Origin of the sequence: Antrihabitans spumae (assembly GCF_043944905.1) — a bacterium.
Lineage (GTDB): Bacteria > Actinomycetota > Actinomycetes > Mycobacteriales > Mycobacteriaceae > Antrihabitans > Antrihabitans spumae.
The window spans coordinates 173,015-229,882 of the sequence record NZ_JBIMSN010000062.1 but is presented as its reverse complement, the minus strand read 5'-3'; the positions used below and the strand labels follow the sequence as shown (position 1 = coordinate 229,882).

Annotated in this window: 54 protein-coding genes and 2 pseudogenes (2 of these 56 only partly in view); 22 read left to right on the top strand and 34 right to left on the bottom strand. The window is 64.4% G+C overall.

Annotated elements, in window-relative coordinates; genetic code table 11:
* Positions 1-799 carry the 5' portion of a DUF4349 domain-containing protein gene (locus ACHIRB_RS16360; RefSeq protein ID WP_395124103.1) on the bottom strand. The gene continues 161 nt to the left of window position 1, outside the view, so 799 of the gene's 960 nt are visible here — the first part of the coding sequence; it begins with the start codon at positions 797-799; its stop codon lies off the left edge, out of view.
* 18 nt (positions 800-817) lie between these two features.
* The gene (locus ACHIRB_RS16355) at positions 818-4,126 is read right to left on the bottom strand and encodes an error-prone DNA polymerase (protein WP_395124104.1); all 3,309 of its coding nucleotides are present in this window, start codon (positions 4,124-4,126) and stop codon (positions 818-820) included.
* 168 nt (positions 4,127-4,294) lie between these two features.
* Here ACHIRB_RS16355 and ACHIRB_RS16350 point away from each other — a divergent pair.
* A pseudogene (locus tag ACHIRB_RS16350) lies at positions 4,295-5,203 on the top strand (SDR family NAD(P)-dependent oxidoreductase); the annotation flags it as partial.
* A 296-nt stretch (positions 5,204-5,499) separates the two neighbouring features.
* Here the strand turns inward: ACHIRB_RS16350 and ACHIRB_RS16345 are convergent.
* Positions 5,500-6,411 (bottom strand): sucrase ferredoxin, encoded by a 912-nt coding sequence (locus ACHIRB_RS16345; RefSeq protein ID WP_395124105.1) that lies wholly within the window; start codon positions 6,409-6,411, stop codon positions 5,500-5,502.
* Complete coding sequence (locus ACHIRB_RS16340; protein WP_395124106.1) at positions 6,411-6,986, bottom strand: YdeI/OmpD-associated family protein; 576 nt, start codon at positions 6,984-6,986, stop codon at positions 6,411-6,413. The genes ACHIRB_RS16345 and ACHIRB_RS16340 overlap by 1 nt, the downstream gene beginning before the upstream one ends.
* Before the next feature lie 23 nt (positions 6,987-7,009).
* Between ACHIRB_RS16340 and ACHIRB_RS16335 the strand changes: the two genes are divergently transcribed.
* Positions 7,010-7,855: a DUF6597 domain-containing transcriptional factor gene (locus ACHIRB_RS16335; RefSeq protein ID WP_395124107.1), complete on the top strand. Its 846-nt coding sequence runs from the start codon at positions 7,010-7,012 to the stop codon at positions 7,853-7,855.
* A gap of 3 nt (positions 7,856-7,858) precedes the next feature.
* Here ACHIRB_RS16335 and ACHIRB_RS16330 read toward each other — a convergent pair whose 3' ends face one another.
* Genes ACHIRB_RS16330 through ACHIRB_RS16320 form a run of 3 tightly spaced genes read right to left on the bottom strand, consistent with a single transcriptional unit; the run spans position 7,859 to position 11,022 of the window.
* Positions 7,859-8,620, bottom strand: coding sequence for an alpha/beta fold hydrolase (locus ACHIRB_RS16330; protein WP_395124108.1), 762 nt, complete (start codon positions 8,618-8,620; stop codon positions 7,859-7,861).
* A gap of 27 nt (positions 8,621-8,647) precedes the next feature.
* The gene (locus ACHIRB_RS16325) at positions 8,648-10,228 is read right to left on the bottom strand and encodes a DNA polymerase Y family protein (RefSeq protein WP_395124109.1); all 1,581 of its coding nucleotides are present in this window, start codon (positions 10,226-10,228) and stop codon (positions 8,648-8,650) included.
* Positions 10,225-11,022 carry a hypothetical protein gene (locus ACHIRB_RS16320; protein WP_395124144.1) on the bottom strand — a complete coding sequence of 266 codons (798 nt, stop codon included), beginning with the start codon at positions 11,020-11,022 and terminating at the stop codon, positions 10,225-10,227. Before ACHIRB_RS16320 ends, ACHIRB_RS16325 begins: the two co-directional genes overlap by 4 nt.
* Positions 11,023-11,196: 174 nt before the next feature.
* On the opposite strand from ACHIRB_RS16320, the gene ACHIRB_RS16315 reads away from it, so the two are divergent.
* Positions 11,197-12,465 (top strand): serine/threonine-protein kinase, encoded by a 1,269-nt coding sequence (locus ACHIRB_RS16315; RefSeq protein WP_395114148.1) that lies wholly within the window; start codon positions 11,197-11,199, stop codon positions 12,463-12,465.
* A gap of 15 nt (positions 12,466-12,480) precedes the next feature.
* Here ACHIRB_RS16315 and ACHIRB_RS16310 read toward each other — a convergent pair whose 3' ends face one another.
* Together ACHIRB_RS16310 and ACHIRB_RS16305 are read right to left on the bottom strand one after the other, a co-directional pair.
* Positions 12,481-13,152 carry a response regulator gene (locus tag ACHIRB_RS16310; protein WP_395114147.1) on the bottom strand — a complete coding sequence of 224 codons (672 nt, stop codon included), beginning with the start codon at positions 13,150-13,152 and terminating at the stop codon, positions 12,481-12,483.
* Positions 13,149-14,474: an ATP-binding protein gene (locus ACHIRB_RS16305; RefSeq protein ID WP_395124110.1), complete on the bottom strand. Its 1,326-nt coding sequence runs from the start codon at positions 14,472-14,474 to the stop codon at positions 13,149-13,151. Before ACHIRB_RS16305 ends, ACHIRB_RS16310 begins: the two co-directional genes overlap by 4 nt.
* Before the next feature lie 138 nt (positions 14,475-14,612).
* On the opposite strand from ACHIRB_RS16305, the gene ACHIRB_RS16300 reads away from it, so the two are divergent.
* Positions 14,613-16,031, top strand: coding sequence for a PspC domain-containing protein (locus tag ACHIRB_RS16300; RefSeq protein WP_395124111.1), 1,419 nt, complete (start codon positions 14,613-14,615; stop codon positions 16,029-16,031).
* On the top strand, positions 16,024-16,236 hold the full coding sequence (locus tag ACHIRB_RS16295) for a hypothetical protein (protein ID WP_395114142.1): 213 nt from the start codon (positions 16,024-16,026) through the stop codon (positions 16,234-16,236). Before ACHIRB_RS16300 ends, ACHIRB_RS16295 begins: the two co-directional genes overlap by 8 nt.
* 70 nt (positions 16,237-16,306) lie before the next feature.
* On the opposite strand, the gene guaA is transcribed toward ACHIRB_RS16295, so the two are convergent.
* The 3 genes from guaA to ACHIRB_RS16280 form a co-directional block, all read right to left on the bottom strand.
* The gene (gene guaA, locus ACHIRB_RS16290) at positions 16,307-17,869 is read right to left on the bottom strand and encodes a glutamine-hydrolyzing GMP synthase (protein WP_395114140.1); all 1,563 of its coding nucleotides are present in this window, start codon (positions 17,867-17,869) and stop codon (positions 16,307-16,309) included.
* Between the two features lie 41 nt (positions 17,870-17,910).
* Positions 17,911-18,282 carry a BlaI/MecI/CopY family transcriptional regulator gene (locus ACHIRB_RS16285; protein ID WP_395124145.1) on the bottom strand — a complete coding sequence of 124 codons (372 nt, stop codon included), beginning with the start codon at positions 18,280-18,282 and terminating at the stop codon, positions 17,911-17,913.
* 134 nt (positions 18,283-18,416) lie between these two features.
* Positions 18,417-20,156: an FAD-dependent oxidoreductase gene (locus tag ACHIRB_RS16280; protein WP_395124112.1), complete on the bottom strand. Its 1,740-nt coding sequence runs from the start codon at positions 20,154-20,156 to the stop codon at positions 18,417-18,419.
* A gap of 134 nt (positions 20,157-20,290) precedes the next feature.
* Here ACHIRB_RS16280 and ACHIRB_RS16275 point away from each other — a divergent pair, with 134 nt between their 5' ends.
* Entirely contained in the window at positions 20,291-22,084 is a 1,794-nt protein-coding gene (locus tag ACHIRB_RS16275) for an alpha/beta fold hydrolase (protein ID WP_395124113.1), read from the top strand.
* Between the two features lie 3 nt (positions 22,085-22,087).
* Positions 22,088-22,243: pseudogene (locus ACHIRB_RS16270) on the top strand (CorA family divalent cation transporter); the annotation flags it as partial.
* Between the two features lie 24 nt (positions 22,244-22,267).
* Here ACHIRB_RS16270 and ACHIRB_RS16265 read toward each other — a convergent pair.
* Positions 22,268-23,410 carry a GuaB3 family IMP dehydrogenase-related protein gene (locus tag ACHIRB_RS16265; protein ID WP_395114134.1) on the bottom strand — a complete coding sequence of 381 codons (1,143 nt, stop codon included), beginning with the start codon at positions 23,408-23,410 and terminating at the stop codon, positions 22,268-22,270.
* Between the two features lie 55 nt (positions 23,411-23,465).
* The gene (guaB, locus tag ACHIRB_RS16260) at positions 23,466-25,004 is read right to left on the bottom strand and encodes an IMP dehydrogenase (RefSeq protein ID WP_395114133.1); all 1,539 of its coding nucleotides are present in this window, start codon (positions 25,002-25,004) and stop codon (positions 23,466-23,468) included.
* Between the two features lie 222 nt (positions 25,005-25,226).
* On the opposite strand from guaB, the gene ACHIRB_RS16255 reads away from it, so the two are divergent.
* Positions 25,227-25,634, top strand: a complete 408-nt coding sequence (locus ACHIRB_RS16255; protein ID WP_199703206.1) for a DUF5319 domain-containing protein — start codon at positions 25,227-25,229, stop codon at positions 25,632-25,634.
* A gap of 100 nt (positions 25,635-25,734) precedes the next feature.
* Here the strand turns inward: ACHIRB_RS16255 and ACHIRB_RS16250 are convergent, their stop codons facing one another.
* The 4 genes from ACHIRB_RS16250 to ACHIRB_RS16235 all read right to left on the bottom strand — a co-directional run bounded on the left by ACHIRB_RS16250 (position 25,735) and on the right by ACHIRB_RS16235 (position 28,951).
* Positions 25,735-26,733: an anti-sigma-D factor RsdA gene (locus ACHIRB_RS16250; RefSeq protein WP_395114132.1), complete on the bottom strand. Its 999-nt coding sequence runs from the start codon at positions 26,731-26,733 to the stop codon at positions 25,735-25,737.
* Positions 26,726-27,304 (bottom strand): sigma-70 family RNA polymerase sigma factor, encoded by a 579-nt coding sequence (locus ACHIRB_RS16245; RefSeq protein WP_395124114.1) that lies wholly within the window; start codon positions 27,302-27,304, stop codon positions 26,726-26,728. Before ACHIRB_RS16245 ends, ACHIRB_RS16250 begins: the two co-directional genes overlap by 8 nt.
* 141 nt (positions 27,305-27,445) lie before the next feature.
* The gene (locus tag ACHIRB_RS16240) at positions 27,446-28,303 is read right to left on the bottom strand and encodes a hypothetical protein (protein WP_395114130.1); all 858 of its coding nucleotides are present in this window, start codon (positions 28,301-28,303) and stop codon (positions 27,446-27,448) included.
* A 90-nt stretch (positions 28,304-28,393) separates the two neighbouring features.
* A complete protein-coding gene (locus ACHIRB_RS16235; RefSeq protein ID WP_395114129.1) occupies positions 28,394-28,951 on the bottom strand; it encodes a hypothetical protein in 558 nt (185 codons plus the stop codon).
* Between the two features lie 829 nt (positions 28,952-29,780).
* Between ACHIRB_RS16235 and ACHIRB_RS16230 the strand changes: the two genes are divergently transcribed.
* The 3 genes from ACHIRB_RS16230 to ACHIRB_RS16220 all read left to right on the top strand — a co-directional run bounded on the left by ACHIRB_RS16230 (position 29,781) and on the right by ACHIRB_RS16220 (position 31,654).
* Positions 29,781-30,074, top strand: coding sequence for a WhiB family transcriptional regulator (locus ACHIRB_RS16230; RefSeq protein WP_199703211.1), 294 nt, complete (start codon positions 29,781-29,783; stop codon positions 30,072-30,074).
* A gap of 135 nt (positions 30,075-30,209) precedes the next feature.
* The gene (locus tag ACHIRB_RS16225) at positions 30,210-30,821 is read left to right on the top strand and encodes a sigma-70 family RNA polymerase sigma factor (protein ID WP_199703212.1); all 612 of its coding nucleotides are present in this window, start codon (positions 30,210-30,212) and stop codon (positions 30,819-30,821) included.
* Positions 30,818-31,654 (top strand): anti-sigma factor, encoded by an 837-nt coding sequence (locus ACHIRB_RS16220; protein WP_395124115.1) that lies wholly within the window; start codon positions 30,818-30,820, stop codon positions 31,652-31,654. The genes ACHIRB_RS16225 and ACHIRB_RS16220 overlap by 4 nt, the downstream gene beginning before the upstream one ends.
* Positions 31,655-31,660: 6 nt before the next feature.
* Here the strand turns inward: ACHIRB_RS16220 and ACHIRB_RS16215 are convergent, their stop codons facing one another.
* Positions 31,661-32,947: a DUF445 domain-containing protein gene (locus tag ACHIRB_RS16215; RefSeq protein ID WP_395124116.1), complete on the bottom strand. Its 1,287-nt coding sequence runs from the start codon at positions 32,945-32,947 to the stop codon at positions 31,661-31,663.
* A gap of 129 nt (positions 32,948-33,076) precedes the next feature.
* Here ACHIRB_RS16215 and ACHIRB_RS16210 point away from each other — a divergent pair, with 129 nt between their 5' ends.
* Genes ACHIRB_RS16210 through ACHIRB_RS16200 form a run of 3 tightly spaced genes read left to right on the top strand, consistent with a single transcriptional unit; the run spans position 33,077 to position 34,708 of the window.
* Complete coding sequence (locus tag ACHIRB_RS16210; RefSeq protein WP_395114126.1) at positions 33,077-33,709, top strand: TetR/AcrR family transcriptional regulator; 633 nt, start codon at positions 33,077-33,079, stop codon at positions 33,707-33,709.
* Between the two features lie 37 nt (positions 33,710-33,746).
* Positions 33,747-33,983 carry a hypothetical protein gene (locus tag ACHIRB_RS16205; protein ID WP_395114125.1) on the top strand — a complete coding sequence of 79 codons (237 nt, stop codon included), beginning with the start codon at positions 33,747-33,749 and terminating at the stop codon, positions 33,981-33,983.
* Entirely contained in the window at positions 33,980-34,708 is a 729-nt protein-coding gene (locus ACHIRB_RS16200; RefSeq protein ID WP_395124117.1) for a hypothetical protein, read from the top strand. Before ACHIRB_RS16205 ends, ACHIRB_RS16200 begins: the two co-directional genes overlap by 4 nt.
* Before the next feature lie 11 nt (positions 34,709-34,719).
* On the opposite strand, the gene ACHIRB_RS16195 is transcribed toward ACHIRB_RS16200, so the two are convergent.
* On the bottom strand, positions 34,720-35,610 hold the full coding sequence (locus ACHIRB_RS16195; RefSeq protein WP_395124118.1) for a pyridoxamine 5'-phosphate oxidase family protein: 891 nt from the start codon (positions 35,608-35,610) through the stop codon (positions 34,720-34,722).
* Between the two features lie 96 nt (positions 35,611-35,706).
* Between ACHIRB_RS16195 and ACHIRB_RS16190 the strand changes: the two genes are divergently transcribed.
* The 4 genes from ACHIRB_RS16190 (at position 35,707) to ACHIRB_RS16175 (ending at position 38,528) form a co-directional block, all read left to right on the top strand.
* Positions 35,707-36,294 (top strand): CGNR zinc finger domain-containing protein, encoded by a 588-nt coding sequence (locus ACHIRB_RS16190; protein WP_395124119.1) that lies wholly within the window; start codon positions 35,707-35,709, stop codon positions 36,292-36,294.
* A gap of 108 nt (positions 36,295-36,402) precedes the next feature.
* A complete protein-coding gene (locus ACHIRB_RS16185; protein WP_199703219.1) occupies positions 36,403-37,056 on the top strand; it encodes a fasciclin domain-containing protein in 654 nt (217 codons plus the stop codon).
* Positions 37,057-37,229: 173 nt separating this feature from the next.
* Complete coding sequence (gene sigK, locus ACHIRB_RS16180; protein WP_199703614.1) at positions 37,230-37,799, top strand: ECF RNA polymerase sigma factor SigK; 570 nt, start codon at positions 37,230-37,232, stop codon at positions 37,797-37,799.
* Positions 37,800-38,528 carry an anti-sigma factor gene (locus tag ACHIRB_RS16175; RefSeq protein WP_199703220.1) on the top strand — a complete coding sequence of 243 codons (729 nt, stop codon included), beginning with the start codon at positions 37,800-37,802 and terminating at the stop codon, positions 38,526-38,528.
* A gap of 75 nt (positions 38,529-38,603) precedes the next feature.
* Here ACHIRB_RS16175 and groL read toward each other — a convergent pair whose 3' ends face one another.
* Both groL and groES read right to left on the bottom strand, forming a co-directional pair.
* Positions 38,604-40,223: a chaperonin GroEL gene (gene groL, locus ACHIRB_RS16170; protein WP_199703221.1), complete on the bottom strand. Its 1,620-nt coding sequence runs from the start codon at positions 40,221-40,223 to the stop codon at positions 38,604-38,606.
* Positions 40,224-40,347: 124 nt separating this feature from the next.
* Positions 40,348-40,647: a co-chaperone GroES gene (gene groES, locus ACHIRB_RS16165; RefSeq protein WP_199703222.1), complete on the bottom strand. Its 300-nt coding sequence runs from the start codon at positions 40,645-40,647 to the stop codon at positions 40,348-40,350.
* A 341-nt stretch (positions 40,648-40,988) separates the two neighbouring features.
* Between groES and ACHIRB_RS16160 the strand changes: the two genes are divergently transcribed.
* A complete protein-coding gene (locus tag ACHIRB_RS16160; protein ID WP_395124120.1) occupies positions 40,989-42,527 on the top strand; it encodes an Hsp70 family protein in 1,539 nt (512 codons plus the stop codon).
* A gap of 26 nt (positions 42,528-42,553) precedes the next feature.
* Here the strand turns inward: ACHIRB_RS16160 and tsaD are convergent, their stop codons facing one another.
* From tsaD to ACHIRB_RS16125, 7 genes are read right to left on the bottom strand one after another with little or no spacing between them, the layout of a single operon-like run.
* Complete coding sequence (gene tsaD, locus ACHIRB_RS16155; protein ID WP_395124121.1) at positions 42,554-43,591, bottom strand: tRNA (adenosine(37)-N6)-threonylcarbamoyltransferase complex transferase subunit TsaD; 1,038 nt, start codon at positions 43,589-43,591, stop codon at positions 42,554-42,556.
* Positions 43,588-44,076 (bottom strand): ribosomal protein S18-alanine N-acetyltransferase, encoded by a 489-nt coding sequence (gene rimI / locus ACHIRB_RS16150; protein WP_395124122.1) that lies wholly within the window; start codon positions 44,074-44,076, stop codon positions 43,588-43,590. The genes tsaD and rimI overlap by 4 nt, the downstream gene beginning before the upstream one ends.
* Positions 44,073-44,732, bottom strand: a complete 660-nt coding sequence (tsaB, locus tag ACHIRB_RS16145) for a tRNA (adenosine(37)-N6)-threonylcarbamoyltransferase complex dimerization subunit type 1 TsaB (protein ID WP_395124123.1) — start codon at positions 44,730-44,732, stop codon at positions 44,073-44,075. The genes rimI and tsaB overlap by 4 nt, the downstream gene beginning before the upstream one ends.
* A 27-nt stretch (positions 44,733-44,759) precedes the next feature.
* Positions 44,760-45,212, bottom strand: a complete 453-nt coding sequence (gene tsaE, locus ACHIRB_RS16140) for a tRNA (adenosine(37)-N6)-threonylcarbamoyltransferase complex ATPase subunit type 1 TsaE (protein WP_395114112.1) — start codon at positions 45,210-45,212, stop codon at positions 44,760-44,762.
* Positions 45,202-46,263, bottom strand: coding sequence for an alpha/beta fold hydrolase (locus ACHIRB_RS16135; protein ID WP_395124124.1), 1,062 nt, complete (start codon positions 46,261-46,263; stop codon positions 45,202-45,204). The genes tsaE and ACHIRB_RS16135 overlap by 11 nt, the downstream gene beginning before the upstream one ends.
* Complete coding sequence (alr, locus tag ACHIRB_RS16130) at positions 46,260-47,420, bottom strand: alanine racemase (protein WP_395124125.1); 1,161 nt, start codon at positions 47,418-47,420, stop codon at positions 46,260-46,262. Before alr ends, ACHIRB_RS16135 begins: the two co-directional genes overlap by 4 nt.
* A gap of 38 nt (positions 47,421-47,458) precedes the next feature.
* Positions 47,459-48,892, bottom strand: a complete 1,434-nt coding sequence (locus tag ACHIRB_RS16125) for an NAD(P)H-hydrate dehydratase (protein ID WP_395124126.1) — start codon at positions 48,890-48,892, stop codon at positions 47,459-47,461.
* Positions 48,893-48,948: 56 nt separating this feature from the next.
* On the opposite strand from ACHIRB_RS16125, the gene ACHIRB_RS16120 reads away from it, so the two are divergent.
* Positions 48,949-49,392: a cupredoxin domain-containing protein gene (locus ACHIRB_RS16120; RefSeq protein WP_395124127.1), complete on the top strand. Its 444-nt coding sequence runs from the start codon at positions 48,949-48,951 to the stop codon at positions 49,390-49,392.
* 69 nt (positions 49,393-49,461) lie between these two features.
* Here ACHIRB_RS16120 and glmS read toward each other — a convergent pair whose 3' ends face one another.
* Positions 49,462-51,327, bottom strand: a complete 1,866-nt coding sequence (glmS, locus tag ACHIRB_RS16115; protein WP_199703231.1) for a glutamine--fructose-6-phosphate transaminase (isomerizing) — start codon at positions 51,325-51,327, stop codon at positions 49,462-49,464.
* 119 nt (positions 51,328-51,446) lie between these two features.
* Between glmS and ACHIRB_RS16110 the strand changes: the two genes are divergently transcribed.
* Positions 51,447-52,304, top strand: a complete 858-nt coding sequence (locus tag ACHIRB_RS16110) for a dienelactone hydrolase family protein (RefSeq protein WP_199703232.1) — start codon at positions 51,447-51,449, stop codon at positions 52,302-52,304.
* On the opposite strand, the gene ACHIRB_RS16105 is transcribed toward ACHIRB_RS16110, so the two are convergent.
* From ACHIRB_RS16105 to glmM, 4 genes are all read right to left on the bottom strand, one after another.
* Positions 52,277-52,513: a hypothetical protein gene (locus tag ACHIRB_RS16105; protein WP_199703233.1), complete on the bottom strand. Its 237-nt coding sequence runs from the start codon at positions 52,511-52,513 to the stop codon at positions 52,277-52,279. The two genes, ACHIRB_RS16110 and ACHIRB_RS16105, sit on opposite strands and share 28 nt — an antisense overlap.
* Positions 52,510-54,138 (bottom strand): hypothetical protein, encoded by a 1,629-nt coding sequence (locus ACHIRB_RS16100; RefSeq protein ID WP_395124128.1) that lies wholly within the window; start codon positions 54,136-54,138, stop codon positions 52,510-52,512. The genes ACHIRB_RS16105 and ACHIRB_RS16100 overlap by 4 nt, the downstream gene beginning before the upstream one ends.
* Positions 54,135-54,431 carry a hypothetical protein gene (locus ACHIRB_RS16095; protein ID WP_395112016.1) on the bottom strand — a complete coding sequence of 99 codons (297 nt, stop codon included), beginning with the start codon at positions 54,429-54,431 and terminating at the stop codon, positions 54,135-54,137. Before ACHIRB_RS16095 ends, ACHIRB_RS16100 begins: the two co-directional genes overlap by 4 nt.
* 97 nt (positions 54,432-54,528) lie before the next feature.
* The gene (gene glmM, locus ACHIRB_RS16090; RefSeq protein WP_395112017.1) at positions 54,529-55,866 is read right to left on the bottom strand and encodes a phosphoglucosamine mutase; all 1,338 of its coding nucleotides are present in this window, start codon (positions 55,864-55,866) and stop codon (positions 54,529-54,531) included.
* 168 nt (positions 55,867-56,034) lie between these two features.
* Between glmM and ACHIRB_RS16085 the strand changes: the two genes are divergently transcribed.
* Positions 56,035-56,868, top strand: partial view of an LLM class flavin-dependent oxidoreductase gene (locus ACHIRB_RS16085; protein WP_395112019.1) — the 5' portion only. The gene runs 168 nt beyond the window's last position; 834 of the gene's 1,002 nt are visible here — the first part of the coding sequence; it begins with the start codon at positions 56,035-56,037; its stop codon lies off the right edge, out of view.

Genomic DNA, 56,868 nt, shown 5'->3' with positions numbered 1-56,868 from the left:
CGATGAAGACCACGACCGCACCGATCGCGTCGACGAGGGAATTCCAGCCTGCGACGATACCGTCCCAGAAGTTGTCCGGACCTGGGTCCTCTCCTGGTGGCGGTGCATCTTCTGTCGCGAATTCGATTGTGAGCGTCGATAGTTCGATCTGGTCGTCCAGCGCGCGCTTCTGGGCGGTCAGACCGTCCAACTCTGCCTGACGGTTCGACAGCGCGTTCTCGGCTTCGATCAGGTCGGCGGTGTTGGTCGCGCCGGCGATCAGCGCGCGCAGCCGGTCGACCGAGGTCTGTAGTGCCTTGATCCGGGCGTCGACGTCTTCGTACTGCAGCGTGACATCGCTCTTGCTGACCGAGATGCTCGTGACCTTGCCGAAGTCCTGTAGATCGTCGATCAGTTGATCCGTCTTGTCCGAGGGAACTCGAACCGTAAGCGTCGCACGTGGTTTCGTGTAGTTGTCGGTACCTGGATGCTCCGTTTTTTCGTCGATTCGGCCATCCAGCGAGGTCACGCGATCGGCGACTTTGCGGGCTGCATCGATCGGATCCGAGGCGGTGATGTTCACACTGCCCGTTGTGATTTCCTTCCGCGTTGCCTGATCGGCGCCTGGCGGCGCCTTCATCTGGGTTTCCATGCTGCGCTCGGCGGGGTTGGCGGGCGCAGCGAGCGGTGGCGCCGAATCCATCAGCGCACCCGGCGATGAGGCGTCGGTATCGTTGCTGGAGTCGCTCTTGGAGTCGTCCCCACAGGCAAGCAGCAGAAAGCTCATCGCGACGAACATCGCGAGCAGTAGGCGCTTCATGATCGCAGGGTAGCGGAATCATCGAAAGTCCCGAGACTTAGCGGCTATTCGCAGATCCATCCGTTGTAATCGGTCGGCAACCACGGTTACAGCCCCCTCGGCGTTCTGCACCTTCCCGCGGACCAGCAGCGCAGGTGCCATCTGCGCCAGCTTCCGGTACTTCGCCCACAGCCCGACCGAGCAGACGACGTTGACCATCCCCGTCTCGTCTTCGAGATTGATGAAGGTGACTCCCGCAGCCGTCGCTGGACGTTGCCGGTGCGTCACCGCTCCCCCGACCAACACACGATCGCCGTCGGGAACGGCAAGTAGCCGATCGGCTGTGATGACCCCGAGGGCGTCCAGCTGCGGCCGTAGAAACTCGGTCGGGTACGTGCCCGGCGACACCCCTGTCGCCCACACATCGGCCGCGGACAGTTCCAGATCACTCATGCCGGGCAATGCCGGGGATTGTGTCGATGCGCCGATACCCGGCAGACGATCGGGTCGCTCGCCGGCTGCCGCACCCGCAGCCCACAGTGCCTCTCGGCGAGTGATGCCGAGGCTGCCGAGTGCGCCGCCGGTTGCCAGCGCTTCGGCTTGCGCGGTACTCAGCTCGACTCGGCCGGTGAGGTCGAGAAACGACGAGTACGGACCCGATTCGCGGGCACCGACGATCCGCTCCGCGAGTTCGGTGCCGATATGGCGGACCGCAGCGAGACCGAGCCGCACCACCATGCCCTTGTCCTCGAGGGTCGCCTCTGCGCGACTGGCGTTGATGTCGGGACCGTGCACGACCACACCGTGGCGACGAGCATCCGCGACAAGCGATTGCGGGGAATAGAAGCCCATCGGCTGCGCTCGCAACAGACCCGCGCAGAACGCTGCAGGGTGGTGCAGCTTGAACCACGAGGAGTAGAACACCAGCGAGGCGAAACTCTGCGAATGACTTTCCGGGAAGCCGAAATTGGCGAACGCGTAGAGCTTCTCGTAGATACGGTCGGCGACATTGCCTGTGATGCCGTGCATTTCCCGCATACCGTCGAACAACCTGCCCTTGAGCTGTTCCATCTTTTCCGGTGACCGCTTGGATCCCATCGCGCGTCGGAGTTGATCGGCTTCGGCTGGGGAGAATCCCGCGACGTCGATGGCCATCTGCATCAGCTGCTCCTGGAAGAGCGGAACCCCTTTCGTTCGTTCGAGCGAGTTCTTCAGCGCAGGGTGGTCGTAGGTCACCGGTTCCAGACCGTTGTGCCTGCGGATGTACGGGTGCACCGAGCCACCCTGGATCGGCCCTGGCCGAATCAGCGCCACCTCGACGACGAGGTCGTAGAACGTTCGCGGCTTGAGCCGGGGCAGGGTCGCCATCTGTGCGCGGGATTCGACCTGGAACACACCGACCGAGTCGGCACGCTGCAGCATTTCGTACACGGCTGCTTCGGTGAGGTCGAGCCTGGCGAGATCCACCTCGATGTCCTTGAACTCGGCGACAAGGTCGATCATGTAGTGCAACGCCGAGAGCATGCCGAGGCCGAGCATGTCGAATTTGACCAATCCCACTGCGGCACAGTCGTCTTTGTCCCACTGCAGAACACTTCGGTTCTCCATCCGCGCCCATTCGACCGGGCAGACGTCTGCAATCGGACGGTCACAGATCACCATCCCGCCGGAGTGGATGCCGAGATGTCGGGGAAATCCTTCGATCTGCTCCGCCAGTTCGAGGACCGCGGCAGGGATATCCGTGTCGACCTCCTTGCCTATGCCACTCCAGCGGTTCACCTGTTTGCTCCACGCGTCCTGCTGGCCTTGCGAAAAACCAAGCGCGCGAGCAATATCCCGAACCGACGACTTACCTCGATAGGTGATCACATTGGCTACCTGTGCCGCATACGCGCGGCCGTACTTGTTGTAGACGTGCTGAATTGCCTCTTCCCGCCGGTCCGATTCGATGTCGACATCGATGTCCGGCGGACCGTCTCGCTCCTGCGAAAGAAACCGCTCGAAGAGCAGTTCGTTGTTGACCGGATCGACATTGGTGATCCCGATGGCGTAGCAGACGGCCGAGTTGGCGGCGGAACCTCGCCCCTGACAAAGGATGTCGTTGTTCTTGCAGAACGACACGATGTCGTGCACGACAAGGAAGTAACCGGGGAACTTCAGCTCGCCGATGATCTTCAGCTCGTGCTCGATCTGCCGATACGCCTTCGGTTGTCGCTCCGGGGTGCCGTAGCGCCTTCGGGCACCCGTCATCGCCAATTCGCGTAGCCAACTGTTTTCGGTATGGCCAGCGGGGACATCGAACGGTGGCAGCTGCGGGGCGATCAACTTCAGGTCGAATGCACACTCACGTCCGAGGTCTGCCGCATTGCCGACCGCTTCGGGATGGGCATGCAGCAGCCTGGCCATCTCGGCACCGGATCGCAGATGCGCGCCACCGGTCGGCGCAAGCCAGCCGGCTGCCTCGTCCAAGCTCTGCCTCGCCCGCACCGCGGCCATCGCCATGGCAAGCCTGCGACTGCGTGGCGCGGCGAAATGCGCTCCCGTCGTTGCGATCACCTGCAGCTGCTGTTGCCTGGCAATGGTTGCGAGAACGGCATTGCGTTCGTCGTCCTCAGGTATGCCGTGATGGGTCAATTCGACGACCACTCGATCCTTGCCGAACCGTTCCACCAGATCGAAAAGCGCCGCGCCTGCCGCTTCGGCTCCTCCTTGCGTCAAAGCCTTGCGGACGTGACCTTTTCGGCAGCCGGTCAAGATCTGCCAGTGCCCACCGGCCGCCTCCGTCAGCGCGTCGTAGTCGTAATGCAACTTCCCTTTCTCGCCACCCGCCAGATGTGCGGTTGCGATTGCACGAGAGAGGCGTCGATAGCCTTCTTGGCCGCGGGCGAGCACAAGCAGGTGTGTGCCGTTGGGATCCGGCGAACCGGTACGGGCGTCGGTGGTATCCAACGACAGTTCGGATCCGAACACCGTCTTCATATTCAGCTCTTTGGCCGCTTCGGCAAACCGGACGACCCCGTAGAAGCCGTCGTGATCGGTGATCGCGATAGCTTCCAGACCGAGTCGAACGGCTTCCTCGACGAGTTCCTCGGGATGGCTGGCACCGTCGAGGAAGCTGTACGCCGAATGTGCGTGCAGCTCCGCGTACGGCACCACCGGTCCGTCGATCGAATCGATCGGTGCCGCCTGATACTCGCCGCGCTTGCGCGACCACGCCGGACTGTCGCCGCCGTCACCCGGATACATCGCCTCCGGGTTGGTCCTGCCTGGCCTGCCGGACAGCACTCGTTCCAGCTCCGACCAGGTCGGTGGACCGGAGTTCCAGCCCGATCCGTGATTCCAGCCCATCAGCTGATCGTTTCGAAGAACATTCCTCGAACGTACATTCGACCACCGACAAGTCTGCATCGCCGCGTCGGACTGGACCATTGACGACTGCGGGATCGGAACTTACTGTTGAGTAAGTTCGGGTCACCGTCGACCCGCGCCGATCCTAGGAGCCTCCACATGTCAGCACTGGCCGACCGGCACGTCATCATCACAGGAGCCTCATCGGGCATCGGCAGAGCCTCTGCCGCGGCCGTCGCCGCAGAGGGCGCAACCGTCTTCCTCCTTGCACGCCGAGCAGAAGAACTCGACGTCGTCGTATCCGAGATCGAGGCAAACGGCGGGCGCGCATTCGCCTACCGCTGCGATGTCACCGATTCCGACGCGGTCGACACCACCGTTGCCGCCATTCTCAGCGAGCACGGCCACGTCGACATGCTCGTCAACAACGCGGGTCGCTCGATCCGACGATCCGTCTACCGCTCGACCGATCGCCTGCACGACTTCGAACGCACGATGGCAGTCAACTACTTCGGCGCTGTGCGCATGGTCCTTGCGCTGCTACCCCACATGCGCGAACGGAAATCCGGGCACATCGTCAACATCAGCAGCGCGGGTGTGCAGTTCAGCACGCCACGCTTTGCGGCATACCTGTCCAGCAAAGCCGCGCTCGACATGTTCACCGAGATCACCGCATCCGAAACCCTTGCCGACAGGATCACCTTCACGACGATCCACATGCCGCTCGTCGATACGCCGATGATCGCGCCGAGCGGATCCCGCAACGCGGTACCACCGGCGAGCATCGAGTGGGCGGCCGCAACTGTCGTCCGGGCGCTGGTCAGCAAACCCAAGCGCATCGATGTTCCGTTCGGCACTCTGGCTCAGATCGGCTCGCTCATCACCCCGCGGCTCAAAGAGCGCGCGATGCACCAGTTCTATCGGCGCTACCCCGACTCCCCCGCGGCGAAAGGTCTGGTCGTGGAGGCAAAGGACACCGAGGCCAAGCCGCACGTACGGCGGACGAACTCGACTCGATCCAGCAGGCTCGCGGCAAAAGGGGCTCGGCGACTGATTCGACTTATGCCTGGAACATAAGCGACAAGAGCTTTCCAAGCTGGGACCACGCAAGAAAAGGGTCCGGGCATTAGGAAGCCCCGCCGGCGGGTCGGGGGTCTGCCGGCGAGGCTATCTATGTATTCGGCCGACCCAGTGAAAGCGTTACAACCTTTTTCAACTTTCTTTCGCGACCGGCAGCGCTAGGTCAGGGCAGGCCGAATTCCCCCGATGCGATGGGCCTACGCGCCCACTATTCGTCGATATGGCGGTTTTCCGTCATTTGCGGTGAATCTTGGGCGCTCAGGCCCATTACGCACGTATCGAAACCTGGACCGCTACCGACGAGCTTGTAGCTCGGTCAACGAAACCACCGAAACCGCCTCCACAGGCTTAGGCGCCGCGCCGCAACTTGCGGGTCGAGCTGGCAGGGTTCGGGATGCCGTGTCTACTCGCCAACTACGACCGTCGATGTGCGAGACGATGATCGTCCCGTCCGCCTCTAGCACCGAGAGCTCCGCCGGACCTGCCTCGATGCGTTGCCGTACCGCAATTTCGGCAGCCTGCGCGGCGGGCGAGTAGACACTTCGACCTCGAAGGCCGTCGATCGCGACGACCCCGTCGAAGGCTGCGGCAACAACGGCCGCGCTTGCAGCGGTATCGAGTCGACCGTAGGTGTAGCCGGTCGGCAACATGATCATCGACGGCGCGAAGCGATGCCCTCCGGTGTGCGAGCACTCCCACACCGCATCCGGATACAGCTTGCCGAGTTGTGCTGCGATCGGGCGGCCGTACAGCGCGCAACACTGATCGCGCTTGGCATGCGCGCAGACGAGGACGATCGGGTTCGCGACTGCCGTTCCGATCCCGGGTGCAGGCCCGCTCAGAGTTGCCAGGTCCAGGTTCAGGAGTTCGTCGAGGTCGGCGATCTCCAGTTGTTCACACCAGGCATTCTTCGGGTCGGAGTTGACGAGCAGCACGGTTCGGGTGTCGCGATGCACCGCTCTGCCAGGTCTGCGGATCAGCATCAGTCGCACGCCCGCCGCGGCGGTCCTGCGAGCCAGTTCGGCCGACAACTCGGTGCCGAGAACAGCGTCACCGAGCACATCGCGACCCCACGCTCCCGGCTGCTCGACACACAACCACGTCGTGACGGTGGCAGCGGTTCCGGGAAGTGGTTCGTCGATGGCAGATGCGGCCGAACAGGTCAGTGCCGCAACAGCATCCGCGCCCGTGGTTTCGGCAGTCACTAGTGAAACTTCTCGCCGTTGGCGAACATCTCCACGTACTTCGCAATTCTGCGGGCGCGCGTGGCTGGGACGGTCGCATCGTGCAGACGAAAGTGCACCGCGTACTGGTTCTGCTTGTTCAGGGTGTCGAAAAAATCCTGTGCGGCAGGGTTTTTCGCAAGCTCGTCGAGGAAGTCCTTCGGTAGCTCCGCAGCAGCCTGACCCTCGTAGGCGCGGTCCCAGCGGCCGTCTGCCTTCGCGCGATCGATCTCTGCCTGCCCCGGCGGTTGCATCAGCCCCTGTGCGAGCAATTCCTCGACCTTGCCGCAGTTGCGTTTCGACCAAGGACTGCGAGCCCGGCGAGGAGTGAAACTCTGCATGTAGAACTCGTCGTCGATCCGTTTGACCTGGCCGTCGATCCAGCCGAAACACAATGCGACATCGAGAGCACCGTCGTAGTTCAACGACGCGTACCCGGTGCCCTTCTTGGCGAACTTGATCCAGATCCCCTTCTGCAGGGTGTGATTGCGCGCCAGCCAATCCCGAAAGGCAGCCTGGTCGGTGAAGAACTCGATCGTCTTCTCCGGTTGTGTCATGGCTCCACTCTAGAATCTGCGAAATGGCTCGTGACGATGTGTCCAATGCAGAGGTGTCAGGTGCTGATCCACGTGGCGAACCCAGCGCCATCCTGCGACCCGATCTTGCCGCGCCGCTGCTCGATCTGACCCGCCACCATCCGAGGGAGTCGCTCGCCCCGTTCGTCGACTACCTCTGGATCGTTCGCTGGACGATCTCCGATGTGCACCGGCAACAGGTGCTGCCGCAACCCAAAATTCACCTCGCTGCCGAAGCCGGTCGGCTCCGCGTACAGGGGGTGAGCCGCGAGCCGTTCTATCGGACGTTCACCACTTCGGGTCAGGTGATCGGAGTTGCGTTCCGCGCCGGCGGTTTTCGTCCACTACTCGGGTCGAGCGTCGGGGCTCTGGAAGGCAAAGTTGTTCCAGCAGGCGAACTCTGGCCGCACGATGACGCCCCCGTCGCCGCACGGGCCCTTGCCGAAGAGGAGCGCGAGGCGATGGTGAAAGGAGTCGAAGACTATCTGGAACTGATTGCGCCGGAACCGGATCCAATGGTCGACGAGGTCGATGCGATCGTGTCGAGAATCGAGACAGACACGAGCATCCATCGTGTCGACCAGGTCGCGGCGCTCGCAGGCACCAGTGCTCGCACACTGCAACGGCTGTTCATCGACTACGTCGGCGTCGCTCCGAAATGGGTGATCCAGCGCCGCCGACTGCTCGATGCTTCCGAACGTGCGCACAGCGGTCCGGTGGTGTGGGCAGAGCTCGCCGATCAGCTCGGCTTCAGCGATCAGGCCCATCTCATTCGAGCGTGGACCGCAGCGGTCGGCACCCCACCCGCGACCTACGTCCGCGAAACCGGCAACTGGGTGCCACGCGGCTGATCGTCAGTCGGCCATCAGGAAGGGCAGAACATCGGCTTCGAATTGCCGATAGTTGTCGCGGTGAATGCTGTGCCCGGTCTTGTATCTGACGATGCGCGAGCCAGTGAGCAGTTCGGACAGCGCCGCCAACTTGACCGGGTCCACCATCCCACCCGGTCCGCCGACCAGCACCAACGTGCTCGCCTCGATGTCGGACAATCGTTCCCACCACACCGGATTCGGCTTTCTGAACTGCGCGAGCGCCGTCGACGTCATCGATCGATCGAATGCCAGCACCGCACGCGGATGCCGAATGACGCTTGTCCCGGCGTGCCACAGCTCAGGCAGCGTCGGGAAGCGCCCGGTCAGCGACATCGGCGGGTCGCCAGGACGCAGTGGTAGCGGCGACTCTTCGACGACCAGACGGCGGACCAGTTCCGGCCGATCCTGCGCGACCCGCGAGCAGGCGTATCCGCCGAGCGAGTGTCCGACCAGGTCGATTCGGGTCACATCCAAGTCGTCGCACAGTCGGCGGACGTCGTCGCCGAATTCGTCGAACAGATAGGACTGGGTGTGAGCGCTGCGGCCATGGCCGCGAAGGTCCGGAATGATCACACGTCGACCACGCTCGAGCAGTGCTTGGGCGAACTGATCCCAGGTATGACCGTCACCGCCCATGCCGTGCACGAGCATGACCGGCACAGGATCAACCGGTCCCGACGACGCTGAATCCCGATAGGCGATGTTCACACCGTCCAACGTCACCTTCGTTCGTGTCAGCTCCACCCGTCGAGCCTATCGACGCTCGACGTCCTATTCGTAAACCCCCTCCACGCTCCAACTCCGGTCGTGACACACCAGCAACAGTGCCTTCTGTTCCGAGCCTCTTTCCCCGAGCAGAACTTGAGCGCGAGCAGCATCATGTCCCGTTGCGGGATCCCACCAGCGCTCGTCGACCGACCACGGACCCGCCCAGCCCTGCAACTGCCATGTCCTGGTGCCCCAACGCAATCGGTATGGGACGGAACTGAAGACACCACGCTCTGTCACGTATACGGAGGCACCGGAGCCGTCTTCCAGCGCGACTTCGGGCCTGCTGCCGAGCACTGCCGCGGGTGCAGGCTGCGGTAATCGGCCGGGCCACGGCGCATTCGGATCCGCTTCGGGGACCAGTTCGTCGCCGAGCGGAACCATGGTGATCCGCTCGCTCGGCCCTCGTCCACCGCTGAGCACCCCGATCCGAACCGCCTCGCCGCCGAGCAGACCTTGCACACGGACCAACGCTCGACGAGCGCGCTCGTCGCCTTCGCCGACCCCACCCCAGAGTCCGAGCTGGAGTGCGCCTGCGGCAACGACTTCGACCGGTTCCAACCGCAATATCGTGATGCCTGCAGTCGGCTTCGCCTCGCTACGCCCCGTCAGCCAGCCGTCCAGCTGCCAGCGCACTCGATCCGCGGTGCCTTCAGGTGTCAAAGGTTCTGCACAGCGCCACGTCCGCGACAGGTGCTCGCCGTTTCCGGTGCTTGCCTGTACGAGCAATCTGGTGCAGGCCACGGCTGCTGCGGCCAATTTGACGTGCAACTGCTCGGCGAGCGAGCGGCCGGCGAACGCGGCCGCGTCAACTCGATCGATCGGTGGATCGCACTGCTGCTCGACGTCGAGATCCGGTGGCAGCACCCGTGCCGACGGCGGACGTTCGGGTTCGCCACGCGCACTGCGATGCGCAAGGACGGCATCGGTCCCGAAACGGGACGCGACATCGACGGTCGACAACGCAGCGAAGTCGCCGATCGTACGTAAACCCAAGCGATGCAACAGATCTACGAGTTCGGATCGTTCGACAGCAGCAAGGGAAGGCTCTGCCGCCAACTCCTTCACAGCAAGGGGAGCGAGAAAACTCGCACCACCGCCACGTGGAACGAGCACTGCTCTGCGAGCCGCAATCACCGCGGTGGACAGTTCGTCGGCGACACCGATCCGACTCTCGACACCGACAGCGGATACTTCGTCGACGAGTCGTTCGGCAGCCGCCTGTTCGGAACCGAAGTACCTGGCAACCCCTCGTGCCGACAGCACGAGCAATCCGGGCCTGAGCACTTCGACACCGGGAGCGACCGCAGCCACCGCCGCAGCGACCGGCTCGAACAGCCTGGCATCCCGGTCGGGGTCCGCGACGACGACATGCAGTTCCGGGCATCGTCCCTGCGCCTCGCGACGTCGCAAGCCACGTGTGACGCCTTCCGCCCTTGCGGTCGCCGTGCAGGCGATGACTCTGTTGGCGAGAGTGACCGCAACCGCGGCAACGGGTGAGACGTCCGTTGCGACGGCGGCGGCGATCGCGGGCCAATCCGGGCACCAGAGCGCAAGCACCCGCGACGACGAGTCGCGGGTCATTGCGACACAGCTTCTGGCAGCCGGGTGAACGAGATGACAGGTGCGCCTGCCTGGGCGACCCACTCCACACCGCCTCGGGCGGGCTGTAGATCGAGCCGGGCGGTCGTCGTACCGAAGGTCTTGCCCTGAGCGCGTACTGCCAATTGCAACGAACACAGGCGACCCGTGCCCTGGCCGAGCCCGCCGTAACCGACAACCTTCGCATCGAGTCGCAACTCGGCACCTCCCCAATCGCCATCGGTCACAAGCAGGGTGGAGCCCTTGCTTCGGGCACGTGCGACGACGGCCCGTGCCCGTGACGGCGACACAGCGGCACCGCTCAAGCCGAGAACGACAAGATCCATACCGTCGAGCAGCACTGCAGCCACTTCGACAGGATCGGGTCCGGGTTCGGGTATCAAAGCGATACGGCCGAGGTGCGCGCCCATCTCGGCCGCCGCGAGCAGACCCAACCGAGGCCGACCGATCACGACCGCGTGGCCGCCGTCCGCGGTGACCGAGGCAAGCAAACCGAGCAGCAGCGAACTCGCGCCCGAATACGACACCACCGAGCCGCGAGCCAGACCACCGCGTGGAAGCAAGCCGGCAAGCGCGCTCGGGACTTGCAGGATCTCCGCGGCGGCAGCACCGGATTCCGTCGGGCACTGCTCGATCACCGCTTCGCCGCGGACCGGAACGGCAGCTATTTGCCGTCGAAGCTGGTCCAACCGCTCCTGCCGTGACAACCCGGCAAGTTCGGAACCGGGCGATTGGGCTGTGCCGGCAACTGAAATACTCAACCTCGAAACCCCCATGCTCTGGTGCACCAGCAGCCGTTTTTCGGCGTCGGCAGCGTTCCCGAACCACGGGGAAGTCGTGGATTCTTCGAACAGATATTCGAACAGATTCAAGTAAAGCTGGATTCTCAACTCACGTCAAGCGCGCAGGTAGAGACGTTTTTTGCGACAACTGAGTCACGGGAGCACAACATGGGCCCGCATCGATTCGGCAGTCCGACAAGACGCGTTACGCTCGCTCAGGTGACGCAACGCTCAGGACCGGGGATCGGCCCGGACTATCTCGTAGCCGGCCGCTATCGCCTCCGGGCGAAAATCGGTGGTGGCGGCATGGGAGCGGTCTGGCTCGCCCACGACAAGCTGCTCGACCGTGAGGTGGCCGTCAAGCAGGTTGCAACGACGATCGGGCTCGACGCGCACACCGCCGAAGCGCTCCGCAGCAGCACCATCCACGAAGGCAGGATCGCTGCACAGCTGTCGCACCTGCATGCGATTGCCATGTACGACGTCGCCGTGCACTCCGGTGAGCCGTGGCTTGTGATGGAACACCTGCCGTCGCGCAGCCTCGCTCACGCCCTCACCCTCGCCAACACGTTGCCGCCGTTCGAGGTCGCCCAGATCGGCGCTCAGGTGGCGGACGCACTCGCGGAAGCGCACGCGGCGGGCATCATTCATCGGGATATCAAGCCGGGCAACATCCTTGTCGCCGACCGGGGACGAGCACTCGGCATGGTGAAGATCAGCGACTTCGGCATCTCCCGCGCCAAAGGCGAGAGCAGGTCGGAAGCCGATGTCATCACCGGAACACCGGCCTTCCTCGCACCCGAGGTCGCACGAGGCGACGACCACAGCGAGGCAAGCGACGTATTCTCCCTCGGCGCAACGCTGTACACGGCGACCGAAGGGCAACCGCCGTTCGGCTTCAACACCGATTCGGTGCGCTTCCTCGAAAAGATCGCGCGCGCCCAGATCACGCCACCGCAGCGCAGCGAGCAGATCACCGACACCCTGTTGCGCATGCTAGAGCCGAATCCGGCGAATCGTCCCGACATGGCAGAAGTTCGCGACGAACTCGCCGCGACCATCATCGGACCGGGTGGCAACGTGGCGTACCTGCTCGGTGTGCCGGTTCGCTCCGCCGAAGGGACCGTCCCGATGTGGGCGCACCGCACCACCACCTACACCGAATCGCGAACCAGCCGAGCACATCGCATCAAGAGCGAGGATTCCGCAGCACGGCAACAGAATTCGCCGATCACCCAAGCCGAACCAGTCGTACCGTGGAAGGCAGAGCCCGCTGCCGCGCAGCGTAATTCGGGACAGAGATCGACAGCAGCCCCCGCTCGACTCGGGACCACAACCAGAACCACCTCTACGGCAAAGCCTTTGGTGGTCGCCGGCCTACTGCTCGTCGCCGTGCTCGCAGCCATCGCACTGATCGTCGTGCTGCTGACGACCTGACCGACACGAGCGAAATCAGTCGATCCGACGCCGATGCGCCCACCGCGTCAGCGCATTGCGATTGGACTGCTGGGTCTTGCGCAGCACGTTGGAGGCATGCGTCTCAACGGTTTTCACGGAGATGAACAAATCCTCCGCAATTTCGCGATAGGTGTACCCGCGGGCAAGCAGGCGTAGCACCTCCAACTCGCGTGGCGTCAGCGAATCGAGCTCGGGATCGAGCGGCGGCTCGGGAACAGTGGACCGACCCGTGAACGAATCGAGAACGAAACCGGCCAATCGTGGACTGAACACCGCGTCGCCGCCGGCAACGCGACGGACGCCGTCGGCGAGTTCGGAACCCGAGATCGTCTTCGTCACGTAGCCGCGCGCACCCGCCCGGATCACGGCGATGACGTCTTCGGCTGCATCGGACACACTCAACGCCAAACACACAGGCCCGCTGTGGATACCGTTGAGGACCGATACCCCACCACCGTCGGGCATGTGTACGTCGAGGAGCACGACGTCCGGCTTGGTCGTATTGATACCGGCGATCGCTTCGGCGACGCCGCCTGCTTCACCGACGACCTCGATGTCGGCCTCGCGGCCGAGTTCTGCCCGAACTCCCGAACGAAACACCGCGTGATCGTCGACGAGAAAAACCCTGCAGCTCTTGCCGTTCGACGTCGTCACAGTTGCGCTCACCCTGCCTGTTCCTCGTGATTCCGGTTCTCGTGCTGGCGGGTGAAGCGTACCGAAGCTGGCTCATGAGCCGCGCTCGCCGAGCCGGACGCGTTGCGCGGCATCCGAATACGAATTTCCGTACCTTTGCCGACCGTGGAGCGGATCTTCACCTCACCACCACGCCGTTCGATCCGAGCGCGTATCGAGCGGCTGAGTCCCTGCCTGTCGTCGGATACCTCGCCGACATCGAAGCCGACACCCCGATCGCGGACGAACACACTGACCCGCTCTGCCTCTGCTTCGGCGAACAGATCGATGTCGTTTGCCCCGGAATGCTTGGCCGCGTTGACCAATGCCTCGCGCGTTGCCCCGAGTAGCGCTGTGAAATGTTCCTTCGACAAGCCACCCGCCGCGTCGCCGTCGACACGTTCGACGATCATCGGTACGTCGCCGACGGTCACCGGCGTGACCTTGACACCGTGCTGATCCTCGACCTCGCCCGCGATCGTGCGCAACGCCGAGGCAAGCGAAGAGTGTGGCGTCTCCGCACCGCTGAACAACCACTTGCGCAGTTCGCGTTCCTGGCCGCGCGCCAGCCGCACCACTTCCTGCGGACTTTCGGCCTGCCGCTGAATCAGTGCCAGGGTCTGCAACACGGAGTCGTGCAGGTGTGAGGCGATCTCGTCGCGTTCTTCGTTTCGAATCCGTGCTGCGCGTTCGGCATTGAGCGCACGCCACATCCGCAGCCAGAGCGGCACAGTCAACAGCGCGGCGCCGAACAGGGTTACGAACACCGCGAGCAACGACGATCCGAGTGAGCTGAGATCGATCCGTGCGAGTACGACCACACCGAGGCCGACGAAGATAAGCGTTGCGCCACCGACGATTCGGGTCCAGGTAAGCACCGTCGGCCGCTGCGGCAAACCGATGATCGACCGCGGGCCTTCGGAATCGAACTCGCGCCAGACGAGTGCAGCACCGACTGCGACGACGATGATCGGCACGATGATCTGCGCCGCGGTACCGCTGAACAACCACGACACACCGGCCGACAGCCCGAGCCCGATGATCGCGAACCCGTAGGCCTGCTTGCGTTCTGCAGGCGACGGCCGCGTCGTGTCTGGACCGCCCGGCGTGAAGATCCACAGCATGCCGTAGGCGACGATGCCTGCTCCGGCCATCGCTGCGAGAAAGACGAACGCGACCCGCACCTTGAGCACGTCGATACCGAGATGATCGGCGACACCGCCCGCGACACCGCCGACGATCCGTCCACCCGATCGCCGAAAGAGGCGGCCGGTGTCGGATTGCGGCAGCGCATAGTCGTATACGGGTGGTGGCACACTTCGATAGTGCCCCATAGGCGCCGCGTCGGCATCGGGGATTGCCCTGATCTATCAGGGATTTCTCGCCTGCACCGCGACAAAGATCAGGGCAATCCCCGATGTGCGGAACGTGTGCCGATCGCCACGATAGTTGTCATGAGGAACACGACCTTCTCCGATCAGCTCCACGACATGTGGCGAACAAGACCCACTCGATTACCGAACAGGGGTCCGGTGGCAGGCGTCGCTGCGGGCATCGGCTACCGCTACGGCGTCGACCCTGTGCTCATCCGCGTCGCCTTCGTTGTTTCCACGATCTTCGGCGGCGCCGGAATCGTGCTTTATCTTGCAGGCTGGTTGCTACTCAGCCAGTCGGGCGATGCCGCGTCGCCTGCCGAATCGCTGTTCGGCAAGGGCGCGAGTTCCGAGTCGCGCACCAAATCGATCGTGCTCGTCGTCGGCCTCGCAATCGCCGTCTCCACGATGGGTCCGGTCGGGGTAGGACTCGGCGGGTCCGGCTTGATCAGCACGCTGCTGATGCTCGGCGGGCTGTGGCTGCTGCATCAGCGTCAGCCGATCCCACCGCCGCTGCCGGACGGGGGCTACGGCTTCCCGTCCTCGGTCACCGGGTATCCGGGAACCGGCTTCCCGACCGGGGCTTTCCTTCCCGGCGCCGCACCGACCGACCTCTACAGTCCGTACACGCGACTGCCGGACAGCTACGTTCCCGATCCGCCGGTCGAGCAGGCACCCACACCGACCGAACCGACGACACAGGGACCGTCGTTGCGGAAGGACACACCGACCGCCACCGGTGAGAACACGGCCACCACCGCGTTCGAGCGCCCCGAATCCAGGTCGGCGACCGATGCCGATCAGACCAACGTCATTCCGATACCCGGCATGCCGCCCTCGTGGGACCCGCTCGGCGTCGCACCGTTCGCCTGGGATCTACCCGAGCCGACCAGTGCGTCTCCGGTTGCGGTGCAGGTCGAACGTCGACGGTCCAGACTGACGTCACTCGTTCTCGGACTTGCCATCCTCGCTGCCGCAGGGGCAGGCGCCGCCGCGGTCGCCGACACGGAATGGCTGACCCCGGGTCGCATATCCGCGATAGCGCTCGCCGTCGTCGGCGTCGGCCTCGTCATCGGCGCATTTCTGCGGCGCGGCTACGGACTGCTGGTAATCACCGGACCGCTGATCGGGTTCACGGTACTGGCATCGATGATCGGCCCGATCGACTTCGAAAACGCCACCTTTGGCGAAAGCAGATGGAGTCCAACGACTCTCACAGATCTGAAGCCGGAGTACTCGGTCGTCCTCGGCGCAGGAAAGCTCGATCTGCGCTCGTTGGATCTGACGAAGAACACCACTGTCGACATCAACGTCAAACTCGGTACCGTCGAGGTGATCCTGCCGGAAGACATGAACGTCCAGAAGAACAGCACGATGTTCAGCGGTGAGGTGACGGGTATGCCGGACGGCTTGGACGGCGGCGGTGACGGCACCGATGGACCAATGCTTACCCTCGATATCAACAGCCGTTTCGCAAGCGTGGAGGTGCATCGTGGCTGATCAGACCGGGATCGGAGACGGCACGAAGAAACGGCCGTCGGCGCTGCTGCTGTTCGCCGGCCTCGCAGCGCTGGCAGTCAGCGCGTACGGGCTGATCGGCCCCGACACCTGGGAGAGCGTCGCCGATGTTCAGTTCGGCTGGATCGTCGTCCTCATCGCGATAGTCGTCGGTCTCGTACTGGTCGTCGCACCGAGCAGGCGATAGGCGGCTACGCCGCTCGTGAGTCCTTTCGGAGGGCCCAACCTCCGAAAGGACTCACGAGGCGCGAAGCGCCCTACTCCCATTCGATCGTGCCCGGCGGCTTGCTGGTCACATCGAGCACGACCCGGTTCACCTCGGCAACCTCGTTGGTGATCCGGGTCGAAATGCGTTCCAGCACTTCGTAAGGCAAACGGGTCCAGTCTGCGGTCATCGCGTCTTCGCTGGAGACCGGCCGCAGCACGATCGGGTGACCGTAGGTCCGGCCGTCGCCCTGCACGCCGACACTGCGGACGTCGGCGAGCAGCACGACCGGGCACTGCCAGATCTGCTTGTCGAGACCTGCCGATGTCAGTTCTTCACGCGCGATGGCGTCGGCCTGCCGCAACAGGTCGAGCCGGTGCTGATTGACTTCGCCGACGATGCGGATGGCAAGACCGGGACCCGGGAACGGCTGCCGACCGACGATCTCCTCGGGCAAGCCGAGCTCACGCCCGACCGCACGCACCTCGTCTTTGAACAGCAGTCGCAACGGTTCGACCAACTCGAATTCGAGGTCGTCGGGTAGCCCACCGACATTGTGGTGGCTCTTGATGTTCGCGGTGCCCGCGCCGCCGCCGGATTCGACGACGTCCGGGTACAGCGTGCCCTGTACGAGGAAATCGACGCCGGCACCGTTCTCTGCGACGACCTGGGCGGCAGCACCCTCGAAGCTACGAATGAACTCGCGGCCGATGATCTTGCGCTTCTCCTCAGGATCCGACACACCCGCCAATTCGCGGAGAAAGACCTCGACAGCATCGGCGGTGACGAGCTTGGCGCCGGTCGCGGAGACGAAATCCTGCTGAACCTGCTCGCGCTCCCCCGCTCGCAGCAAACCGTGGTCGACGAAGACGCAGGTCAGGCGATCCCCGATCGCTCGCTGCACCAGCGCCGCGGCGACTGCGCTGTCGACCCCACCCGAAAGACCGCAGATCGCGTGCCCGTCGCCGATCTGGTCGCGCACCTTGGCGATCAATGACTCGGCGATGTTCGCGGCGGTCCACGTGGGACCGATGCCCGCGATGTCGTGCAGGAATCGGCTAAGCACCTGCTGACCGTGCGGAGAATGCAGCACTTCCGGGTGGTACTGCACGCCGGCAAGTTTGCGTTCACGGTTCTCGAATGCGGCTACCGGCGCACCGGCACTCGTACCCGTCACCTCGAAGCCTGCGGGCGCATCGGTGACGGCATCGCCGTGACTCATCCAGACCGGCTGCAGTGTCGGCAGACCGCCGTGCAAGATGCCGCCGTCGACGCTGAGTTCGGTGCGTCCGTATTCGCGGGTTCCGGTGTGCGCGACCGTACCGCCGAGTGCCTGCGCCATCGCCTGGAAGCCGTAGCAGATACCGAACACCGGCACGTCGAGATCGAACAGGCGCGGGTCGAGTTGCGGCGCACCCTCGGCGTACACGCTCGACGGACCGCCGGACAGCACGACCGCCGCGGGATTCTTCGCGGCGATCTCTTCGACGGTTGTGGTGTGCGGCACGACCTCCGAGTAGACGTTCGCTTCTCGGACCCTGCGAGCGATCAGCTGTGCGTACTGCGCACCGAAGTCGACGACGAGAACTGGCCTGGTCTGGTTCGTATCTGACACCGATTCAGTCTAGTTGGCGGGGTGGCCACGCCAGTTCTCCCCTACGCGCTACGCCCGCGCAGTGTTGCATCGTCCAACTCGGCCAGGGTCCGGCGCAGGGTTGCGAGTTCGTCGACCCCGACCTCGCCGACGAAGCGCATCAGCGCGGTCGAGCGGCCGTTGGGTTCGTGCGCTTCGTGCAATGCGTCGACCATCATGTTTGCGACCAGCTCCGATTGCGCCTGGGTCGGCGAGAATCTGTGCGCGCGACTGTCGCGGTGTTGGGTGAGCAGATCCTTGCGCGCAAGGCGATTCATCACCGTCATCACCGTCGTGTAGGCGAGGCTTCGGTGCAGCGAGATCGCCTCGTGCACTTCACGGACCGTGGTCGGGGTGTTGACCGACCACAGGTAGTCCATGACGAGCTTTTCCAGATCGCCGAGTTGCTTCTTTCTGGTGAACCGCCGCTACGGACGCCGCTTGGCGCCGCCGCCCAGCACGGTTATCGGCGTGGTCTCGCGTTTCGGCATGGCATCGAACGTAGCCGCCGCGCCTCACTTAGGCAAGGCTAACCTGCCTGCAGTTCCGAACTCGCGGCAGTATTCCTGATTTCGACGATGGGAAGCACCAACGCGGCAGGCGCATGTGCGGGCACCACCGGGTTCACCGGGGCAACAGCCGCGATGCGTCGATACCCTTCGCCCTGACCGGGCCGCAGGTCCTGCTCACCCTTGTTCGGCCACAACGACGCTGCCCTTTCGGCCTGCGCGCTGATCGTGAGCGACGGGTTCACACCGAGGTTCGCCGACACCGACGCACCGTCGACGACGCTCATGGTCGGGTATCCGTAGACGCGATGGTACGGATCGATGACGCCGTGCTGAGCGTCCGAACCGATTGCACAACCACCGAGAAAGTGCGCCGTCAACGGCACATTGAATACTTCACCCCACGAGCCGCCTGCAATACCGTCGATCTTCTCGGCGATGCGCCGGGTCGCGTCGTTGCCGACCGGAATCCACGTCGGGTTGGGTTCACCATGGCCTTGCTTGCTGGTGAACTTGCGACCGAAGACGCCCTTCTTCGTGTACGTCGTGATCGAGTTGTCGAGGTTCTGCATCACGAGCGCAATGATCGTGCGCTCGCTCCAGTTCTTCACCGACAACATCCGAACCGTCAGCAACGGGTGGGTGATCATGAAGATCAGCAGCTTGAGCCAACGCGGAATGCGCCCGCCGCCGTCGGTCATCAACGTCTGCAGCATTCCCATCGAATTCGAACCCTTGCCGTAGCGCACGGGCTCGATATGGGTGTCGGCCGTCGGATGGAACGACGACGTGATGGCAACGCCCTCGGTCAGATTCAGGTTCGGGTCGACCTTCAGCTTCGCTGCGCCGAGGATCGCTTCGGAGTTGGTGCGAGTGAGAACCCCTAGCTGATCCGACAGTTCGGGCAGCACACCCTTGTCCTTCATGTCGAACAGCAGCCGCTGCGTTCCCCAGGTGCCTGCGGCAAGCACGACACGGTCGGCCGTGTAGGTGTGCGGCTTCTTGCGAACCCAGGCACCGGTGCGCTCCGTCGACACGTCCCACGAACCGTCAGGCAACGGCTTGACCTCGGTGACAGTTGTCATCGGAATGATTTCGGCGCCCGCTCGCTCAGCGAGGGCAAGGTAGTTCTTCAACAGAGTGTTCTTCGCACCGTGCCGGCAGCCGGTCATGCACTCGCCGCACTCGATGCAGCCCGTGCGGTCGGGGCCGACGCCACCGAAGTACGGATCGGACACCGTCTTGCCGGGCTCCCCCATGAAAACCCCGACCGGAGTGTGCACGAACGTGTCGCCGACTCCCATGTCTTCGGCAACGGACTTGATGATTTCGTCGGCGGGCGTCATGTGCGGGAACTGCACCACACCGAGCATCTTGCGGGCCTGCTCGTAGTGCGGGCTCAGCTCGTCGTGCCAATCGGTGATGTGCGCCCACTGCTTGTCGGCGAAGAACGGTTGCGGTGGTTTGTAGAGGGTGTTCGCGTAGTTCAACGAACCACCACCGACCCCAGCACCGGCGAGGACAAGACAGTCGCGCAGTAGATGCACTCGCTGAATGCCGTAGCAGCCGAGGTTGGGCGCCCACAGGAACTGGCGAAGGTGCCAACTGTTCTTGGCGAAGTCCTTGTCGGCGTAGCGTTGGCCGGCCTCCAAAATGCCTACGCGGTAACCCTTTTCGACCAGACGCAACGCTGTGACGCTGCCGCCGAAACCGGACCCGACGATCAACACGTCGAAATCTTTCGTGCTCTTGCCGGCCATGTGCATACCTCCTCGACGATGAGTGCTTCCAGTATGGCGCGCTTACCGGTGAGTAGAGTCACAAAGGGTGACCTAAACGGGTATGAATGTGGTGCTCACCCCCAGCGTCAACGACGAAAGTGACCGATCACCGCATGATCCGTCGAACAAGAATCGCCGTGCTCGCTGTCGCAGCCACGCTTGCGGCCGCGCCGGTGCATCCGGGGCTCGCGAGCGCAGCGCCAGGGTTCACGAAACAGACGCTGAACTTCGCCGTGTTCATCGGGCCTGACGACAACGTCGCGTGCAATATCGTCGGCGATCTCTATCTGCCCGACGGCGCCTCCGCAACCAGCAGGGTCCCCGCGGTGTTGACGACGAGCGGGTTCGCCAAGTCGAAGAACGATCTGGTCGATACCGCCGAACCGCTCGTCCGCGAAGGTTATGCCGTGCTGGCCTATTCGCCGCTCGGATTCGGCGGGTCCGGCTGCAAGGTCACCATGGACGACCCCGATTTCGACGGCAAGGCGGCCAGCCAGCTGGTGAGCTTTCTCGGCGGCGCTCCGGGAATTGCGTTCCGCGACAATGCCTATCGCGAACCCTTCCCTCCGCTCGACGTCGTCGCACGCGACAACACCGCCGTGGACGGCATTGTGCACGCCAACGATCCGCGAGTCGGAATGATCGGCAGTTCCTACGGCGGCCAGGTGCAGTTCGCTGCGGCAGCGCTCGACCCGCGGATCGACGCGATCGTCCCGATGATCACCTGGAACGATCAGTCCTACTCACTCGCACCGAACAGCGCCGGACCTGCGACCGGAGTGTCGACAACGATCCCCGGCGCGATGAAGCTGACGTGGGCCGCAGGCCTCGGCGTTCTCGGCGCGATCAATCCCGGCCCGGCGGGCTACGCCGAGGAGCCGAGCCGCGCGCTCGGATGCCCGAACCTCCCAGCCGAACTGTGCACGATGATCTCGGCAGGAATTGCCGGTTACCCATCGGCCACCGATATCGGCTATCTGCGCAACAACTCGGTGACGACCTACATCGACAAGATCCGCGCTCCGGTGCTCCTCGTACAGGGCCAGAAGGACAGTCTGTTCGACTTGAACGAAGCGCGGGCCACCTACGACGCGTTGAAACGCCAGGGCACCGAGGTCAAGATGATCTGGCAGTCGTGGGGACACAGCGACACAGTCCCCGCCCCAGGGGAATACAGCGCCGTCGATCCGCGGAACAACTACGAGAACTCTCGGATTCTCGACTGGTTCGATCACCATCTGAAGGACGACGCCGTATCAACCGGCCCCGAGTTCGCCTACTTCCGCGACTGGGTCTCCTACGCCGGAAATGCTTATCCTGCATACGCTTCCGCGTCGGACCCCGACGTCGGCGTACCGCGGTCGTTCCACCTCTCCGGCGCCGGTCTCACGACGCAGGCCGACGCGGCGGCACCTGGTCTGCAGACCTTCGCAACGGGTCCGGCCGGACTGCCGACCAGCAGTCGGCCTCCCGATCCACTATCGAGAATCGCGCTGCCCGACATCTCGATACCCGGTACTTTCGCGCGCTGGACCGGCTCACCGCAGACCGCGCCCATGGACGTCGTCGGCGCACCGAAGCTCGACATCGTGTTGTCGACCGACCGACCCCCGAACGGGTCACTCGACGACTCGCTCGTCGTCTTCGCGAAGCTCTACGACATCGCGCCGAACGGTGCAGCGGACCTGATCGGTGATCTCGTCGCGCCTGCGCGCATCGTCGATCCGAGCAAACCGATCGCCATCACGATGCCGGCGATCGTGCACCGCTTCGACACAGGCCATCGGCTCGCACTCGACATCGCAGGCGGCGACCTCAACTACCGCGGCGGGTTGGTCTCCTACCGAGTGTCGGTCGAATCGGGTCCGGGACAGGTGCTGACGTTGCCCGTGGTGGCACCAAGCTAGCCCCTGTTCGCTCCGACCCTGATCGGCACCGTCTACGGCATGAATTTCGACGACATGCCCGAACTCAGCTGGGAATGGGGTTACCCGATGGCACTGCTGATGATGCTGGGAACCTGCCTCGGGCTATGGGGCATTTTCCGTCGTGTCGGCTGGCTGTAGCCGGATCGAAGGCCGTTCGCGCAATCACGCGCGAACGGTCAGGCCGACCTTCTGGAACTCCTTGAGGTCGGAGTAGCCGGTCTTCGCGAGGGAACGACGCAGTCCGCCGACCAGGTTCAGCGATCCGAACGGATCGTTGGAGGGTCCCACGAGCACGGTCTCGAGGCTCGGCCGCTCGACCGAGGACGCAACCGGTAGCAGTGCGCCGCGCGGCATCGAGGGGTGGGCAGCGGCAGACGGCCAATACCAGCCCGCGCCAGGCGATTCCGCCGCAACGGCGAGCGGAACACCGAGCATCGCAGCATCCGCACCACAGGCGATCGCCTTCGCGAGCTGACCCGACGTCGCGATGTCACCGTCGGCGATCACGTGGACGTACCGACCACCGGTCTCGTCCAGGTAATCGCGCCGAGCGGCGGCAGCATCGGCGATAGCGGTCGCCATCGGGACCCCGATACCGAGCACCTCGCCGGTTGTGGTGGCACCTTCGAACGAGCCGTAGCCGACGATCACACCTGCGGCACCGGTTCGCATCAGATGCAACGCTGTGCGGTGGTCGCTGACGCCGCCAGCGACGACCGGAACGTCGAGTTCGGCGATGAAGGTCTTGAGGTTGAGCGGCTCGTCGCCACCGGGTCCGACGTGCTCGGCCGAGATGATCGTGCCGTGCACGACGAGCAGATCGATACCGGCCTTGATCAGCGCGGGGGTCAGTGCACGGGCATTCTGCGGACTGACCCGAACCGCTGTCGTCACGCCTGCTTCACGCACCTGCGCGATGGCGGCCGCGAGCAGGTCGGGCTGCAATGGCGCACTGTGCAGCTTCTGCAGCAGTGTGATCGACGCATCGACGTCGTCGTCCGACTCGGCGACGTGGATCAGCTCTTCCAGCTTGGCGTCGACATCCGCGTGCCGCGCCCACAGGCCTTCACCGTTGAGGATGCCGAGACCACCGAGCTTGCCGAGCGCAATCGCGCTCGCGGGCGACATCAACGCATCGGTCGGATGCGCAAGAATCGGGATTTCGAATCGGTAGGCGTCGAGCTGCCACGCCGTCGACGCCTGCTTGGACGACCGCGTCCGCCGCGACGGAACGATGTCTACGTCATCCAATTCGTAGGTACGACGGGCTGTTCTGCCCATGCCGATCTCGACAAGGTCGCGCACACGCGTCCCTTCCATGAGGAATATCGGGTGGAAATCGAATCAATTGAAGTTAGCGCTAGCGAGCTGAGTAATTGGGCGCTTCGACGGTCATCGTGATGTCGTGTGGATGACTTTCCTTCAGCCCTGCCGCTGTGATCTGCACGAACTGGGCATTCTGCAGGTCGGCGATGGTCGTCGAACCCGTGTAGCCCATGGCTGCGCGCAGACCGCCGGTCAGCTGATGGATGACCTGGGTGAGCGGTCCGCGGAAAGGAACCCGGCCTTCGATGCCTTCGGGGACGAGCTTGTCTTCGGCGAGTACGTCGTCCTGGAAATAACGATCCTTCGAGTACGACTTGGTCTGGCCGCCCTGGCCGCGTCCCTGCATCGCGCCGAGCGAGCCCATTCCGCGGTAGCTCTTGTACTGCTTGCCGCCGACCAGGATCAGCTCACCTGGCGACTCTGCGGTTCCTGCGAGCAAGGATCCCAGCATGGCCGTCGACGCACCTGCGGCGAGTGCCTTCGCGATGTCGCCGGAGAACTGCAGACCACCGTCCGCGATCACCGGGACGCCCGCGGGTTTGCACGCGGCGACGGCTTCGAGAATTGCCGTGATCTGCGGGGCGCCGACACCGGCAACGACACGCGTCGTGCAGATGGATCCCGGTCCGACGCCGACCTTCACCGCGTCGGCTCCAGCTTCGACGAGGGCTAGTGCACCCGCACGCGTCGCAACGTTGCCGCCGATGATCTGGACGCGATCGCCGACCTCTGCCTTGACCTTGCTGACCATTTCGAGGACCTGCACCTGATGGCCGTGTGCGGTGTCGACGACGATGACGTCAACCCCCGCATCGACCAACGTCATCGCACGCGACCAGGAATCTTCCCCGACGCCGACCGCGGCACCGACGAGTAGCCGACCGTCCCGGTCCTTCGTCGCATACGGATGCTGCTCTGTCTTGACGAAATCCTTGACGGTGATGAGTCCGGTCAGGTGGCCTTTGCCGTCGACGATCGGCAGCTTCTCGATCTTGTGTCGACGCAGCAGGCCGAGCGCGGCTTCCGCGGTGACACCCTCACGTGCGGTGATCAGCGGTGCCTTGGTCATGACCTCGGCGACCTGGCGACTCTGGTCGACTTCGAATCGCATATCGCGATTGGTGATAATCCCCACAAGGCTGCCCGTCTCGTCCGTGACCGGCAGTCCCGAGATACGAAAGCGGGCGCACAGCGCGTCGACTTCGGCGAGTGTGTCGTTCGGCTTGCACGTGACCGGATCGGTGACCATGCCCGCTTCGGAGCGCTTGACGGTCTCGGCCTGCGACGCCTGATCGCGGACCGAAAGGTTGCGATGCAGAACACCCATGCCACCGGCTCGCGCCATGGCGATCGCCATTCGCGCCTCGGTGACGGTGTCCATCGCCGAGCTCACGAGCGGAACGCGCAGCGTGATTTCCCTGGTCAGCTGGCTGGAAGTGTCGACCGCGCTCGGGATGAGATCCGATGCTGCCGGCAGCAGGAGCACGTCGTCGAAGGTCAGGCCGAGCATCGCGATCTTGTTCGGATCGTCGCCACCCGTGCGAACCTGCGCTCCACCTACCGGACTTGTCATTCGAATCTGGCCCTCCTGGGCTGGGTAGTGCGACGGCACAACGCTTGCTTCGGACCGTTTCGGCTCGAGGTTCGAACGCATCGACTGTGCGGGGTTTGGGGTTCAAGGTCTGGGTGTAGAAGATTATTCCCCAGGTTGTTCTGCCATGGTATCGGCTCTACGGATGCGACGCGTCCACCCGACGGCTGGCGCAGACCCGCAGGTTCTGCGTACCGTTGTGTTGTGCGAGACCAACTGCCTCCAGGCCTGCCGCCGGACCCGTTCGCGGGTGACCCTGCTGATCCCTCGGCTGCACTCGACGAAATCGAGCCCGGCCAACCACTCGATCCCGCCGAGCGCCTCGCTGTCGAGGAGGACCTAGCCGACCTCGCTGTGTACGAGGCGCTGCTGGGCCACCGCGGCATCCGCGGCCTCGTCGTGTGCTGCGAGGACTGCAAACAGGATCACTATCACGACTGGGACATGTTGCGAGCCAACCTGCTCCAGCTGCTGGTCGACGGCACTGTGCGGCCACACGAACCCGCCTACGACCCCATGCCGGAGTCCTACGTCACCTGGGACTACTGCCGCGGCTACGCGGACGCATCCATGAACGAGGCGCTGCACGGCGACGGCGGCTTCGATACCTGACGCACCCCCAACCACATACGCACAACGCAAAGGCCCGGCGAGATTCTCGCCGGGCCTTCGTCTTGTTACAAGCACTGTGCCAGATGTTCGAGCGCGCGAACTACCGTGGTTCGGTCGCCGTTGTCGTCTCCACGGGCTGCTGCGTAGCGGGCGGTTCGTCAACGGGCGGCTGCGTCACCGGCGGTTCTGTGACCGGGGGTTCTGTCACCGGCGGTTCCGTGACCGGGGGCTCCGTCACCGGCGGCTCGGTGACCGGCGGTTCGGTGACCGGAGGCTCGGTGACCGGATCGGTTGTCGTATCCAGGATCGTCGGATCGGTCGTCGTCGGCACACTCGTGTCGGGGCTCACCTGCGGGTCCGGGATCAGGACCTGCGACGTCGGGTCAGGGCTCGACGGCGTATCGGTGGTGGGAACACTCGAAGTCGTCGACGGCGGCGTCACCGGGAGCAACTTCTCGACCTCTTTGGTCAGCTTGTCCCACATCGCGATGAGATCGTCGCGCTTGGTGGAATCCTTGACATCGTCGGCTCGATCCACGGCGCGATCCAGCCGAGCCTTGGCCTCCTGCGGATTGCCCTCGGCGATGTAACGCTGCGCCTCCTGCAGATCGGATGTCGTATCGATGTTGGCGACGGTCGAATCGGCCTGATCGCTGAATACAACTTCCTTGACTTTCCACAGTGGATCGCCGGGTTCCGCGTTGTACGACATGGCCGTCATACCGCCGACTACCAGGGCAATCGCCGCTGCGGCACCGATGATCGGGCGGACCAACCTGAGCCGGCCGCTGGCGTTGACCCGCGCGTTGCGAGCGCCGATCTCCTGATTGACAGCCGCGAAAACTTCGTCGAGATCGGGGGCCGCGGGAAGTGGGGGGCTGGTGATCTCGGCTCGCCAACTCGCGAGCAACGTGGCAATCTCGTATTCGTCCGGGCTGTCCGTGGCAACCGGCCCGTCACTGGCAATTGCGTCGATCAGTTCGTCGTCGCGCCGGACCGCTGCGATGTCGATAGGCCCGGTGTCTGCGACGGAACCGTCGCCGGGATTGCCGTGCTGCGAACCCGCGCCGAAGCGGCCGCGCCTGCTATCCCTAGCCATACATCTCACCTGCCTTTGCCACTCGAGTCTTGAGTTTTGCTATCGCTCGGTGCTGAGCGACACGCACAGCCCCTGCCGTACTGCCCACGGCGGCGGCCGTTTCTTCTGCCGAAAGTCCTACTACGAGCCGGAGAATCAGGATTTCTCTGTGCTTGTCCGGAAGTGTTGCCAGCAGAGTGTTCATCTGCCGACTAGCTTCGGAATCGAGAGCCTGCTGCTCCGGGCCTTGGTCGGTGGAAACTACATCCGGTACCTCGGCCATCGGGTCCGCTTTGTTACGCGAAGCGTTCCGGTGTGCGTCGGCGACCTTGTGCGACGCAATGCCGTACACGAACGCCATGAACGGCCTGCCTTGGTCTTGATACCTCGGCAAAGCTGTCATCACGGCGAGGCATACCTCCTGCGCCACGTCATCTGCAGAGAGCTGTCCGCGCTCCGCAGATCCGACTCTCGCTCTGCAGTAGCGCACAACGAGGGGTCGAACAATCTCTAGGACCTGAGCTAGAGCTGATCTGTCGCCCTGCCCTGCGGCAGCTACGGCGGAGTCCAACTCCTCACCCGTATTAGTCATCGTCAGAGATTTTCCCGGCGTTACAGTGGCACTTTTCGGAGGGCACATTTCCCGACCGGTCGTGCTTCCGCTGAAAGGCAGAACACTATTAACAATAGCTACCGCAAGGTCGGCCGCTGCCAACAACACTGCCGGTAGAAGTCAGGTCTTGCGAAACCTTCCACCGCGCAGTTCTATTGTCTGCGCAGTTTCGATTACCAAAGCGCCGGCCGCGTTGTCGTCTGCGATTGCTGAGCGCAGCATCGCCGCCGCCCACAGCAGAGGCAACAGTCCGTTGTCGCGGCAGTCCGACACCACCGCAGCGGACAGTCCCTGCGCGGCCGATCGGTCGTCTTCACAACACAGCGCCGCCGCAAGGATCAATCGGGACTTCACGACGTGGCGTACCGACGCACTGACCTGCGCGGCGGCGACGGCCAGCTCGGCAGCTGTACGCGCGGCAGTGGCATCACCTGCAGCGAGTGCCAGCTCTGCGCGGACCCAGTGCAACCGGATGTGCTGGCGCCACAGTTCTTGCGGCGCGGCCGCCGAGGTCGGCGCGGCCGCTCCGTCCGCTGCGGTGAGCATCGTCTCGCAACGCCGAAGCAACGAATGACCGAGCTCGAGCCTGCCTACTCCGAGCGCGTCTGCTGCGAGGCCGGTCAACGCATCGCATCGGGCGGCGACCGCGTCGATCGAGGTCCCGTCGCCGGCAGCGGCGAGCGCGGCACCGTCGAATATGGCGGCACGCGCATGCCAACCGAGTTGACGTAGCAGCGAGGCCTCCGTACTCGCCGCGAACGATCGGAGTGCGCTGTTCGGCCGCTCCGACCGGCCGAGCAGATCCAGCTCGGCGCGTGCGCGGGCGAAGTGCCCCTGCCCGCCGAGAACGACCGCCCTGTGCCACCTGTCGCGACCGCTGCGAGCCGGACGTAGATGTGCCAGGCCCGGATTCGCGCCGAACGCAGCGTCGCGCAACGGGTCGAAAATGGCATCGTCTGCGGCGCTGTCGGCTGGCACCGAACCACCCTAGAGCCAGACGACGAAACGCCGCGGCAGCTACTGCCGCGGCGCTTCGCCTCACCTGCATTCGCTGGCCGGAATTGCCGACTAGACGGGGCAGTGGACCGTGTAGGTCCACACTGTTCCGCTCGGACCGGTTACCCGCACCGCTACCGACGAGGCGCTGCCTGCCGGAACATCGACTCTGATCGAGCCGTACTGCGTGCCCTTCTGTCCGCCGACGTATCCCGTGTTGGCGATCGGCACACCCTGGTAGAGCACAACTATTTCGTCCGGAATGTCTTCGGTATCCCAAGACAGGTCGAAGGACGTCGGCCCGGTTCGTCCGATCGTGTGCGTCGTCGTCGTGACGCCCTCTTCGCCCGATTTGGTGGACTGGTTGCACGGCTGCGTCGCTCCTGGACCACTGCTGCTGCCACCGGAAAGGATGCCGCTTCCGGTGCCGAGGACGCTGCTGCCGCCGTCGAGGAGTCTGCCGAAGCAGCTTCCGACGTCCTGCACGCAACCGTTGATTATGCTGCTGCCGCCATCGATCACGGCGCTGCCGGTGTCGCCGATCGGAGCCGCGTCTCCTACCGGTTCCGCTGCCGCAACGGCGGGAGAAAAGAGTGCGGCCGTTGCCAGTATTGCGGCAACTGCAGCCATTCTTCGTATTCCGGTTCCAGGTTGACGATTTGTGCTCAACGCAATTCCCCCTCGGTAAGTTCGTGGTCGCTATTTCCCATGAAAACGATCTTTCACCCGAACGGTTCACCCAGCTATCCACCATTCGCACGACAGGTGAGCAATGGGCTGCAAACCAATTTCGAGGCGCGTGCGCAGGGTCGCGCCGACTGTTCGACCCGACCGGGACGGTTCCCGGCGCGGTTGCGCGCCGGCGGCAGCGGGTCGGTCCGATCCGCTCGGTTGCAGATCGCTCGGCGCAATATTTCCAATCATCGAGAATTGTTTCGTTCTCGTTAAACTCGACCCGGACAGTTTGTTGCAGAAACTCTCCGCGGCACAGAAGTGCAACCGAATTGTCGGTTTCGCGCGACCGAGCAACGACGCCGAGCGCGCACAACACGATTGCCGACGTAGCCAGGAAGTTGCCGTCGGCGGCTCGACTCACGACGCCGTTCACGCCGTCGTAAACCGCTCTGAGCTGGACCTATACGAGAACTCACCCATCGCCTACGGCCGTCGAGCGAGGCAGCAGCAGCGGGCGGTCGGCATCGCGAAGGGGCCTTCGGCAACCACGTAAGCGCGCCGATGTAAACCGTTTTCAGGTTAATTCTCGACTATCGGTATATGGAAATTCCCACCACGCAGAACTATTGACGTAATTTCGCGCCTGGCCCTAACGTTTGCGGAACGTCACCGGATTCCACCACGACGATGTGGATCAGGCCGGTGACGCATCGAATGGTCTCGGGTCGAACCCGAGTCTCGCCGAACGCTCGACGACTCCGACGAGCTCACACAAGGAGTTCACGTGCCACAGCCGACGCACCTACCCGGCCCGAACGCAGACATCTGGGATTGGCAGATGCGCGGACTCTGCCGCGGAGTCGATTCATCGGTATTTTTCCATCCGGACGGCGAACGTGGCCGCGCTCGGTCGCAGCGTGAAATGCGTGCCAAAGAGATCTGCAAGCAGTGCCCGGTTCTCGCACAGTGCCGTAGTCACGCGCTCAACGTCGCCGAGCCGTACGGAATCTGGGGCGGAATGTCGGAGACCGAGCGCGAGCTGCATGCCCGCCGGGTCCGGCGCCGGATGGCCGGCTGACGCCTGTCGCGTCAACCTTTTTTCTCTCCGGAACCGATCGAACGGCGATTGCTGTAAACGCACCGCCGCCAGGGCGCTAACGTAGACCTCGATGATGTCGATCGGATCACTGTGAGCCAGCGCCCAGGTCAGCGCGTGGAATCGAACTCCGGCGCCGCGTGCGCAACGGACCTCGGGAAGGTTGTCTCGGCGCGCGAAGCCGAAGCAGCCGCCCTCGGCACGCTGCTGGTGCGGACCGCAGCAAAAGACCAAGCTGCATTCGCCGAGCTCTACGACCGGACGAGCGCGCGCATCTACGGGATGACTCTGCGCGTTCTACGGGACTCGGGTTTTTCCGAGGAGACGACGCAGGAGGTCTACCTGCAGGTCTGGCGAACGGCAAGCAGCTTCGATCCAGCAAAGGGTTCCGCTTTGTCGTGGTTGATGACGCTCGCGCACCGACGCGCGGTCGATCGAGTCAGATCGGAGCAGTCGAGTACGGACCGCGAACTCGTCTACGAGACCCGCAACCAGTCCGACGAGTTCGATCAGGTGACCGAAGCGGTGCTCGATCGCATCGAGCAGCAGGCCGTCCTGCAGTGCCTCGACACGCTCACGACAATGCAGCGTGAATCTGTCGCGCTTGCGTATTACGGTGGACGTACGTATCGCGAGGTGGCAGCTCACCTCGGGGTAGCCGTGCCAACAATCAAATCTCGAATCCGCGACGGGTTGATTCGACTCAGAGGATGTCTGGGGGTCGGATGATGGACGACAGATTCATCGACCTTGCGCACGCCTATGCCCTCGACAGCCTCGACACCGAAGAGCACGCCGCAGTCGCAGAACTGCTGAGCGGCCCGGCATCGGACTTGCGTTCGGAGTTCGAGGCAACAGTCAGGCAAACCCGCGAGACTTTGGCATCGATCAGCTCGACAACGGCAGTCGCTCCCCCTGCCGACCTACGATCGCGACTACTCGACCTCGTGGCTGCCGACGACGCACCTGCTGCGCCGACCTCCCGCTGGGAGTCGCGTCTGCAATCGGCGGATTCCGCGGCCGACACCCCCGTTGCGCACGTCCCCGAGATCCCAGACGCCCAGGAATCCCCCGAAACCAATGTCGTTCCGCTAGCTCGGCACCGGCGCACCGATACATCGCGCTGGCGCACGTTCGCCGTTGCTGCCGCCGCAGCCGTCGCCCTGCTCGTCGGTGGTGCGGTTGCCGGTTACCAATTGCGCGGCTCGGATCAGACACAGTCGACGACCGATGACGTCCTCGCAGCATCGGACGCCTACTCGGCGAGCGTCGCGTTGACCGTCGGTGGCACCGCAACCGTCGTCTACTCGAAGGAGAACGATGCGGCCGTCGTCCTACTCGACGACCTGCAGAAACCCGCACCCAACGCGGCCTACCAGATGTGGCTGGTCGAGGGAACGAACGCGAAGTCGGCCGGTGTCATAGCGCCCGAGGCGGTAGGAACGAGAACTCAGGTGGTCCGTGACATCGGTGCCGCGACGACCCTTGCGTTCACGATCGAGCCGAGCGGTGGATCCGATCAGCCGACCTCGACGCCGTTTGCCGCGCTGCCGCTCGCCTGAACTGTCCTACACCCCGAAAATTGCAAGGTGCAGCAGTCCGGCGAACGCCCCGAGCACCCCGCCGTGCAGGAAGAGTAACCATTCGTCCTGCTTGATTGCCGACCGAAGTAGTTCGACGAAGTCGTCGGGTCCCATCGCTGACATCTGTTTGGCGATGAACGTCTTGATGTTGCCTGCCTGATGTATGCCGAACTCTTCGTCGGCGTACATCATCGGGACGAAGGCGCTGACCTCGCTCGCCATCGAATCCTTGAGCCGGTCGTAGTTGGACGACCCCATCGCGAACTTCACGGCGACCCTCGCGGGACCCATGGATTTGTCGACAGCCGGCCGTAACGTGGTCTCCAACAGCGCTTTCGTGCGATCTGCGTTGGCACCGTGCAGCAGCTCGTGTCCGATGTTCTCCAGGGTCATCACCTTCTCGGCGACCATCGCCGCATAGAGGACGGTGATTTCGGGTTGGCGCTTGAGCAGCAGCCCTTGACGCCACGGGCAGTACCACTTCGGGAATATGGGCTCGAAGATCATCGAGATGCCGATGTAGTTGACGACCCAGCCGATGATGATTCCGCCGATGGGGAGTACGTACCATTCGCGCGCTACGAGCTCCAGAAATGCGACGGTCAAGAATCCCATGGGGAATCCGAAATAGAATCCGAAGTTGACCATGAAGCGGAGTTCGCGCTTACCCATGATCATGAACAGGTCGTTCAGCAACTGCGGGTTCGCGGTGAAATGTTTGATGACCATCAGCTTCACGTCGAGCAATTGATCGATGTTGTCGCCGAACGCGTCCGTCATCTCCTCGACGATTTCCGGTAGCTGCTGTCGGACCCTCGCGTGGACGGCCTCCTTGACCTGCGAAGGCAGATTGCGCCACAGCTGCGGATTCTCGCGTTCGATCAACGTCTCCACGATCGCCCGGATCTCGCTCTGCGCGATGACGGTCATGTGTGCCGCGAGCTTCTCCGGTTCCATCTGCCGGTAGAAGTCGGACACGTTGCCGAGCTTCGACAGCCCCTTGTCCACGGCGAGACTTGCCATCTTGTCCGCCCGCGACGGAATGATGCCCTGCCAGCCGACTCGGCCGTCCTCCCGAAACAGCGGAAGGACCTGCACCCGCTTCGGGAGGTAGCGGAACACCATCCGCAGTCCCGGAACCCGGATGCCGTGGAACTCGAGTGGCCGAAACAGCATCAGAACGCCGGTCCAGTTGGTGATGTAGCCGATGACGCCGGTGAACAGCGGGACCGTGATCAGTTCGAGTAGTAACGAGTGGTACTGGTGCAGCACGTCAGCCTCCCCTGGCCTTCTTTCAGCGTCAGGCTGATCGGTCGAAAGACAGCTGACAACGTCGGCAACCGATGCCATAAGTTAGCACCCACTTTCAAGTTTTTCCTACACCTGGTAGTTTTTTCTTTCATGCGTGTAGGAATTAGCCGTGCGCGAAGTCCACGTGCGGCACACCTCGGCCCAGAGCGGCGCCGACCTCAGGTACTCGACGCCGCGCGCGAGATCGCCGTCGAACACGGCATCGCCGAAGTGTCGATGGCCGCAATCGCCGATCGGCTCGGAGTCACCCGACCGGTCGTCTACGCCTGCTACGACGGCCGCAAAGCCCTGCTGACCGCACTCCTCGACCGCGAGGAACGACTGTTGTTCGAAGGCATCGTCTCGGCATTTCCCGACAAGCCCAACTTCGACGACCCCGAGCAACTGATCGTCCAAGGTTTCGATGTGCTTCTCGGAACTGCTGCAGCACATAGCGATTCGTGGAAGATCGTCTTTGCGACGGACGCCGATCCAGTATTGGCCGATCGAATCGGCCGCGCTCGCGCTCTCGTCACCAACCAAGCAACCGGGCTCGTCAGATCAGCGCTGACCGCTGCTGGAACGAAGGACGTCGAGCGGAAGGTACCCGTGTTGGTCGAGATCTTCGTCGCGACCGGCGAGGCCGCCGTACGAACACTTCTGAAGAACGGCGACGACTGGACGCCCAACGACCTAGCCGAACTCGTCGGCCGCATGGTCTTCAGCGCAGCGGGCTCTGCGTGATCGGCGAACCACCGCTAAGAGACACTCGGGAGCAAAGTTGACAATCGCAGCTGCACGGCCTGCCATGGACCAACTCGGTGCCGAACTCGGCGGCCGGGTCCCGGAGGGTCTGAAGGCGCTGACCGACGCCGAACTTCGGCAACTCTCCGAGCGAATCAGCCGCGCCAAGCGACGCGAACGCGCGGCGGTCAACCGAGCGAACAGGCGAGCCTTGACCTCGTTGCCCTTGTCGATGCGCGCGCCGTTTCGCGCGGTCGTAGGCCTCGTCCGATGAGCGAGCTACTGGCCAAGCGAGCGGAGATCACCAAGCTTGCGCGCCTGCTCGGCTGCGACGAGTGGGACCTCGCCTACCTCGAGCGGACGGATGCGACAACTCTGCGCGAACTACGAGACAGCGCGACCGACGTACTGACCGTCGACCAGCACCCCTCGTTGCGCCGCCTGGCGCGACTGGGGAGGTTGCTGCCCGTCGGTATGGCCGCACGGATCGCGGAACGCAGTTTCGATCCACTGATCTGCGCACGACTGGTGCCTCATCTGGACAACAGGCGTGCAGCCGCCCTGGCACGGCAGCTGTCTCCCCGATTCCTCGCAGCCATATCGGTCGAGCTCGATCCCCGACGCGCCGCAGCCATCATCGATCGATTGCCGCACGACGTCGTCGCCGCCGTCGCCGAGGCACTGGTAGCTCGCGGCGAGATCGTCGCGATTGGACGGTTCGTCGGCTGCCTCGACCTCGAGGCCGTCGTTGCGGCGCTGTCCGTCGTCGATGCGGCCAACCTGGCCCGAATCGCACTCGTCGTCGAAGACCGCAGTTCGATCGCCGAGGTAGCCCGCCGACTATCGGACGAAACACTGTCGGGCATTCTCGCGGCCGCACTCGACGAAGAGTTGTGGCCCGACATACTCGGTTTGATCGACGGTATGGACGATGCGCGCCTTCGCGACCTGGCCGAGTCGGCGGCCGTCGACAGTCTTCTGCAGCTAGCCTGCAGGTGACGTCGCGGAGATCACGCCGGGTTGAATCGCGAATAGTCGCCTAAGGTCCACCGCAGCCCGACGGCCGCGTCGATATCGACGACCTGCTCGACGTCGAAATCGATCATGCGCTGCGCTCCAGGTGTCGCTGCCGCACGTGCAGGATCCCAGTCGACGGCGGCTCGTCCTGAAATATGCAGCGCCCCACCGCTTTCCCAATCGAGGAAGAGAAGTCCGCAGCGCGGGTCGAGCTCGAGGTTCCCGAGCGTCATGTACATAAAATTGCCCGAATAGTCGGGCCACGACAACCGCTGTCCATCGGTGGCGGTAACGAATCCAGGGTTTCCGCCGCGGTGCGAGACGTCTGCGCCTACGCCGTCCGCACGCGTCGCGATGAAGAACGTGTCCGCATTGCGGATCTGCGCGCGGTGCGCGTCGGTGAGAACCCTGCTGTGGCGGACCTGTCGTCGACCCGACGCCACCTCGGTCGACTCGCGAACCTGAATGTACTTCGGGCAGTTGCCGTATACCTGCTCGGTCCGCACGGTCAGACCCGATTCTTCGCGTACGGCGATGCCGTTCACGCGTATGCGCCGTCTGGTTTCGAGGTCGATCGCAACCATGCCGATGTCACGTTCGTCCTCGAACAGCCCAGCAAGCGGATCCGGCGCTTCGGGCAGACGATCGATCACCAAGGTCCGCTCCCCCGTCGCCCCGACGAATCCCGGTCGGCCGGCAAGCATGGTCGCCCACATCGAGCCCTCGTTCGCCGCTGCACCCAACACGACGAACGACCGCTCCGAGAGAAAACCCGCGGCGGCAGGTGAGATGACAGGCGAGGTACGCGCCGAGCCCCAGTCTGCGATTCGAACCCCGACGCGCGCCTGCACGGTCTGCTCGCCGATGTGTTCCGACCTGCTCATCGGTGACCCCTGTTCTAACGCCGAATGCTCCAACTACCGTTAGAAACGGTAGTCCAATGCTTCTAATGGTGTCAACCGTCCGATACCATTAGAAGTATGGATGTTGCAGGTGGGGCGCCCCTACTCGGCGAACCGCTCCCGATCGAACTGGCCAACACGGCCTACGCGGTGCGCGGGCAACCACGAGACGGTTTGCAAACGACCGCCCACCTCGCGGCGTGGCTGGGCGAGGTTGCATCGGGCGAGGTTGCATCGAGCGAGATGCGAACCACCCCGACCACGGCCGACCTTGCGACAGCTCGCCGACTTCGCGACGCGATCCGAACCATCGCAGCGGCCATCGTTCGCGGCGACCAACCCGACGATGCGGCGGTCGCCACCCTCAACTTATGTGCGGTCAGCACGCGACAGTGGCGCGAGCTACAACTCCGACCCGACCTTCACGTCGTGCCTCGTACTGACGGAACACATTCTGCAGCAGTGCTTTCCGGGATCGCAACCGACGCCATCGAACTGTTCGGCGGGCCGTTGCGCACCGAGCTGCGGGCCTGCGCAGGCCCAGGCTGCGTGCTCTTCTTCCTCAAGGATCGACCGCGCCGCGAATGGTGTTCGCCTGGCTGCGGCAATCGCGCACGTGCTGCGCGGCACTACGCGAGGGCACGCGAATCCGGCCCGACGAGCTGAGCCAGGTCCGCCAACGACCCCCGGGCGTCCGACCTCGAAAGATCCACCGATCCGACCTCATCGGTGCTCCGAATAACTCAGGACAGCAATACTTTTCAGGAGGACTTTATGAGGCTCAGCACATCCCGGACCGCCGTGATCGTCGCAGCCGCGGCTGCGTTGCTGACGGTGTCGGCCTGTAGTTCCGACGACAGTTCGGCTACGTCGGAAACGACGAGCAGTGCTGCCGCCATGACGAGCGCAGCGACGACGAGTGGTGCGGCCGATCCCGCCGCCGATCTCGTCGGGCCCGGATGCGCCGCGTACGCGGAGAGCGTTCCGTCGGGCGCCGGCTCCGTGTCGGGGATGGCGCAGGATCCGGTCGCGACAGCAGCATCCAACAACCCGCTGCTCAAGACACTCGTCGCTGCCGTGTCCGGCCAGCTCAACCCCAAGGTCAACCTGGTCGACACCCTCAATGGCGGTGAGTTCACGGTCTTCGCGCCGGTCGACGACGCCTTCGCCAAAATCGATCCGGCAACCATCGAAACACTGAAGACCGACGATGCCTTGCTCACCAAGATCCTCACCTACCACGTTGTTCCCGGCCGCATCGCGCCGAGCGACATCGCAGGCGAACACACGACGGTCGAAGGCGGATCGGTGAACGTGACCGGCTCGGGCAACGACCTGAAGGTCAATGCGGCAGGTGTCATCTGCGGAGGCGTTTCGACCGCGAACGCAACTGTCTACCTTGTCGATTCGGTCCTGATGCCGCAGTAGTCTCCGCCCGTCCAGTGTGATCGTCAGTGGGCCCGAGGAGCCCAGCAGGAAGGCAAACAAGGTTGTTTCTCGAAGAAGGTGGCCGGTCGTTCGCGACCGCCCCTGGACAGCAACGCCGACGAGGTGCGCATTCGCGCGGCTCGAGTGATTCGGGTTGCCCGACGGACAGCGGAATCGTCCGGTCGGCGAGAGATGCCGAAGCTGCCGACCTGACTGGGCTGCTCGCTCGCACAGCGGAGGGTGACACCGCAGCGTTCGCAGAGTTGTACGACAAAACGAGTTCCCGGGTGTACGGCATGGTTCTCCGAGTCATCCGGGACTCGGGTTTCGCCGAAGAAACTACGCAGGAAGTTTTCCTTCAGGTGTGGCGGACCGCGGACAAGTTCGACCCGACGAAGGGATCGGCAGTGTCATGGCTGATGGTGCTTGCCCAACGTCGGGCAATAGATCGAGTTCGAACCGAGCAGTCGAACAGCGATCGTGAAGTTACCTACGAAGTCAACAACCACCGCGACGAGTTCGACCAGGTGACAGAAGAAGTCTGGCGGCGCATCGAACAGCAGGCAGTACTCGATTGCCTGGACCGACTGACCGACGCTCAACGTGAAGCCGTAGCGCTCGCTTACTACGGCGGCCTTTCTTACCGCGAAACAGCCGTTTCGCTAGGCGTGGCACTGCCCACAGTGAAATCCCGCATACGGGATGGATTGATAAGACTCAGAGCATGTTTGGGAGTGATCTGAATGAACGAGGAAAACCTCGATCTAGCGAACGCCGTCGCTCTCGGCATTCTCGACGACGACGAGCGCGAAGCACTTGCACGTATCCACGCCGAGCCCGACAGTCGGTTCGAGTTCACCAGTGCGGTGCGGCAGGCACGCGAGATGTTCGCGTTGGTCGCGTTCGTCACGCTGGCAACGCCACCGCCCGCTCTGCGGGACCGGATCATGGCGAAGATTGCCGAGGAGCCACGCGGCCAGGTGCCGCTCGCAGCGCCCATAGATCTTGCGTCACGTCGCACAGGCACGCTGCGGTGGCGATACGCCGTCGGAGCCGCGGCCGCTGCCGTCGCCCTGGTTGTCGGCGGAGCCGCCATCGGAACTCAGCTACGCGGTACCGAGCCGCCGTCGACGACGGAATCGGTACTGGCGGCGAGCGATGCGCGGTCGGCGAACGTGGCACTGCCTGTCGGTGGAGCCGCGACGGTCGTCTATTCGCGCGACGAGAACGCGGCGATCGTGCTGCTGAACAATGTCGGACCTCCCGCGCCCGAATCGGTATATCAGCTGTGGCTGCTGACGGATGGGAATGCGACGTCGGCAGGGATCGTGGATCCGGACCGCGCGACCGATTCGATCACCGCAGTCGTCCCGGACGTCGGGTCGGCGTCGACCTTGGCATTCACGGTCGAGCCGGCAGGCGGATCCGCACAGCCGACGACTCCGCCGTTCGCGAAGATCGCACTCGCCTGACCGCCGTTTCGACACAGATCGAGCCGCAACCCCCGAACTGAAGGGGTTGCGGCTCGATGTGTGTCCAGCGCGAGCTCAGTGACCGTGGCTGTGGCCGTGGCCCGCGTCTTCTTCGTGATCTTCCGGCTTCTCGACGATCGCACTCTCTGTCGTGAGAATCATGCGTGCGACGGAAGCCGCGTTGACGACGGCGGATCGGGTGACCCGAACCGGGTCGACAACGCCGTCTGCCAGCAGATCGCCGTAGGTGAGCGTCGCGGCGTTGAAGCCGAAGCTGCCCGACCCCTCTGCGACCTTGCTGATCACGACGGAGCCTTCGGCGCCGGCGTTGGTCGCGATCCAGAACAGCGGAGCCGAGAGTGCCTTGCGCACGACGGCGACACCGAGCGCTTCGTCGCCCGACAACGAATCCTGCAGCGTGGCAAGCTCTTTGGCCGCATGAATCAGTGCCGAACCGCCGCCGGGGACGATGCCTTCAGCGACAGCGGCCTTGGCCGCGCTGACAGCGTCTTCGACGCGGTACTTGCGCTCCTTGAGTGCGGTCTCGGTGGCTGCGCCGACCTTGATGACCGCGACACCGCCCGCGAGCTTCGCAAGACGCTCTTCGAGCTTCTCCCGGTCCCACTCGGAGTCGGTGTTCTCGATCTCGCGACGCAACTGACCGACGCGGGACTCGATCGCCTCGGCTGATCCGCCACCGTCGACGAGGACGGTGTCGTCCTTGCTGACGACGACACGCCGTGCCGACCCGAGGAGGTCGAGATCGGCTTCACGAAGCGCGATTCCGACGTCCGAGGTGATGACCGTGCCGCCGGTGACGACTGCGAGATCGTCGAGGAACGCCTTGCGGCGATCACCGAAGAACGGTGCCTTCACGGCCACGGCCTTGATGGTCTTGCGGATCGCGTTGACGACGAGGGTCGACAGCGCTTCGCCTTCGATGTCCTCGGCGATGATGAGGACCGACTTGCCGCTGGCCGCGATCTTCTCCAGCAAAGGCAGGAAATCGGGCAGCGAGCTGATCTTCTCGCGGTGCAGCAGCACGAGAGCATCTTCGAGCACAGCCTGCTGGGTGTCGACGTCGGTGACGAAGTACGGCGACAGGAATCCCTTGTCGAACTGCACGCCCTCGGTGACGACGAGCTCGGTGGACACCGTGCTCGACTCCTCGATGGTGACTACGCCGTCCTTGCCGACCGTTGTCAGAGCCTTGCCGACCATGGCGCCGATTTCCTCGTCGCGCGAGGAGACGGTCGCTACCTGGGCAATGGCAAGCTCGCCGTCGACCGGAGTTGCCGCGGCAAGGAGTGCCTCGGAGACCTGATCGGCAGCCTTGGCGATGCCCGATCCGACTGCAATCGGGTTCGCGCCGGCTGCGATGTTCTTCAGACCTGCGCGAACGAGGGCCTGCGCAAGCACGGTCGCGGTCGTCGTGCCGTCGCCGGCAACGTCGTTGGTCTTCGTCGCGACACTCTTGACGAGCTGCGCACCAAGATTTTCGAATGGATCGGAGAGGTCGATCTCGCGGGCGATGGTGACGCCGTCGTTGGTGACCGTCGGTCCGCCGAACGACTTCGCGAGGACGACGTGGCGACCGCGCGGCCCGAGGGTCACTTTGACGGCGTCGGCGAGCTGGTCGACACCCCGTTCGAGAGCACGCCGAGCGTTCTCGTCGAACTCGATGATTTTGGACATTGTGCTTCGTTACTCCTGTTTTCGATCAGGCGTTGTTCGATCAGGCATTGTGAACGCACACCGCCCCGGTTCCGAAGGGTCGGCGCCGGGGCGGATGCGAGCTTGTTCTGGGTAAGAACGCTGCTTACTTGGTAACGACTGCCAGCACGTCACGCGCCGAAAGAATCAAGTATTCGGCACCGCCGTACTTGATCTCGGTGCCGCCGTACTTGCTGTAGATGACGGTGTCGCCTTCTTTGACGTCGACCGGGATTCGGTCGCCCTTCTCGGAGACGCGGCCTTCGCCTACAGCGATGACCGTGCCCTCCTGGGGCTTCTCCTTGGCCGTGTCGGGGATGACCAGGCCGGAGGCAGTCGTCGTCTCGGCCTCGTTGGCCTGGACGAGGATCTTGTCCTCGAGCGGCTTGATGTTCACGCTCGCCACGATGAACCCTCCACTTTCAGTGGGTATACGGCCCGAAGCTGTTCCTCGGACCTTCGGAATTTCTGACGTTGATGACCCTTCGCGTGATCCCGTCGTCGCGGGTGCCGGGACCAAGCTCAGCGTCACCTAGCACTCTATACATGCGAGTGCCAGCGCTCAAGGGTGGACTCTGCTTATTCGTCCGTCAGCGGAATCAAACGCGCCGAAACGCCCGCATCGATTTCCTTTGTGATCTTCATTTCTGTAACGTTCAGATAACGGGTGCGGAGGGTAACGTTCCAAGAGCTTTGTTTGCGGCGCGTTTGCGCCGAACCATGACCAACCTTCGCGGGAGGTGAGAAATGCGAACGTCGCTGGGAGTTTCAGCCGGCAGCGAAGTGGTCTGCTCTGCCTTGCTCACCACCACGCCGAACGGCGCACAGACCATCGAATACCGCGTCATCTCCGCCGACGACCAGGCCAATACCGACCTCGGCGATCTCGTCGCATCCTCGATCGAACTTATGACGACGCAGGTCCTGCAGGACAAGGTCGCACCACGCGGCATCGCCGTCGCCTACCGGTCACGCGAACAAACGCACGCGATCAGGTCCGCGGTCGGTACTCGCCGACGCGATCTTCAACTCGTACCGGAATCGGCCGCAGCGTTGACCTACCTGCGCAGCACCGGTGAGGTCGCCCAGCACAAGACGATCGCCGTGTTCGATCTCGGCGCGTCAGGCCTGACCGTCACGGTGCTCGATCAGGTCGACGGCACCGTGCTCGAATCGCAGCGCAGCACCGATATCAGCGGCAACGCGATCGACGAACTGGTCGCGGGCCACCTGGTGTCCGAGCACTACGCACACGGCGAACGGCCGAGCCGAGCCTCACTGACAGCCAGGGCCAGAGCAGCAAAAGAGCATCTGTCCACCAACGACGCTGTGACCGTCGACCATGTGGACGGTCTGCCACTCGAGCTGACCCGCGCCGACTTCGAGAAACTTATCGGCATCCTCCTGCACGAGGCGGCGGCCTTCGCAGGCGGAGTATTCGCCGAGGCAGCACACCAACCCGAGATCATCGCGGTCGTCGGCGGCGGTGCGAACATCCCGATCGTCCGTACCGGGCTCGGAGACAAACTCGGCATTCCGGTCCTCTCGATCGACGAACCCGAAGCCGTTATCGCCAAAGGCGCAGCGCTTCTTGCCGATTCGTCGGGACCGTTGAGTTATCCGATCGTCAGCATGGGATCGGACGCACCTATCGGGACGTTCACCAAGGTTGTCGGTGCACTCGTCGGCGCGTTCGTCGTCGTCGGGCTCATCATCGGTTACGGCGTGCAAGCCCTGACGCCGACTCCCGACGACGTCAGTGGCGTCTCTCCCGCCGGAACAAGCAATGCCCAGACCACCACGCCAGAGGCGACGGCTGGTTCGAGCATCGCGATACCGATCGAAACCGAGACCGGCGCAACATTTCCCACCTACGAATCGCAAGGACCCGCAGCGGTGGCAACCGGTACCGAGCGCGGGTACACCTACGAACAACAGCCGGTGTCGAGCCGTCCCGCAGAATCGTCGACAACCACGACGACGACAACGACTCGGACCCCTGCGCCGACACTGCGTCCCGCGCCCGATCTGCCGTTGATTCCGTGGCCCGAAATCGAGCAGTGGCTACCACGTCCGCCCGAGGGTCCGCCGCCGGCGAGCGTCACGGAGCCGAGCACAGAGGCAGCACCGAACACCGATTCGCAGGTGCCCGCACCGACGCAGCCGGAAGCGCAGACCTACGCGCCGCGGGAAAACAGCGAACCGAATCCGCCGGTCGTCACCACGACGCCGAGTGCCGCGCCGGTCCCACCTGCCCCACGGCTCGGCAGCGGTTCAGCGGGCTAGAGCGCTCGCAAGCCGAGCTTCGACGCTCACGCGAACACCTGGCTCGTCGACACCGACAAGCCAGGATCGGTAGCCGCGGTCAGCTGCGACGGTCCTGCGCCACCCGCGACGACGTGCGCACCCAATGCGGCGATCATCACGCCGTTGTCGGTGCACAACCGTGGTTTGGGGATCCGCAACGTCAAACCCGCATCGGCACAACGCTGTTCCGCCATCGACCGGATCCGCGAGTTGGCCGTGGCACCCCCACCGAGGACCAGGGTGTCGATTCCTGCATCGTTCGCAGCCCGGACCGCCTTCATGGTCAGTACGTCGGCAACGGCCTCCTGGAAGCTCGCCGCGATGTCCGGTATCGACAGCGCGGTGCCTGCCCGCTCCTGTGCTTCCACATACCTGGCGACCGCCGTTTTGAGCCCGGAGAACGAGAAGTCGTTGCGCGAATCGCGCGGTCCGGTCATGCCACGCGGAAACGCGATCGCGGACGGATTGCCGTCCTGAGCGGCCGCATCGAGCGCGGGACCGCCGGGAAAACCGAGACCGAGGAGTCGAGCAACCTTGTCGAACGCTTCACCTGCAGCGTCGTCGACGGTGCTGCCGAGTTCGACGATCGGCGCGGACAATTCCGACACCCGCAGCAGGTGGGTGTGCCCACCCGACACCAACAGGGCGACGCAGGGTGGCATCGGACCGTGTTCGAGGGTGTCGACGGCGACGTGGCCGCCCAAGTGATTGAGCGCGTAGAACGGCACGTCCCACGCGGCGGCATAGGCTTTTGCGGCAGCGACGCCGACGAGTAGCGCACCGGCCAGTCCGGGACCGATCGTGACGGCCAACGCGTCGGGTTTGGCAACGCCTGCGGAAGCAAGTGCGCGGCGCATCGTCGGAACGATCGCCTCGAGGTGTGCACGTGACGCAACCTCGGGAACGACACCACCGAAACGTGCATGCTGGTCGACGCTGGAGGCGACCTCGTCGGCGAGTTGGACGCAGGTGCCGTCGTCACGCAATTCGACGATGCCGACTCCTGTTTCGTCACAGGAACTTTCGATGCCCATCACGATCATGAAAGTGCTCCCCCGCCTGCGGGACGACGCATCGTGAACGCATCTGCCCCACTGGGTTGGTAGTAGTTGCGCCGCGTGCCGACCGTGTCGAACCCGTACCTCCGATACAGCGCGATCGCAGGCTCGTTGTCGGTGCGGACCTCCAGAAACACAGGACCACCGTGTTTTTCGGCCTCGGCCAGCAACCGATCGAGCAGCATTGTCCCGACGCCGAGTCGCTGAAAGGACGGGTCGACGCCGATCGTGTGGACTTCCGATTCTGGACTGAAACGATTGCCGAGCAACGACACTCCCGCATAACCGATCATCAGCGTCACGCCGGATTCGAGCGTGGTTCGTACCGCGAAGTATCTGTTGTGCTTCGCTGCGAGTTCCGCCCGAAACGCACCCGCGCTCCACGGATCGTCGCCAGGAAACAACAACTTCTCCAACTCGGCGCAGCGATCCGCGTCGGCCGGGGTCAGCACATCCAATTCGATCGTCACGTCGGGCGTGCCACCCGTGCGGCGGTCTCGACCGCGTCCGGACGTCGAAGATAGAGCGGTACAAGGGGTTCCGGCGCAGCTCCGGACCGTACGAGGTCGGCGACCGCACCGACCAACCCGAGCGGCGACGGACTTTCGACAGGCTCGACCCGGAGGTCGAAGTAATCGACGTGTTGCGCGGACCCGGCGATGAGCCTGGCCGATTCGAACTCCAGATCTGCCGGTTTGCACACACCGGGCCCAGCAATCCGCTCACCCGAACGGTAACGCGCCCAATAGATTTCCCTGCGCCGAGCATCGGTGACGACGAGCAGTTCCCGATCCTGCGCCGCCGCACCCACCTCGACGGCAATTGCGTCGAGGCTGCAGACGCCGTACACGGGAATGCCGAGCGCATCACCGAACGCGGCTGCTGTCGCCATCCCGACGCGCAGTCCAGTGAACGGCCCCGGACCGACTCCGACCACGATCGCGTCCAGGTCGGTCGGCGTGCGCCCGACTTCGTGCAGGCATTCGAGGATGCTCGGTGTGAGGACCTCGGCATGAGCGCGCGGATCGACCGTCACGCGACTCGCGAGCAGGGTCGGAGTTGAGGAAAGGTCCACCAGACCGGCCGTCACGGCTGGGGTCGCGGTGTCGACGGCAAGAACGAGCATGATGGGCCAACGATACGCGGACGCAGATCAGCTCGTCTTCCACTCCCAGGTGACCGTGCGCACATCCGATTCGGGTTCGCGGCGCAACGCGACGAGCAGGTGCCGTTCGGCGAGATGTTCGACGACCCCCGCACCCCATTCGACGACAACGACGGCATGCTCGAGTTCGGTGTCCAGATCGAGTGCATCGAGGTCGTCCAATAGGTGGTCGCCCCCACCGAGCCGGTAGGCGTCGACGTGTACCAGCGCGACCGCTCCCTCGTGCGGGCCCGCGCGGTGCTGCCTCGCGATGATGAAGGTCGGCGAACTCACCCTGCCGACCACGCCGAGACCTGCCGCGATCCCGCGCGTCAACGCGGTCTTGCCCGCACCGAGCGGACCGTCGAGCACGACCAGATCGCCTGCGGCAAGTTCGCCTGCGAGCATCCTGCCGAATTCTTCGGTGTCCGCCGTGGTCGGCAGCGTCCACTCAGCGGGCATGAGTCGGGTCCGAGTCGTGGAATTCGAGCGCTCGGTCAAGCAGACGTTCGATGGCGTCGTTGACGAGGTCCGGGAATTCGAGGTGCACCATATGGCCCGCACGGTGCACAACGACAAGTTCGCTGTGCGGTAGCGCGGCAGCAAGCCGGCGGGCTCCCGACGTGGGAATGACGAGGTCGGCGTCGCCGGAAAGGACCAACGTCGGTAACGACTCGAGCACGGGCAACGCGTCGGATTCGTCGTGCAGTTCGAGTGCGCGGAGGAACTTCACGATCGTCACGACCGACGTCTCGTCGATCATCTCGTAGGCGAACTTCGCAAGACTCGGGCTCACTTCGGTGCGGAACGACGCCGCATGCAGTACCGGCCACACCAGCGCACGCGCAGCCATGCGGCCGAATTGCACCACGCCTGGCGAGGCGCGTACGGCCAGCCTGAAACCGTCTATCGCCGGGCTGCGCAGATTGCGGCCGAGACCGACCTGCGAAAGTCCCGCTGCCGTCGTCGAGAGCAAGCCGACACCGATTACCCGGTCGCGGAAGAGTTCCGGCTGCAGTCGGGCAGCGGCGAGCACCGTCATGCCGCCCATCGAGTGCCCGACGAGCAGTAGCGGGCCACGTGGCGCCTTCGCACGGATGACGCTGACCAGATCCGCACCCAGTTGGTCGATGCTGCAGTGCTCGTCCGGCGGCTGACCCGAAAGCCCGTGCCCACGAAGGTCGAAGAACACCATCCGAACGTCTGTTCCCCACCGCTGGGTCAGCAGCCGGCGCTGCAGATGAAACGAAGTCATTCGATTGCTGAAGCCGTGGATGAAGATCGCCGTCACCGGAGCGTCGGGTGGACCGAATTCTCTGACGGCCAGTTCGATACCGTCGTCGGCGCTGACGACGCTTGCGCGGTCCTCGTCGATCAGTGCGAAGTTCTCGTCGGCATAGACGTCGTTGTTCTTGCGTCGCGCTGCTCGGCGAACCGCTCGACCGCCCGCAACAAGGCCGAGGGCCGCCGCGCTCGCAGCGCCACCGATCTGTCCCGCACGACGCCGTTTCACTCGGCAGCTCCGCCGACGTAGTTGCGGACCACACGACCGCGAATGCCGGTCACCACTTCGTAGTGAATGGTGCCGAGCGTCGTTGCCCAGTCCTGCGCCGTCGGCTCGCCGTTCTTGCCACTTCCGAACAGGACCGCCTCGTCGCCGGCGGCGACCCCGCCAGCATCGGGACCGAGGTCGACGACAACCTGGTCCATGCAGACCCGGCCGATACTCGGCCGCCGCGCGCCGCCGAGCAGTACCTCGAATTTGCCGCCGAGCGCACGTGGCAGCCCGTCCGCGTACCCGATCGGCAGCAGGGCGACCGTCGTGTCGCGTTCGGCGGTCCACTCGTGGCCGTAGGACACACCCTCGCCTGCGGCGACCTCCTTGACCAACGCGACCCGTGCGCGCACGGTCATCGCAGGAATCAGCCCGAAGTCGCCGATGTCGGGCACCGGAGTGAGCCCGTACACCGCGATGCCTGGCCGGACCAGATCGAAGTGCAGGTCGGGGCGGGTCAGCGTGGCCGCCGAATTCGCGAGATGCACCAACTCCGGGGTCAGCCCGCGGGCCTTCGCGGCGTCGACGGCCTCGATGAAGCGGTCGCGCTGCAGGTCGTTGGTCGGGTTGTGTGGCTCGTCCGCGACAGCGAGGTGGGAAAAGATCGCGCGGAGGCGAACTGTGCCCTGGCGAGCGAGCGTGACGAGTTCGTCGAGAAGGTGCGGATACTCGTGCGGCGATGCGCCGTTGCGGTTGAGTCCGGTGTCGACCTTGACCGAGACCGTCGCCGCCTCGCCAACTGCCCTTGCGGCAGCGGCGACAGCACGGAGGTGTTCGGTCGACGCCACACCGATTTCGATGTCTGCGCGGACCGCAGCGGCGAAGTCGGCGTCCGGCGTGTTGAGCCAGCACAGTATCGGCGCACCGATCCCGGCCTCGCGCAACGCAACTGCTTCGGCGACCGTCGTCACGCCGATCGCTGTCGCACCGGCGGCAAGCGCGGTCTTCGCGACCTCGTAGGCGCCGTGGTTGTAGGCATCGGCCTTGACCACGACCAGCACATCGGCGCTTCCCGCGTGGGTTCGCAAGATCCCGACGTTGTGGGCAATGGCGTCGAGATCGACTATCGCCTCGACCTGAGGTTGGCGTGCGAGAGGCGAACTGTCCGGTGTCACAGCGACGATTTTGCCATCACCATGCGTACGGGATTCGATCACGGACCGAGGGACTGACCACGAAGCACCCGAATCGCAGCTCCCACCTGCGCCAGCAGCGGACTCGCCGAGATCGGTGCACCCACGTCTCCCGACCTGGTCGCGGCGAGATTGGCAGCGAGCGCATGCACGCGAGCGGCGGCCGCGGCACTTCGGTCCGCGTCGAGTCCGCTCGCAAGCAGCGCGCCGATGATGCCGGACAAGACGTCGCCTGCACCGGCCGTCGCCGCCCACGAGCCGCCCGCGTCGTTGACGAGGGTGCGGCCCGAGCCAGCGACGAGGGTCGACCGTCCCTTCAGCAGCACTGTGACACCCCATTTCGCCGCGAGGTCACGGACTGCGCCGAGCCGGTCGAGACCGATCGGGCTCCCGGTCAGTCGCGCGAATTCGCCGGCATGTGGAGTCAGGACGGTCGGCGCGCTCCGATTGCGCACCAGGTCGGGATCGGCGGCGACCAAGGTGAGCGCATCGGCATCGACGACGACCGGCAGGTCGGTCGCGAGAATGTCCTGCAGTGCTTGCAATGCGGCCTCGTCGGTTCCGCCGCCGGGCCCGACAACCCAGGACTGGACGCGGCCCGCATCCCGAATTGTTTGCGCGGCAACCACTTCGGGACAGTGCGCGAGGACTTGATCGGTCGCCGACCCGACATAGCGGACCATCCCGGACGTGGCAGCGACCGCCGCTCCGGTGCACAACACAGCCGCACCCGGATATGTCGCACTGCCGGCCCGAATGCCGACGACTCCTTGGCTGTACTTGTCGTCGAACGGTCCGGGCACCGGCCAGAGTGCGCCGACCTCGGCGGGTTCCAGAGCCTGCAATCGCGCATCGGGCAGCCGTAAACCTATGGGTATCAACTCGATTCGGCCGCAGCGCGCCGCTGCCAGCGCGTGCACCGGCTTGAGCGCTCCGAAAGCGACGGTGACTGTCGCGGTGACGGCGGGTCCGTCGACGGCCCCGGTGTTCGCGTCGACGCCGCTCGGCAGATCGGCGGCAACAATCGGCGCAGCTATCGTCTCGACCAGCCGAGCCGCGGCCGGTCGCAGCGGACCAGATCCGGAGATGCCGACGATTCCATCGATCACCACATCCGGTGTGCCGATGTCCGTTTCGATCCGTCCGCCCGATTTGCGAAATGCGGCAAGACCTTTCACATGCGCGCGGTCAGGATCGAGCAACACCGCGCGAACCGCGACACCGCGACGGCGCAGCATCGAACCCGCCCACAGCGCGTCGCCGCCGTTGTCGCCCGAACCGACGAGCAGTGTCACCGAGCGCCCGGCCACACCCCCTGTCGCGGCACGCAGTTCGGCGGCGACAACCGTCGCGAGTCCGTACGCCGCACGACGCATCGGGACCCCGTCGGCAACCTCGTCGAACAACCCCGCCTCTGCGGTCCGTACTTCGTCGGCCGTGTAATACCCGCGCATACGCCTCGTCCCGTGTCCGAGTTGGTTTCTCAGTCGCGAGGCTACGCTGGGAAACCATGACCGGACAGTTTCGTAACGCCTCACGCCGCGCGCGTGTGGCAGCCATCGCCGTAGCGGCGATCTCACTCGTCGTCTTCAGCGCAGGTTGCGCACAACAGGATCCGGCGGACGATGCTGCGACATCGTCGACGATCGCCGTTCCTGGAGCCCCTGCGCCGACGACGACAACTCCGGCACCGGACCCCGTGACGACGATCGATGTGTCGGACATGAAGTTCTCGCCGCAGTCGATCACCATCGAGGCCGGTCAGACGGTCAGGTGGGAATTCGACGACGACGGCAAGGCCCACAACGTGACGGGTCTGCGCGACATCGGGCTGATCATCAACAGCCCGATCATGAAAGAGGGCGAGTACAGCGTCACCTTCGACAAGCCGGGCACCTACGACTACATCTGCGCCCTACATCAGGAGATGACGGGAACAATCGTCGTCGAATAGGCCGCAAGCGGCTCGTGAGTCTTTTCGGAGGGCGGGCCCGCCGAAAAGACTCACGAGCGGCGGAGCCGCCTATTCGACCGTGACCGATTTCGCGAGATTTCGCGGCTTGTCGACGTCGTACCCGCGGGCCTGCGCCACCTCCGCCGCGAACACCTGCAGCGGAATCGTCGACAGCAACGGCTGCAACAGCGTCGGCGCAACCGGGATCTCGATCAAATTGTCCGCAAACGGCCTGACCGTCTCGTCACCCTCTTCGGCAATGACGATGGTCCGGGCGCCGCGCGCCTGGATCTCGCGAATGTTGCTGAGCAGCTTCGAATGCAACACCGCGCGCCCCTTCGGCGACGGCATGACGACGATGACGGGCAGACCCTCCTCGATCAGTGCGATCGGGCCGTGCTTCAACTCACCCGCGGCAAAACCTTCGGCATGCATGTAGGCGAGCTCTTTGAGCTTCAACGCACCTTCGAGCGCCACCGGGTAACCCACATGGCGACCGAGGAACAGAACGGTCGGCGAATGCGCCAGCTCACGGGCAAGCGCCCGAACCGGTTCCACGGTCTCGAGCACACGCTGGACGAGATCGGGCATCGCTTCCAAGTCGGCGAACTCGCGAGCGACCTCGTCGGGATACTTGGTGCCTCGCGCCTGCGCCAACGCCAACCCGACGAGGTAGTTCGCCGTGACCTGCGCGAGGAACGCCTTGGTCGACGCGACACCGATCTCCGGTCCCGCCCGCGTGTAGAGCACCGCGTCGGCCTCACGCGGAATCTGCGAACCGTTGGTGTTGCACACCGCGAGAACCCGGGCTTTCTGGTCCTTCGCGTGGCGGACCGCCTCGAGGGTGTCTGCGGTCTCGCCGGACTGGGAGATCGCGACGACGAGGGTCGAGCGGTCGAGAACCGGGTCGCGGTAACGGAATTCGCTGGCGAGCTCGACCTCGACGGGAAGCCTCGTCCAGTGCTCGATGGCGTACTTCGCAACCAGCCCGGAGTGATACGCGCTGCCACAGGCGACGACGAACACCTTGTCGATCTCGCGCAGCTCCTGATCCGAGAGCCGCTGCTCGTCGAGAACGATGCGACCCTTCTGGAAATGCCCGATCAGCGTGTCGCCGACGGCGGCAGGCTGCTCCTGGATCTCCTTGAGCATGAAGTAGTCGTGACCACCCTTTTCGGCGGCCGCGAGATCCCAGTCGATACGGAACGGCCGCGACACGACGTCGGTGTTGCCGTCGAAATCGCTGATCGTGTAGCTGTCCGCCGTGATGACGACAACCTGATCCTGGCCGAGCTCGACGGCGTCACGAGTGTGTTCGATGAAGGCCGCCACATCGGAGCCGACGAACATTTCACCGTCGCCGACACCGACGACCAGTGGTGTGGATCGGCGGGCAGCAACGATCGTGCCCGGATGATCGGCGTGCGTGAACACCAGCGTGAAGTGCCCTTCCAACCGACGAAGAGCAGCCAGCGCGCTGGCCACGAAATCACCCGCCGTCGGGCCTTCGGCGTACGCGCGCGAGACCAGGTGAACCGCGGCTTCGGTGTCGGTATCGCTGCGGAACTCGACGCCGTCCTTCTCCAACTCGGCACGCAACGGCGAAAAGTTCTCGATGATGCCGTTGTGCACGACGGCTACCTTGCCGGTCGCATCCCGATGCGGGTGCGCGTTGCGATCCGTCGGTCCGCCGTGGGTCGCCCAACGGGTATGGCCCATACCTGCGGAGCCGGTGAAGTTCTCGGCACCGACCTCGGCCAGCTCGGCTTCCAGGTTGGCAAGTCGGCCCGCTTTACGTTCGACGGCGACGCCACCGGCACCGTCCAGGATTGCGATTCCCGCCGAGTCGTAGCCGCGATACTCCATTCGTCGGAGGGCCTCGACCACAACACCGAGCGCATCACGGTGTCCGACATACCCAACGATTCCACACATGGTTCACCAGGATACTGGGTTGAAACTGGCTGCAAGGCCACTGTGGTGAGCAAGCCTTTCCGGCCGCACCGGCGCTGTCCGCCCGCGCACGGTGCCTGACATCGGATAACGTCACCACTGTGGCGCCTTCTGTGAAATCCCTCGTGTCCGAACTTGCCAGTCGTGGACCACACCGAGTGCAGCGTGGCGATTTGGCGCTCGCCGGCCAGCCAGGTGCTGTGTTCACACCATCCGAGGGTTTGGGTTTGCCCGCGGTCGCCTTCGCACACGGTTGGATGAGCGGCGTAGACAACTACCTCTCGCTGCTGCAGCACCTTGCATCATGGGGAATCGTCGCCGCAGCGCCGAATACCGAGCGCGGACCCTTCCCGTCACACCTGGCACTTGCGACCGACCTGCAGACCACACTCGACATCTGCACCGGCATCCGACTCGGCCACGGCGACATCAGCGTGCATCCCGACAAGCTCGCTTTCGCCGGCCACGGCATGGGCGCGGGCGTCGCCGTCATCGCCGCGGCGCAACGACCGGTCGCCGCGGTGGCAGCCTTGTTCCCGGCGCCGACGGCACCGAAGTCCGAAGCAATTGCGCCCAAGATCACAGCTCCAGCACTGATCCTTGCCGGCGCAACCGACATCAGCGCGATCGACTCCAATGCGAAAGACCTCGCAGCAGCGTGGGGTGGCGAGGCGGTGCTTCGCAGCATCGACAAAGCGTCGGGCAACGGGCTACTCGAAGGCCGTCGTGTGCTGGGGGCCCTCGGCGTCGGCAAAGCCGAGAAGACAACGCAGAAGACGGCTCGCGCAATCCTCACCGGCTTCCTGCTGTACACACTCACCGGCGACAAGAAGTACTCCGACTTCGCCGAAGCAGACTCGTCTATCCCCAAGACCCAGCTCGTCGACCCCTTTGCGGTCGAAGAGGTGGCCAAGAAGAAATCGCCGCTGGGTCAGATCAGCCAGCTGCGCGGCAAGTAGTCGTCCGGTTCGAGCTGGGGTTCGACCTGCGGTTCGGCAATGTCCTCCTGGACGGGTACCGACCGGGAGTCGTCGCCGATCGAAGGGACCACCATTCGTCGCGACCGCATTGCAGCGCGTTCACCTGCCGAGTCGAGTTCTTCACGTAGCCCGGCCATCGCCCGGCGGTGCCCGGCCACAACCTGATCGATCTCGTCGGCCGCCGTCACAGGTCGCCCGCCTCGGGTAGCGCTGCACCCGCCGAGTCGCTCACCATCGTGTCGAGGACAGGATCAGGTCCGCTCGGTTGTATCTCGACCTGTTGCTCGGCTCGCGGTTCGATGACTCTCGGTTGAAATTCTCGTTGGGCACCGCCGTCTTCGCGGACCGGATTGTTCGGTGCGCGTACTACCGGACCCTCGGTGTGCGGGTCGGGCGCAGGCGCAGGCGCCACGGGTTCGTCCGCCTCGGTCGGCGGCGTCGCGGATGGCTCGGCCGGCGTTGCCTCTGTGTTCCGAACTACAACTCCACGCTCCGTTCCGTCCACATCTGTCACAACGGGCGTTCCGGTGTCGTCGATCGCAAGCTGGAACGACTGCGACCGACCGTCCTGATCGGTCGTGACGAGATCGAGGTGAGTGTCGTCGGCAGGCTTGTCGATGACGATCCTGTCGGCGCCGAGGTCGAACGCGACGGGCTGTTCCGCGGGTTCCTCCACTGCTGCTTGTTCGACGACGGACAGCACGGCGGGCAGTACTGCCTCGACGAGGCCTTCGACGACCTCACCCGCCGCCGTGATCAACCCTGTCAGCAACGCGCCGACCTGTACTTGATCGACGCGTGGTCCGGACTCGACGGCCGCTTCGGGATACTGGACCACATTGGGAACAGGACCCTCGACGTTGCTGTGCACCGGCGGAATCGGTGCCGACGGTGTCGCTGCGGGAACTGCCGAATTCGGTGCTGCCACATTCGAAGTCGCCACCGACGCCGATGGGGCAACCGCATTCGGCGCGCTGGGTGGTGTGCCGACTTCGGAGGTTGTTCGGTCGCCGGGTCGAGGATCGGATTGCACCGAAGCCGGCGACGGGTACGGCGCGTCGTCGACGGCGTTCATCGCCTTGGTGACCGTCGCGTAGATTGTTCGGATTGCGTTGTCTGCGAACATGTTCGACTGCTCGAAGACCCGTAGCCGAGCCAGCACCGTAGGAACGAAAACCTCGTCGCACCACGACTTGCAATGATCGATCACCCGCTGTGTTGCTGTCGCGGAGAACGGCGCCTGCGCCAGGAGTGTCACCAGAGGAAGCTCCGGAAAGGCAACTCCCAACTCGCCGACCCGACGCAAGCCGAGCGGCAGAGTCGTGTCGCTTGTCGATGTTCCGATCACGACGTCTATCGCGCTGATCGACTTGCCGTCCACATCGGCTGCCAGGGCGAGGGTCAGCTCCGCTTTGCCTTGCAGCACTGCGGGAATCGCACGTGCGGCGGCAGTGAGCGCACCCTGCACATCGGCGAGCGCGACACTGTCGTTGGTCGCGCGTTCGAGTACCGACCGAAGGTTGGCCCTCGCGCCGTCGGCTCCGGGGTCGTCGTTCCACGCCGATTCGAGTCGAAGAATGTGCGCTTGCGCGAAATCGCGTTCGGTCGCCAGCGTCGCGAGCACGGCATCCACCTGCTCGATGTCGACGCGAAGCCGGTCGAGCTGAATGCCACGCTGCTGGTCGTAGGCGTCGAAGAAGGTGTCGTCGGGCCAGTCGCGCGTACTGCACCGCCGAGCCAGGTCGACCAATCGGCGCAGGTGAGCGACACCGGGGACCCCTTCGGCGAGGATGCCGTCGACCTCCCCGGTCACGGGTGCAGGCCACCGAGTTCGGTGCTGGTCGAACTGTCCATCGATTCGTAGCTGTCGACCGTCTCCTCGACGCCGCGTGCAGCCGCCGCAATCGCGACCGACCAGCCGTCGATAGCTCGCTGTAGTCGCTCGTAGCCTGCAAACAGCGCGGCACCTTCGGGTCCGTAGTTTCGGCCGGTCGCTCCCGACCCGAAACTGCACGATCCGATTCCACTACTCGCGTGCGCGACGGCGTCAGCGGATCGCGTCATGGCTTCGACAACGCCGCGAACAGCAGCAATGTCCATTGCCATGCCGCAACCCCCACCCGTCAGCCGATCCGCACCGGATCCCCACAAAACCCAACTACGAACTAAGACGCTTCCCGGACCCCACCGGTTCCACTCGAATTCAGACCGCGCCGACCAGTTCGGCGAGCTCGTCTGCAAGGCGCTGTGCGCGTTCGATGTCGGTCGCTTCCACCATCACTCTGACGAGTTGCTCGGTTCCGCTGGGCCGCAACAATACTCGGCCCCTGTCGCCGAGTTCACGTTCGACTGCGGCGACCGCGTCGAGGACCTTCGGTGCGACCGCGACCGCAGCCTTGTCGTTGACTCGAACATTGACGAGCACCTGCGGCAGCGTCGTCATCACCGAAGCGAGCTCAGCGAGCGACTTGCCGGTGTCCGCCATCCGGCCGAGCAAGCGCAGAGCGGTCAGCACACCGTCGCCTGTCGTCGAAAACTTCGGCAGCACAACGTGTCCGGACTGTTCACCACCGAGTGTGTACTGACCTCTTCGCAATTCTTCGAGCACGTACCGATCGCCGACCGCTGTAACCTTGAGAGTGATCCCCGCCTCGTTCATCGCGATATGCAGGCCGAGATTGCTCATGACGGTGGCGACGAGGGTGTTCTGGGCGAGTTCGCCGGATTCGCTCATCGCGACGGCAAGCACCGCCATGATGGCGTCGCCGTCGACGATCGCACCGGTTGCATCGACGGCGAGGCAACGATCCCCGTCGCCGTCGTGGGCGATGCCCGCATCGGCGCCGTGCGCGACGACCGCTTTCTGCAGATCGTCCATGTGCGTCGATCCGCAGCCGTCGTTGATGTTCAGTCCGTCGGGTGCAGCGTTGATCGCGATCACGTCGGCGCCCGCTGCCGCGTACGCTGCCGGACCGACAACAGAGGCGGCGCCGTGCGCACAGTCGACGACCACCTTGAGTCCTTTCAGACTCACCGGGCTTGCGACGCCGAGGTGCTCGACGTATTTGTCGCCCGCATCCGCGATCACATGGATGCGTCCGATCTCGGCGCCGGTCGGATGTCGAATCTCGCCGCTTTCGATGACGCTCTCGATCCGGTCTTCTGCATCGTCGTCGAGTTTGTGCCCACCCGCTGCGAAGATCTTGATGCCGTTGTCGGGCATCGGGTTGTGCGAGGCGGAGATCATCACGCCGAGACACGCCGCGTATTCGTTGGTGAGGTAGGCGACGGCCGGTGTCGGAACGACCCCGATGTCGATCACGTCGACACCGGCAGCCGTAAGACCTGCCGAGACGGCAGCGGACAACATTTCACCGCTGGCTCGACCGTCACGCCCGACAACCGCGGCAGGCCGCGCGCCACGTTGCGGGTCCGCGGCAAGCACCTGCGCGGCGGCGCCCGCTATCCGTAGGGCCAGTGCCGCGGTCAGCGTCTCGTTGGCCAGCCCGCGAACCCCGTCGGTGCCGAACAACCGCGCCATCTGTAACTCCTCGTATCGCTTGCGTACTTCTTCCAGCGCAGACCGTATCGCGCCCGCACCCGAGGCCATGCATCGATTCGCGATGTCTGTCGGTTATGTCACCCACAACGGCGCTCGCCTGGAAGCCCGCCACGGAACACGAAGCGTCGACTCAGCGTTGCCACAGAGGTGACTGTCCCACTCTCTGTCCTCGATCTGTCCCCCGTCGCGCAAGGGTCCACCGTGGGTGACGCCCTGCGCGGCACCATCACGCTGGCCAAGGAGGTCGAGGCGCTCGGCTATCACCGCTTCTGGCTGGCCGAACACCATTCGATGCCCGGCATCGCCAGCGCGGCGCCCTCGATCATGATCGGCCAGGTCGCGGCGGCAACCGGGCGAATCAGGGTCGGGTCGGGCGGTGTGATGCTGCCGAATCACGCGCCGCTCGTTGTTGCCGAGCAGTTCGGAACGTTGGACGCATTGTTCCCCGACCGAATCGACCTCGGAATCGGCCGCGCGCCCGGCACCGATCAGGTGACCGCCCATGCGTTGCGCCGCCAGGCCGACCAATTGAACGAGGACGAATTCCCGCAGCAACTGCTGCATCTGCGTGCGTTCGTCGACAACAGTTTTCCCGACGACCATCCCTACCGGGCGATCACCGCGACGCCGGGACTCGGAGCCAAGTTTGCGGTGTGGCTGCTCGGGTCGAGCACCTACAGCGCACAGGTCGCGGGCCTGCTCGGCCTGCCGTTCGCCTTCGCACGGCACTTCTCGCCTGCGCAGACGATGCCGGCGCTGCGGACCTACCGTGAAGCATTCCGCCCGTCGGAAGTCCTCGACGAGCCCTATGCGATGGTCACGGTGTCGGTTGTCGCCGCCGAGTCCGACGAACGTGCGCACTATCTCGCTGCGCCCCTCAAACTGACGATGGCTCGGCTGCGGGCCGGAAAACCGGGCCGCTTTCCGAGCCCCGAAGAAGCTGCGGCCAATCCGCTCACGCCGGAGCAGGAGGCGATCGTG

Excerpts from the sequence above, each read along its gene's own strand:
- ACHIRB_RS16355 (WP_395124104.1), bottom strand. The coding sequence starts at position 4,126 with ATGGGCTGGAATCACGGATCGGGCTGGAACTCCGGTCCACCGACCTGG.
- ACHIRB_RS16340 (WP_395124106.1), bottom strand. The coding sequence starts at position 6,986 with ATGACACAACCGGAGAAGACGATCGAGTTCTTCACCGACCAGGCTGCC.
- ACHIRB_RS16335 (WP_395124107.1), top strand. The coding sequence starts at position 7,010 with ATGGCTCGTGACGATGTGTCCAATGCAGAGGTGTCAGGTGCTGATCCA.
- ACHIRB_RS16325 (WP_395124109.1), bottom strand. The coding sequence starts at position 10,228 with ATGACCCGCGACTCGTCGTCGCGGGTGCTTGCGCTCTGGTGCCCGGAT.
- ACHIRB_RS16320 (WP_395124144.1), bottom strand. The coding sequence starts at position 11,022 with ATGGGGGTTTCGAGGTTGAGTATTTCAGTTGCCGGCACAGCCCAATCG.
- ACHIRB_RS16315 (WP_395114148.1), top strand. The coding sequence starts at position 11,197 with ATGGGCCCGCATCGATTCGGCAGTCCGACAAGACGCGTTACGCTCGCT.
- ACHIRB_RS16300 (WP_395124111.1), top strand. The coding sequence starts at position 14,613 with ATGAGGAACACGACCTTCTCCGATCAGCTCCACGACATGTGGCGAACA.
- ACHIRB_RS16280 (WP_395124112.1), bottom strand. The coding sequence starts at position 20,156 with ATGGCCGGCAAGAGCACGAAAGATTTCGACGTGTTGATCGTCGGGTCC.
- ACHIRB_RS16275 (WP_395124113.1), top strand. The coding sequence starts at position 20,291 with ATGATCCGTCGAACAAGAATCGCCGTGCTCGCTGTCGCAGCCACGCTT.
- guaB (WP_395114133.1), bottom strand. The coding sequence starts at position 25,004 with ATGACAAGTCCGGTAGGTGGAGCGCAGGTTCGCACGGGTGGCGACGAT.
- ACHIRB_RS16250 (WP_395114132.1), bottom strand. The coding sequence starts at position 26,733 with ATGGCTAGGGATAGCAGGCGCGGCCGCTTCGGCGCGGGTTCGCAGCAC.
- ACHIRB_RS16245 (WP_395124114.1), bottom strand. The coding sequence starts at position 27,304 with ATGACTAATACGGGTGAGGAGTTGGACTCCGCCGTAGCTGCCGCAGGG.
- ACHIRB_RS16235 (WP_395114129.1), bottom strand. The coding sequence starts at position 28,951 with ATGGCTGCAGTTGCCGCAATACTGGCAACGGCCGCACTCTTTTCTCCC.
- ACHIRB_RS16220 (WP_395124115.1), top strand. The coding sequence starts at position 30,818 with ATGATGGACGACAGATTCATCGACCTTGCGCACGCCTATGCCCTCGAC.
- ACHIRB_RS16210 (WP_395114126.1), top strand. The coding sequence starts at position 33,077 with ATGCGTGTAGGAATTAGCCGTGCGCGAAGTCCACGTGCGGCACACCTC.
- ACHIRB_RS16200 (WP_395124117.1), top strand. The coding sequence starts at position 33,980 with ATGAGCGAGCTACTGGCCAAGCGAGCGGAGATCACCAAGCTTGCGCGC.
- ACHIRB_RS16195 (WP_395124118.1), bottom strand. The coding sequence starts at position 35,610 with ATGAGCAGGTCGGAACACATCGGCGAGCAGACCGTGCAGGCGCGCGTC.
- ACHIRB_RS16190 (WP_395124119.1), top strand. The coding sequence starts at position 35,707 with ATGGATGTTGCAGGTGGGGCGCCCCTACTCGGCGAACCGCTCCCGATC.
- ACHIRB_RS16185 (WP_199703219.1), top strand. The coding sequence starts at position 36,403 with ATGAGGCTCAGCACATCCCGGACCGCCGTGATCGTCGCAGCCGCGGCT.
- ACHIRB_RS16175 (WP_199703220.1), top strand. The coding sequence starts at position 37,800 with ATGAACGAGGAAAACCTCGATCTAGCGAACGCCGTCGCTCTCGGCATT.
- groL (WP_199703221.1), bottom strand. The coding sequence starts at position 40,223 with ATGTCCAAAATCATCGAGTTCGACGAGAACGCTCGGCGTGCTCTCGAA.
- ACHIRB_RS16160 (WP_395124120.1), top strand. The coding sequence starts at position 40,989 with ATGCGAACGTCGCTGGGAGTTTCAGCCGGCAGCGAAGTGGTCTGCTCT.
- tsaD (WP_395124121.1), bottom strand. The coding sequence starts at position 43,591 with ATGATCGTGATGGGCATCGAAAGTTCCTGTGACGAAACAGGAGTCGGC.
- tsaB (WP_395124123.1), bottom strand. The coding sequence starts at position 44,732 with ATGCTCGTTCTTGCCGTCGACACCGCGACCCCAGCCGTGACGGCCGGT.
- tsaE (WP_395114112.1), bottom strand. The coding sequence starts at position 45,212 with ATGCCCGCTGAGTGGACGCTGCCGACCACGGCGGACACCGAAGAATTC.
- ACHIRB_RS16125 (WP_395124126.1), bottom strand. The coding sequence starts at position 48,892 with ATGCGCGGGTATTACACGGCCGACGAAGTACGGACCGCAGAGGCGGGG.
- ACHIRB_RS16120 (WP_395124127.1), top strand. The coding sequence starts at position 48,949 with ATGACCGGACAGTTTCGTAACGCCTCACGCCGCGCGCGTGTGGCAGCC.
- glmS (WP_199703231.1), bottom strand. The coding sequence starts at position 51,327 with ATGTGTGGAATCGTTGGGTATGTCGGACACCGTGATGCGCTCGGTGTT.
- ACHIRB_RS16095 (WP_395112016.1), bottom strand. The coding sequence starts at position 54,431 with ATGGCAATGGACATTGCTGCTGTTCGCGGCGTTGTCGAAGCCATGACG.
- glmM (WP_395112017.1), bottom strand. The coding sequence starts at position 55,866 with ATGGCGCGGTTGTTCGGCACCGACGGGGTTCGCGGGCTGGCCAACGAG.